The following is a 57,019-nucleotide window of genomic DNA, read 5'->3' on the forward strand; positions in this document are numbered from 1 at the left end:
CCGGTCCCGCTGGAAGGCCAGGAACGCGAACGCCCCGGGCATCCACAGCGCGAACGCCACCGTCAGACCCGCCGCGCTCAGCGCCGCCGAGGTCCAGGCCGCCCGGGTCGGACGCCCCTTCCGCACCCCCACCAGCAGCAGCGCCGGCCACCCCTTCAACAGCGCACCGAACGCGGCCAGCGCCCCCAGCGCCCGGGGCCGGCGCACGCCCGCCAGCAGCGCCGCCACCGCGACCGCCGTCACCATCAGGTCGTAGCGGGCGTAGACCGTCGGGCCCAGCAGCGGCACCCCCGCGACCCACACCCAGGCGCCCGCCGCCCGTATGCCCGGCCGCCGCCCCGCGTACAGCAGCAGCCCCAGCACCAGCGCGTCGCAGACCAGCACCAGGACGAAGAACGCGGTCGCGTACTCCCAGGACGGCAGCAGGGCGGGGGAGAGGATCGCCAGGGCCGCCCCCGGCGGGTACTGCCAGGTGACGTCGTCCAGCGGGTACGTGCCGGTCAGCAGGACCTCGTACCAGCCCCGGTAGATCACCGAGACGTCCACCGTGACGTCCGGGCCCGCCACCGTGACCACCTTGAACACGCAGGCCAGCAGCCAGCCGCGGGTCAACGCCCAGACCGCGTACGGCCACGGCCCGGTGCCGGTGGGTGCTCGTCCCGTCGTCATCGCCGCCCTCGTCGTCGCTCGTCCCCGGCCGCCCCCTCCGGCCGTTCATGATGCCGTCGGGAGAGGGCGTCAGCGGTGAAGCGCGGCCGTTCGGTACTGTCGGCGGCGATGGACAAGACCTTGATCGTGACCAACGACTTCCCGCCCCGCCCCGGTGGCATCCAGGCGTTCCTGCACAACATGGCGCTGCGGCTGGATCCCGAGAGGGTCGTCGTCTACGCCTCCACCTGGAAGCGCGGCGAGGAGGGCGCGGCGGCCACCGCCGCCTTCGACGCCGAGCAGCCCTACCCCGTGGTCCGCGACCGGACGACGATGCTGCTGCCGACCCCGCGCGTCACCCGCCGGGCCGCCGAGCTGCTGCGCGAACACGGCTGCGCCTCCGTCTGGTTCGGCGCCGCCGCCCCGCTCGGCCTGATGGCCCCGGCGCTGCGCCGCGCGGGCGCGAGGCGGCTGGTGGCCACCACCCACGGCCACGAGGCGGGCTGGGCGCAACTGCCCGCGTCCCGGCAGCTGCTGCGCCGGATCGGGGAAGGCACGGACACGATCACCTATCTCGGTGAGTACACCCGCTCCCGGATCGCCGCAGCGCTCACCCCCGACGCGGCCGGCCGCATGGTCCAACTGCCGCCCGGCGTCGACGAGAAGACCTTCCACCCGGGCTCCGGCGGCGACCGGGTGCGGGCCCGGCTCGGGCTGACCGACCGCCCGGTGGTCGTCTGCGTCTCGCGACTGGTGCCCCGCAAGGGCCAGGACACGCTGATCCTGGCCATGCCCGCGATCCTGGCGCGGATTCCGGACGCGGTGCTGCTGATCGTCGGCGGCGGCCCGTACGCCAAGGACCTGAAGCGGCTGGCCGAGGAGACCGGGGTGGCGGACTCGGTGCGGTTCACCGGGCCCGTGCCCTGGGCCGAACTGCCCGCGCACTACGGGGCGGGGGACGTCTTCGCGATGCCCTGCCGGACCCGGCGCGGCGGGCTCGACGTGGAGGGCCTGGGCATCGTCTACCTGGAGGCGTCGGCGACCGGGCTGCCCGTGGTGGCCGGTGACTCCGGGGGCGCCCCGGACGCGGTGCTGGACGGCGAGACCGGCTGGGTGGTGCGTGGCGGCAGCCCCGAGGAGTCGGCGGACCGGATCGTCACGCTGCTCGGCGACCCGGAGCTGCGGCAGCGGATGGGGGAGCGCGGCCGGGCCTGGGTCGAGGAGAAGTGGCGCTGGGACCTGCTGGCGGAGAAGCTGAAGACGCTGTTGTGACCGTACGGGGGGCGGCCGGGGCTGACCCCGCCGCGCCGCCCTCTGAGCCGTACGCGAAGGGGCCCGCGCTTGTCGGAAAGCGCGGGCCCCTTCGCCGTACCCCTCAGGCGCGGTAGATCGACTCCACCTCGTCCGCGAAGTCCTTCGCCACCACGTTCCGCTTCAGCTTCAGCGACGGGGTGATGTGGCCCGCCTCCTCGGTGAACTGGGTCGGGAGGATACGGAACTTGCGCACCGACTCCGCCTTGGAGACCGCCGCGTTGCCGTCGTCCACCGCCCGCTGCACCTCGGCCAGCAGCTCCGCGTCCTCGCGCAGCGACAGGGCCGTCGAGCCGGCCGGCTTGCCGTTCTCCTCGGCCCAGCGGCTCAGGAACTCCTCGTCCAGGGTGACCAGCGCGGCGACGAACGGGCGGCCGTCGCCGACCACCATGCACTCGGCGACCAGGGCGTGCGCGCGGATCCGGTCCTCGATGACGGCCGGGGCGACGTTCTTGCCGCCCGCCGTCACGATGATCTCCTTCTTGCGGCCGGTGATCGCGAGGTAGCCGTCCTCGTCGAGCGTGCCGATGTCCCCGGTGTGGAACCAGCCGTCGGCCAGCGCCTCGGCGGAGGCCGCCTCGTTGTTCCAGTAACCGGTGAACAGGTGCTCGCCGTGCAGCAGGACCTCGCCGTCGTCCGCGATCCGGACGACCGAGCCGGGCAGCGGCTGGCCGACCGTGCCGATCTTCGGCCGGTCCCACGGGTTGAACGCCGTGGCCGCGCACGACTCGGTCAGGCCGTAGCCCTCCAGAACCGTGAAGCCGATGCCCCGGTAGAAGTGGCCGAGCCGCTCGCCCAGCGGGGCGCCGCCGGAGATCGCGTACTCGCCCCTGCCGCCGAGCACCGCGCGGAGCTTGCCGAAGACCAGCTTGTCGAAGAGCTTGTGCTTGAGCTTCAGACCCAGCGTGGGGCCCTGCGGGGTGGACAGCGCCCGGCTGTAGGCGATCGCCGTGTCGGCGGCCCGGTCGAAGATCTTGCCCTTGCCGTCGGCCTGCGCCTTGGCGCGGGCCGCGTTGTAGACCTTCTCGAAGACCCGGGGCACACCGAGGATCAGCGTCGGCCGGAACGAGGCCAGCTCTTCGGTGAGGTTCTTGATGTCGGGGACGCAGCCGAGCTTGATCGGGGCCATCACCGAGGCCACCTCGACCAGCCGGCCGAAGACGTGCGCGGCGGGCAGGAACAGCAGCACCGAGCACTCGCCCGTACGGAAGAGCGGCTTCAGCCGCTCCACCACGTTGCCGCACTCCGCGAAGAAGCTGCGGTGGGTGAGCACACAGCCCTTCGGGCGGCCCGTGGTGCCCGAGGTGTAGACGATCGTCGCCGGGTCGTCCGCCTTGGCGCTGACCATCCGCAGGTCCATGGTCTCCTCGGAGACCTCGGCACCCGCCTCGCCGAGCGCCTCCATGGCACCCGCGTCGATCTGCCAGACATGTGCCAGCTCCGGCAGCGAGTCCCGTACGGAGGCCACGGCCGCGGCGTGCGCGTCGCTCTCCACGAGCACCGCCACCGCCCCGGAGTCACCGAGGATCCACTGCACCTGCTCGGCGGAGCTGGTCTCGTACACCGGCACGGTCACCGCGCCCGCGCTCCAGATCGCGAAGTCCAGCAGCACCCACTCGAAACGGGTGCGCGACATCAGGGCGACCCGGTCGCCGGGCTGCACCCCCGAGGCGATCAGCCCTTTGGCGGCGGCTCTGACCTCAGTCAGGAACTGGGTGGCGCTGACGTCCGTCCAGACGCCGGCCACCTTGCGGCTCATCACCGCGACTTCGGGATGCTGAGCGGCATTGCGGCGGATGAGATCCGTCAGGTTGCCGTCCGTCGGGACCTCGTACAGGGCCGGAAGGCTGAACTCGCGCAAGACTGCTGCTCCTCATCGGGCTCCGGTGCCACGGCTCTGTGTGACGCACCGGCTGCGGTCCAAGAATGGCGGGTGCTCAGTGGGGGTGAGCACGACTGGACTGCCCGGACGTTACCCACCGGTACTCGGTTCCGGATAGGGGGTTCCGGCCAGATGTCTTATGCATCACACATGCGGGTGGCCCTTTCGCGCACAGTAGTGCACTGCCGTCCCGACGTGGAAGTAACCGCAGGTCCGGAGGGTCTACCAGGGGCCGGAGGGGCGCTCTAGGGTGATCGCATGCGAGGTAGCGAACCGGACAGCCGGGGCTCGGCCACCAGGCCGACCCGGATCCACGTGGTCAGCGACGTGCACGGAAACACCGAAGCCCTGGCCCGCGCGGGGGACGGCGCCGACGCGCTGATCTGCCTCGGTGACCTGGTGCTCTTCCTCGACTACGCCGACCACTCGCGCGGCATCTTCCCCGACCTGTTCGGCAAGGAGAACGCGAGCCGCATCGTCGCCCTGCGCACCGCCCGCCGCTACGACGAGGCCCGCGCCCTCGGCCGCGAGCTGTGGGCCGGCCGCGACCGCGACACCGAGATCCTCGGCGCCGTACGCAGGCAGTACGCCGAACTCTTCGCGGCCTTCCCCACCCCGACGTACGCCACCTACGGCAACGTCGACGTCCCCCGCCTCTGGCCCGAGTACGCCCGCCCCGGCACCACCGTGCTCGACGGCGACCGCGTCGAGATCGGCGGCCGGGTCTTCGGCTTCGTCGGCGGCGGCCTCAGGACCCCGATGAACACCCCCTACGAGATCAGCGACGAGGAGTACGCGGCCAAGGTCGAGGCGCTCGGCCCGGTCGACGTCCTCTGCTCGCACATCCCGCCCGAGGTGCCCGAGCTGACCTACGACACCGTCGCCCGCCGCTTCGAACGCGGCAGCACCGCCCTGCTGGACGCGATCCGCGCCACCCGCCCCCGATACGCGCTTTTCGGCCATGTTCACCAGCCGTTGGTCCGCCGGATGCGCATCGGTACCACCGAGTGCGTCAACGTCGGCCACTTCGCCTCGACCGGAACACCCTGGGCGCTGACCTGGTGAGCGCGGGCGGCCGGGGCGTGGACCGGAGCGCCCCGGGCACGCGATAGCCTGCACAGCGGCAGGCTCCTGCCGACAGCGACCGGAATCACCGCACTGGAGGGCCACGGCGATGGCTGAACACACCAGCTCGAGCATCACGATCGAGGCGGCGCCGGCCGACGTCATGGGCGTGATCGCCGACTTCGCCCGCTACCCGGAGTGGACCGGCGAGGTCAAGGAGGCCGAGGTCCTCTCCACCGACGCCCAGGGCCGCGCCGAGCAGGTCCGCCTCGTCCTGGACGCCGGGGCGATCAAGGACGACCACGTCCTCGCCTACACCTGGACCGGCGAGAACGAGGTCAGCTGGAGCCTCGTCAAGTCCCAGATGCTGCGCTCCCTGGACGGCACCTACGCCCTCGCCCCCCTCGCCGGCGGCGAGCGCACCGAGGTCACCTACCGGCTCGCCGTCGACGTCAAGATCCCGCTGCTCGGCATGATCAAGCGCAAGGCCGAGAAGGTCATCATCGACCGCGCCCTCGCCGGTCTGAAGAAGCGCGTCGAGTCCGCCCCCCAGGCCTGAGCGACGTGCGTACGGTCCTGGTCACCGGCCCCGGCGGCGCGGGCCGTACCACCGTCGCGGCGGCCACCGCACTGGCCGCCGCCGACGACGGCAGCCGCACCCTGCTGCTCTCCGCCGAGGCCATACCCGGCCTCCCGGCCGGCACCGGACCCACCCCGGTCACCGACCGCCTCGACCACGTCCGCATCGACTCCGGCGAGCACTTCCGCGCCGAGCTCACCGAGCTGCAGAACCGTGCCTCCGGCGTCCTCGACCTCCTCGGCGCGGGCCGGCTGGAGGGCGAGGAGGTCACCGAACTCCCCGGCTCCCCGCAGCTCGCCCTGCTGCACACCCTGCGCCGGGCCGTGGCGGGCGATCTGACCGGCTACGGCACCCTCGTCGTCGACCTCCCGCCGCTGACCGAGGCCCTGGCCCTGCTCGCCCTCCCCGAACAGCTCCGCCGCTATCTGCGCCGGCTGCTCCCCGCCGAACGCCAGGCCGCCCGCGCCCTGCGCCCCGTCCTCGCCCAGCTCGCCGGGGTCCCGATGCCCGCGCAGTGGCTGTACGAGGCCGCCGCCCGCAAGGACGAGGAGCTGGCCGACGTCCAGGCCCTCATCGAGGACGGAGCCACCACGCTCCGGCTGGTCGCCGAGCCAGGACCGGCCGCCGAGGACGCCCTGCGCACCGCCCGGACCGGCCTCGCCCTGTACGGACTGACCGCCGATCTGCTGGTCGCCTCCCGGGTACTGCCCCGGCACTCCGTGGACCCCTGGTTCGCCGCGCTCGCCGCCCGGCAGGAGAAGTGCCTGGACCACTGGCACCAGGACCTGGCCCCCGGTCTCCCCGTGCACGAGGCCGCCCACCTGGGCCGCGACCCCGAGGGCGCGGGTGACCTGGCCGGACTGGGGATCCCCGCCCCCGACGACCGGACGCCCGGCCGGACCGGCGACCCCTGGTGGACCGAGGAGGAGCGGGACACCGACGACGGCACCACGACCATCGCCTGGTGCCTGCCGCTGCCCGGGGCCGCCAAGGAGGACCTGCGCCTGGTCCGCCGGGGCGACGAACTGCTCCTGACCGTCGGCCCCTTCCACCGGATCGTGCGGATCGCCTCCGCGCTGCGCCGCTGCACCGTCTCCGGCGCGGCCCTGGCCGACGGGGTGCTGCGGGTACGGTTCACCCCGGACCCGGCCCTGTGGCCGCGTACCTCCTGAACGCCGTGCGGCCGTTCGGGTAACGTCGGTAGTACGTGAACCGCAGGCCGACCGTCGGCCGCCCGCGTCGCAGGAGTCCGCCATGAGTGAAGCCACCGATCGTCCCGTCGACGGCGACGCGTGGGCCGACGCCTGCGCCGAGGACCTCGCGGCCGAGCAGGCCCGCCGCCGCGCGCAGTACGGCCCGCAGCCCGGATCCGCCGCCGAGGAGCTGCGCAAGCTGGTCGACGCCGTCGCCGACAAGGTCTCCTCGCTCCAGACCCCGCTGCTCGGCGTCGCCGCCCAGGGCGCGGTCCAGCAGGCCATCCGGCAGGCCAGGTCCGCCGTCGAACCGGTCATCGAACGCAACCCCCAGGTCTTCGACCACCTCGCCGCGGCGGGCAACGAACTGCTGGCCGCCTACCGCTCCGCGGTCGAGGGCCAGGAGAGCCGCTGGACCCGCACCACCGAGGGCGCGTCGGGCGGCCCCGGCCCCTCGAAGAAGGCCGCCGACGACCCGTCCGACCCCCGCGACGAGGGCCCTTCCGGTACCGAACGGATCGACCTGGACTGACCGGCTCCGGCCGGTGCCGGGCGCGGCCTCGGGTACGGTTGGCCCTAGCGGGGCTCGACCGAAACTGAGGGATTCATGGGACTCACCATCGGCGTCGATATCGGCGGCACGAAGATCGCGGCTGGAGTGGTCGACGAAGAGGGCCGGATCCTCTCGACGTTCAAGGTGGCGACCCCGCCGACGGCCGAAGGCATCGTCGACGCGATCTGCGCGGCGGTCGCCGGGGCGAGCGAGGGTCACGACGTGGAGGCCGTCGGCATCGGCGCCGCCGGCTACGTCGACGACAAGCGCGCCACCGTCCTCTTCGCACCGAACATCAACTGGCGTCACGAGCCGCTCAAGGACAAGGTCGAGCAGCGCGTCGGCCTGCCGGTCGTCGTCGAGAACGACGCCAACGCCGCGGCCTGGGGCGAATACCGCTTCGGGGCCGGCCAGGGCCACGACGACGTCATCTGCATCACGCTCGGCACCGGCCTCGGCGGCGGCATCATCATCGGCAACAAGCTGCGCCGCGGGCGCTTCGGCGTGGCCGCCGAGTTCGGCCACATCCGGGTCGTCCCGGACGGTCTGCTCTGCGGCTGCGGCAGCCAGGGCTGCTGGGAGCAGTACGCCTCCGGCCGCGCTCTCGTCCGGTACGCCAAGCAGCGCGCCAACGCCACCCCCGAGAACGCCGCCGTGCTGCTCGGCCTCGGCGACGGCTCGGTGGACGGCATCGAGGGCAAGCACATCAGCGAGGCCGCCCGCCAGGGCGACCCCGTGGCCACCGACTCGTTCCGCGAGCTGGCCCGCTGGGCCGGCGCCGGACTGGCCGACCTCGCCTCGCTGTTCGACCCGTCCGCGTTCATCGTCGGCGGCGGCGTCTCGGACGAGGGCGAGCTCGTCCTCGACCCGATCCGCAAGTCGTTCCGGCGTTGGCTGATCGGCGGCGAATGGCGCCCGCACGCCCAGGTGCTCGCCGCCCAACTCGGCGGCAAGGCGGGGCTGGTGGGCGCGGCCGACCTGGCCCGCCAGGGCTGAGTTCCGTACGGTACGACGCACCGGACGCCCGCCGCCGCCCTCCGGGGCAGCGGCGGGCGTCCGCCGTATCGTGGCCCGCATGGTCCTGACGCCGCTGCCCGACTCCCGTACCGAGCCGGACGGTTCAGCCGTGATCCGGGTGCTGAGCTACAACGTCCGCTCGATGCACGACGACACCGCCGCGCTGGCCCGCGTCATCCGCGCCTGCGCACCCGATCTGGTCCTCGTCCAGGAGGCCCCGCGCTTCTTCCGCTGGCGCAAGGCCGCCGCCCGGCTCGCGAAGAGCAGCGGCCTGGTGGTGCTGAGCGGCGGGGCCACCGCCGCCGGGCCCCTGCTGCTGTGCTCGCTGCGCGCGCGGGTCGAGCGCACCGAGGACGTCCTGCTGCCCCTCACCCCCGGCCTGCACCGCCGGGGCTTCGCCACCGCCGTCGTGCGGATCGCCGGTGCCCGGCTCGGGGTGCTGAGCTGCCATCTGAGCCTCCAGCGCGACGAACGCCTCGCCCAGGCCGACCGGCTGCTGGAGCAGCTCGCCTCGATGGGCGTGGAGCACGCGGTGGCCGGCGGCGACCTCAACGACGTGCCGACGGGGAAGGCGTTCCGGCGGCTCGCCGGAGAGCTCCAGGACTGCCGGGCCGTCGCCCCGTGGGGCGGCGAGCTGACGTTCCCGCCCGACGAGCCCCGCAAGCGCATCGACGCCGTCTTCGCCACCCCGGGCATCGAGGTGCTCGGCTGCGGGGTGCCGGCCGGGCTCCCCGGGGTCAGTGACACAGACCTGAGGGCGGCCACGGACCACCTGCCGGTCCTGGCCGCCCTCGGAGTGCCTGCCACGCGGTGAGCTAGACGACCGCGCCCCGCCCCGGGTCGCCGAAGGTGTCGTCATCGTCGTCGCTCGGCATCCGGGCCACCAGGGTGGCGAAGCCGCCGAGGAAGCCGCCGATGCAGATAGTGGTGAGCCACCATGTCATCTCCCACTGGAGCAGCACCGCGATCAGCATCAGCACCGGCCCGCCGATCACCGCGAGCCAGGCGAACTTCGCCGTGACGTCGGCCTCCGGCAGCGGCGGCGGCTCCGGGGGCACGAAGTGGCCCTCGTCGCCGTCGTCCGGCTGGTCGATGCCGTCGTCCTTGGACTCGGGCAGTTCGTAATCACGCGGGCCCGCGACGCCGGGCGCGAAGACCACCGAGCTGCCCAGCGGCTTCTTCTCCGGCGGCTTCGGGGGCGTCTTGCCGGACCCCTTGTCCGCCGGGTCACCGGCCGGGCCGTCGCCGGGCCCCGTCACATTGCGCTGGTCGTCCTCCAGCAGGGCCAGGTCCTCGACGGACTTGAACGGCTTGGCGCCCGGCGGGTCCGGCGGCTCCTCCCCGTACCCCGCGACGATCGCGGCCCACGCCGCGTCCTCGTCGATCGCCCGCTCCTGCTCCGCTCCCTCGGCCCCCGTCGGCTTCGTCCCCTCCGGGACGGCCGCCGGCTCCGTGGGGCGCGGTTCGCGCTCCTCGTCGCTGCCTGTGCGATCCGCGTCGTGCTCAGCCACCGGACGTGCTCCCCTTCATCCCGACGTTCGGTGCGAGACGGCCGATGAACCGGTAGCTCTCATCGAAGATCCGCTCCGCATCATGGTCCAACGTCGCCACGTGGTAGCTCTGTTCCAGCAGGATCTCGGAAACATCCGTGGAGGAGATCCGGCTGAGGATCCGCGCGCTGTCGGCGGGCGGCACGACATGGTCCTGCGGGCTGTGCAGCACCACCACCGGCTGGGTCACCTGGGGCAGCTCCCCGTCGACCAGCCGGAAGAACTTCCGCACCGAGTGGGCGCAGTGCAGCGGGACGCGGTCGTACCCCACCTCGTGGGAGCCGGGCAGCGCGATGTCGTCGGCCAGCCCCTTCGTCGTACGGACGAGATGGCGGGCGACCGGCAGCGCGTACGCCGAGAGGCCGTGCACCTTGTTGGCCGGGTTGACCAGCACCAGACCGCTGATCGCGTCCCCGTGCCTGGCCGCGAGCCGCAGGGACAGCGCGCCGCCCATGGACAGCCCGAAGACGAAGACCTGCTCGCACTTCTCGGTGAGGACCCGCAGCTCCCGGTCCACCTCCGCGTACCAGTCCTGCCAACCGGTGGCCGCCATGTCCTCCCAGCGGGTGCCGTGGCCCGGCAGCAGCGGCAGCGAGACCGTCAGTCCGCGCTCGGCGAGATAGTCGGCCCAGGGACGCAGCGACTGCGGGGATCCGGTGAAGCCGTGGCAGAGGAGGACGCCGACCTCTCCGCCCTCGTGGCGGAACGGCTCGGCTCCAGGGAGGACCGGCACCAGGGTCTCCTGTTCGTGGGACGGGGCGGGGGAGGACGCACCTGGGGGAGTGCTTGACGGATGACTTCACCGTACGCGACCGGACCGACACCGACCAGGGCCGTCACGCCCCCACGCGGCGCCCCGCACGGCCCGGCCCGGACGCCGGCGTCTCCCCATGCCGGGCGGCGGGCGCGACGACGGCACAGGCTAATCTCTAGCGACAGCACACAGGAGGAACCAGAGTTGATCTACGGCGCCATGAAGTTCTCCATCGGCGGGTCCCTGAAGCTCGCCTTCCGGCCGTGGGTGGAGGGCCTGGAGAACATCCCCGAGCGCGGGCCCGCGATCCTCGCCAGCAACCACCTCTCGTTCTCCGACTCGTTCTTCCTCCCGGCCGTGCTGGACCGCAAGGTCACGTTCATCGCCAAGGCCGAGTACTTCACCTCGCCCGGAGTGAAGGGCAAGCTCACCGCCGCCTTCTTCAAGGGCGTCGGCCAGCTCCCCGTCGACCGCTCCGGAGCGCGCGGCGCCGGTGAGGCGGCGATCCGGGCGGGCATCCAGGTCATCGAGAGCGGCAACCTCTTCGGCATCTACCCCGAAGGCACCCGCTCGCCCGACGGCCGCCTCTACCGCGGCAAGCCCGGCGGCCTCGCCCGGGTGGCCCTGGCCACCGGCGCCCCCGTCATCCCGGTCGCCATGATCGACACCGAGAAGATCCAGCCGCCCGGCCAGGTGGTGCCCAAGCTCATGCGCCCCGGCATCCGGATCGGCAAGCCGCTGGACTTCAGCCGCTACCAGGGCATGGACGGCGACCGCTTCATCCTGCGCTCGGTGACCGACGAGGTCATGTACGAGATCATGAAGCTCTCCGGCCAGGAGTACGTGGACATCTACGCCACCGCCGCCAAGCGCCAGATCGCCGACGAGGCGAAGGCCAGGGCCGAGGAAGCCAAGCGGGAGCGGAAGCAGGCCGCCGCGGGCAACGAGAACGGAACGGAACGGTCCGGCGCGTAACCGCGTCGTTCACCGTCCGGGGGGTGGGGCATGGCCAAGCGTGAGCGGGTCGTACGGATGTCGGTCGAGCTGCCGCTGTGGCGGGCGCTGACGGGCTACCGCGTCCTGACGATGGTCTACGCGGTACTGCTCGCGATCTTCGGCAAGGACAACTTCGGGCGGGAGAGGTTCGAGCGGCCCTGGATCGCCGTCGCCTATCTGGCGTTCCTCGCCGTGTGGACGCTCGCCACCCTGCCCAAGGTCCGCTCGGCGGCGAACTGCACCAAACGCTTCCTCGTCGCGGACCTCGTCGTCGCGCTGACCGGCATCCTGCTCACCCCGCTCGCCGACGTCGACTCCCAGACCTTCGACGGCCCGACGCTGCCGTCGATCTGGACGGCCGGCGCGGTCCTCGCCTTCGCCATCAAGGGCGGCTGGCGGTGGGCGGCCTTCGCCTCCACGTTCGTCGCCGCCGCCAACATCATCCAGCGCGGCGAGCCCAGCCGGGACACCTACCACAACGTCCTGCTGGTCTGGGTCGCCTCCATCGCCATCGGGTACGTCGTGGAGGTCGCCCGCGCCAGTGAGCGCACCCTCGCCCGCGCCCTGGAGATCGAGGCCGCCACCCGCGAACGCGAACGGCTCGCCCGCGACATCCACGACAGCGTGCTCCAGGTCCTCGCCATGGTCCAGCGCCGCGGCACCGCCATCGGCGGCGAGGCGGCCGACCTGGGCCGGATGGCCGGGGAGCAGGAGGTCGCCCTGCGCACCCTGGTCTCCAGCGGTCTGGTGCCCCCCACCCGGGTCTCGGAGGACGCCGCCGAGGGCGCCGTGGTCCGCACGGTCGAGGTCGACGAGAAGGCGGACCCCGCCGACCGGGCCCCCTGCGACCTGCGCGCCCTGCTCGCCCCGCACGCCGGGTCCCGGACGAGCTTCGCCGAGCCGGGTGCCCCGGTCCTGCTTCCCGCCGTCTCCGCCCGGGAGCTGGCCGCCGCCGTCGGCGCCGCCCTGGACAACGTCCGGGTGCACGCGGGCCCGGACGCCCAGGCGTGGATCCTGGTCGAGGACGAGCCGGACGAGGTGATCGTCACCGTCCGGGACGACGGCCCCGGCATCCCCGAGGGACGGCTCGCCCAGGCGGAGGGGGAGGGGCGGCTCGGGGTGGCGCTCTCCATCCGGGGCCGGCTGCGCGACCTGGGCGGCACGGCAGAGCTGATCTCGGTGCCCGGACAGGGCTGCGAGGTCGAATTGAAGGTTCCCAAAGCACCGAAGGTTTCCCGGGGGAAGGCAGGAACGGGCCGATGAGCACGCAGAACACACCACAGGACGCGCAGGGGGCGGCGGACCGGCCCATCAGGGTCATGGTCGTCGACGACCACCCCATGTGGCGCGACGCGGTCGCCCGCGACCTGACCGAGTCCGGCTTCGACGTCGTCGCGACCGCCGGGGACGGCCCGCAGGCGGTCCGCCGGGCCAAGGCGGTGAGCCCGGACGTCCTGGTCCTCGACCTGAACCTCCCCGGCATGCCCGGCGTCCAGGTCTGCAAGGAGCTCGTCGGCTCCCACCCCGGCCTGCGCGTCCTGGTCCTCTCCGCGAGCGGTGAGCACGCCGACGTCCTGGAGGCGGTGAAGTCCGGGGCCACCGGCTATCTCCTGAAGTCCGCCTCCACCCAGGAGCTGACCGACGCCGTCCGCTCCACCGCGGCCGGCGACCCGGTCTTCACCCCGGGCCTGGCCGGTCTGGTCCTCGGCGAGTACCGCCGGCTCGCCTCCGACCCCGCACCCGTGGCGTCCGACGAGCCCAAGGCGCCCCAGCTCACCGACCGGGAGACCGAGGTGCTGCGGCTGGTCGCCAAGGGACTCTCGTACAAGCAGATCGCCGAACGCCTGGTGATCTCTCACCGCACGGTCCAGAACCATGTGCAGAACACCCTCGGCAAACTCCAGCTGCACAACCGGGTGGAGCTGGTGCGGTACGCCATCGAGCGCGGCCTCGACGACGTCTGATCCGGCGGGGGCGGGGCCGTGGCCGTATATTCGCGCTGACCGGCCCTGCCCTGCTCCGTCCCCAGACACAGCTCGGGAGAACCCGTGGAAATCCTGGCCTTCGGTGTGCAGTCCGACGAGAAGCCCCTGATCGAGAGGGCCTTCGAGGGGCTGCACGAGGTCCGCTGCCTCGACGTCTTCCTCAACCGGGACACCGCCCCCATCGCGGCCGGCCACGAGATCATCTCCACCAGCGTCAACGCCGACCTGAGCGCCCCGGTGCTCCAGACGCTCGCCGCGGGCGGCACGCAGATGATCGCCCAGCGCTCCACCGGCTTCAACAACATCGACCTGGAGGTCGCCGAGCGGCTCGCCCTGCGCGTCGCCCGGGTCTCGTACTACTCGCCGTACTCGGTCGCCGAATTCGCCTGGACCCTCGCCATGGCGGTCAACCGGCGCATCATCCGGGCCGCGAGCCGCACCCGGGACTTCGACTTCCGCCTCGACGGGCTGCTCGGCCGGGACATGCGCGGCCGGACCGCCGGCGTGCTCGGCACCGGCAAGATCGGCGAGGCGTTCACCCGGATCGCCCACGGCTTCGGCATGAAACTGCTCGGCTGGGACGTCGTGGAGAACCCGGCCTGCGTCGAGCTGGGCATGGAGTACGTGGAGAAGGAGCGGCTGTTCGCCGAGGCCGACCTCATCAGCCTGCACGTACCGCTGCTGCCCGCCACCCAGCACATCATCGACGAGGGCGCCCTCAAGGCGATGAAGGACGACGCGATCCTCGTCAACTCCAGCCGCGGCGGCCTCATCGACACCTCCGCCCTGGTCACCGAACTCCGCGCGGGCCGTTTCCTCGGCGTCGGACTCGATGTGTACGAGGCGGAGGCCGGGCTGTTCTTCCTCGACAAGTCCCTGGAGGGCATCGACGACGACACCCTCGCCCGCCTGGTGACCTTCCCCAACGTCGTCGTCACCTCGCACCAGGCGTACTACACCGAGGACGCGGTGGGCCAGATCATCGACGCGACCGTCGAGAACGTCACCGACTACCTGGCCCGCCGCCACAGCGAGAACGTCCTCGTACCGAGGACTCCCTAGGACCTGTCGTCACACTGCCGTCTGCCGCGCGACGCCCGGCACGCACGCTCGCGGCGTTGCCCAAATGCCCTGGTAGCTCCGCTACAAGACCATTCAGGCGCCTTGCGATCGCACGCACCGGACGCCGCGCGGCCGCCCTCCGGGCGACGACGGCAGTGTGACGACAGGACCTGGCGGAGCCCCGCCTCAGCCCGCCACGGGCAGCCCCGCCAGCAGCTCCGTCACGATCGCCGAGCCCCGCACGGTCAGCACCGACTCCGGGTGGAACTGCACCGAGGCGAAGCCCGGCCCGCGCAGGGCGTGCAGCTCCCCGCTCTCCTCGTCCCGGCTCACCTCGACCCCGTGCGTGGCCAGCTCGGCGGCGGCCGAACCGTCGCAGCGGGCGGTGAAGCTGTTGTAGAACCCCACCGTCTCCGGCCGCCCGAACAGCTCGATCCGGGTCTGCGCCCCCTGGTACGGCACCGCCTTGCGGACGATCTCCAGGCCCAGCTCCGCCGCGATCAGCTCGTGCCCGAGGCAGACCCCCAGCAGCCCGTGCCGGTGGTCGCGCAGCAGCTCGGCGGCGATCTCCCGCAGCAGCCGCATCTTCGGGTCGGTGAGGTCACCCGGGTTCCCCGGGCCGGGGCCCAGCACCACGGGCCCCTCGTGCGCCCGGACCACCTCGCGCAGCCCCGGTTCGTCGTAGCGGCGCACCGAGACGTCAAGACCGGACGCCCGCAGCAGATGGGCGAGCATCGCGGTGAACGTGTCCTCGCCGTCCACCACCAGGGCGTGCCCGGACAGGTCCCGGACGCGCTCCTGCATCCGCAGCCAGAACGGGGCGAGCCCGCCGCGCCGGTCGTCCAGCGCCGCCTGCACCCGGGGGTCGGAGGCCAGCCGCGGCCCGTCCGCCTCCGCCGCCGGACGGCCAGGCCGCACCCCGAGGGCGGCCAGCACCCCGGCCGCCTTGGCGTGCGTCTCGGCGACCTCGCCCGCCGGATCCGAGTGGCGTACGAGCGTGGCCCCGACCGGCACCTTCAGCGAACCGTCGGGGGCGATGTCGGCGGTACGGATCAGGATCGGCGAGTCCAGCGTCTGCGCCCCGTTCGCGTCCCGGCCCAGCAGGGCCAGCGCCCCCGCGTAGTAGCCGCGGCCCCCGGACTCGTACCGCTCGATCACCCGGCACGCGTTCTGCACCGGGGAACCGGTCACGGTCGCCGCGAACATGGTCTCGCGCAGCACGTCCCGCACGTCCAGCGAGGACTTCCCGCGCAGCTCGTACTCGGTGTGCGCGAGGTGGGCCATCTCCTTGAGCCGGGGCCCGACCACCACCCCGCCCATGTCTCCCACCGTGCACATCATCTTCAGCTCCTCGTCGACCACCATGGACAGCTCCTCGCTCTCCTTGCGGTCGCCGAGGAACGCCAGCAGGCTCTGCGCGGTCGGCCCCTCCGGCGGGTAGCGGTACGTCCCGCTGATCGGGTTCATCACGACCGTCCCGCCCGACATCCGCACATGCACCTCGGGGCTGGCGCCCACCAGGGTCCGCCCACCCGTCGCGCGCCGCCGCCCCGGGACGGAGGGCTCCTCGGGCCCGCTGCCGCCCGTGTGCACCACGAACGTCCAGTACGCGCCCCGCTCGCCCGCCAGCAGCCGCCGGAACAGCGCCAGCGCGTCCGCCCGCCCGAAGCCGGGGATCTCGCCCCGGAACGTCCGCCGGATCACGAAGTTCGCGCCCTCGCCCTGCCCGATCTCGTCCCGGATCACCCGCCGCACGATGTCCGCGTACTCCTCGTCCGGCACATCGAAGCCGCGGTCCGACACGGTCACGTCATGCGCGGGCAGCGCCGCCAGCACCTCCGCGAGCTCCAGCTCATGAAACTCGTCGGCGACCAGCACGCTCAGCGGCGTGCCGTCGTCGCGGACGTCGAAGCCGCGCTCGGCGATCTGCCGGAACGGCACCAGGGCCAGCGCGGGCGCCGGGCCCACCGGCAGATCGGCCAGCCGGTCAGCCTCCCGCACCCCGCCGATCAGCAGTTCGACGTGATCGTGGTCACGGCCGGGCGTCCGGCGGCGCAGCAGAGCGAACGGCGGGGCGTCCTCCGCCAGCAGCCGGCCGATGAGGGCGGAGGCGGATCGGGACGAGGTCTGGGACATGGGAGCAGCTTCCTTCCGGACGGTCCGTACGGAGGGCCCACAGGGGATCCGCACGGGGTTCACAGGGAGAGGAACGGCTCCTGGAAACAGAAAAGGCCGCCCCTCGGGCGGCCTTCGCGAAGTGTCAGCGCGATGAATCAGCGGGCCGCCGGATGAGCGGTCCACCACCAGTTCTGGATCGAGATCTGGATCTGTTGCGTCGACATGCCCCGACCCTAGCGGACGATCCGGGCACCGAAGCGGGTGTCTCACCCATTGAGCGTCCGGATGGATGCCTCCCCGGGACCCCGTAATGTTGTGCACGTGACCGTGAACGCCAATACCTCCGTCGCCGGTGGCAACACCTGGCGAGACCTTCCCGCGGCGCAGCAGCCCGAGTACCCCGACTCCGAGGCGCTGCGCGATGTACTCGCGGACCTCGCGTCGTATCCGCCGCTCGTCTTCGCGGGCGAGTGCGACCAGCTGCGCGCCCGTCTGGGAGCCGTCGCCAAGGGCGAGGCGTTCCTGCTCCAGGGTGGCGACTGCGCCGAGGCCTTCGACGCCGTGTCCGCCGAGCACATCCGGGCCAAGCTGAAGACGCTGCTCCAGATGAGCGCCGTCCTGACCTACGCCGCCTCCGTGCCGGTCGTCAAGGTCGGCCGGATCGCGGGCCAGTACTCCAAGCCGCGCTCCAAGCCGACCGAGACCCGCGACGGCGTGACCCTGCCGACCTACCGCGGCGACTCGGTGAACGGCTTCGCCTTCACCGAGAAGGACCGGGTCCCGGACCCGGCGCGGCTGAAGCAGATGTACCACGCGTCCTCCTCCACGCTGAACCTGGTGCGCGCCTTCACCACCGGCGGTTACGCCGACCTGCGCCAGGTCCACGCCTGGAACCAGGACTTCGTGAAGTCGTCCCCCGCCGGCCAGCGCTACGAGGCGCTGGCCCGCGAGATCGACAGCGCGCTCAACTTCATGAAGGCGTGCGGCACCGACCCGGCCGAGTTCAAGGCGGTCGAGTTCTACGCCTCGCACGAGGCGCTGCTGCTGGACTACGAGACGGCGCTGACCCGCACCGACTCGCGCACCGGCGAGCTGTACGACACGTCCGGCCACATGGTCTGGATCGGTGAGCGCACCCGCCAGATGGACGGCGCGCACATCGAGTTCGCCTCGAAGGTCCGCAACCCCATCGGCATCAAGCTCGGCCCGACGACCACCGTCGACGAGGCGCTCGGCTACATCGACCGCCTCGACCCCGAGCGCGAGCCCGGCCGGCTGACCTTCATCGTCCGCATGGGCGCCGACAAGGTCCGCGACAAGCTCCCCGAGCTGGTCGAGAAGGTCACCGCCTCCGGTGCGACCGTCGCCTGGGTGACCGACCCCATGCACGGCAACACCTTCGAGGCCGCCTCCGGCCACAAGACGCGCCGCTTCGACGACGTCCTGGACGAGGTCAAGGGCTTCTTCGAGGTCCACAAGGGCCTCGGCACCCACCCGGGCGGCATCCACGTGGAGCTGACCGGCGACGACGTCACCGAGTGCGTGGGCGGCGGCCACGAGATCTTCGTGGACGATCTGCACCAGCGCTACGAGACGGCCTGCGACCCCCGGCTCAACCGCAGCCAGTCGCTCGACCTGGCCTTCCTCGTCGCCGAGATGTACCGCGACCAGTAAGAAGTCTGCACCGGACGCACCTGTGGGGCACGGATCGATGTGATCCGTGCCCCACAGTCGTACCCAGGGCTTTTACGCCACCCGGGGGACGGGTAAGGTTAGGTTAGCCTCACCGATCAAGACGGGGACGGCGCCAGCGACCGACCCGCAGGGAGGTGAACCGCATGTACGTCTGCTCCTGCTTCGGCGTCACCGAGGCCCAGGTCAAGAAGCATGCGGACGCCGGTGCCTGCACACCCCGGCAGATCGCGTCGGCCTGCAAGGCCGGCACGGACTGCGGTGGATGTGTGCGCCGTATCCAGGCCCTGCTGGGACGCGGTGACTGCCCGCGCCGCGAGCTGCTCGACCAGCGGCAGGAACCCGTGGTCGCCGCCGTCACGAGCCCGGTCCTCTCCGACGCCGCCTGACGGTCGTCCCCGACCGCCCGGGTCAGCTCTCCGGCTGCTCGATCAGCTGGGCGATGTAGAGCGGCTCACCGAGCTTCTCGACCAGCTCCAGCTGGGTGTCGAGATAGTCGATGTGGTGCTCCTCGTCCTCCAGGATCGACTCGAAGATGTTCGCGGAAGTGATGTCGCCCTTGCCGCGCATCACTTCGATGCCGCGCTTGAGGCGGTCGATCGCCTCCACCTCGACCTGGCGGTCCGCCTGGAACATCTCGGTGACCGTCTGGCCCACCCGGACGTGGAACAGCCGCTGGTAGTTCGGCAGCCCGTCCAGGAACAGGATCCGGTCGGTGAGGATCTCGGCGTGCTTCATCTCGTCGAACGACTCGGCCCGGGTGTACTTGGCGAGCTTGGTCCACCCGAAGTTCTCCTGCATCTTCGCGTGCAGGAAGTACTGGTTGATGGCAGTCAATTCGGCGGTCAGCTGCTCATTGAGAAACTCAAGGACCTCGGGGTCGCCCTGCATGGCAAAGGCTCCTTCCAACCGGTGATCGATCTGGCAAGTTGGCCAGATCCTCGCACCGCGCTCAGCGACCGTCCAGTAAGTGCACGCTTAGTACGAGTTGCCCCCATGCGGGTCCTCCCTGGTCATGACCACCCCTGCCTGTCTGTCACCATGGAGACATGGGTCAGCCGGAAAGCCGGGAGAATCGCGGAGCAGAGCAGTCGGAGCTTCCACCAGGACAGCGACTGCAGCGCGGATGGCCGGTCACCCACTACGGGCCCGTTCCCAAGTTCAAGCCCGACCGCTGGGAGTTCCGGGTCTTCGGGGCCACCGCCGACGGCGAGAAGCACTGCTGGAGCCACCAGGACTTCTCGGCGCTGCCGTTCTCCTCCGTCGTCGCCGATCTGCACTGCGTGACGAAGTTCAGCATGCTCGGCGCCGAATGGGGCGGAGTCCCGGCGAGTGCGATCCTCGCACTGGCGCCGCCCGCCCCCGACGCCACCCATGTGATGGTCTGGGCCGAGTACGGCTTCTCCTCGAACCTGCGCCTGGCCGACTTCGCCTCCGAGCGCACCCTCTTCGCCACCCACAAGGACGGCGAACTCCTCACCGCCGAGCACGGCTTCCCGCTCCGCCTCGTCGTCCCGCACCTGTACGCCTGGAAAGGCCCCAAATGGGTCCGCGGCATCGAGTACATGACGGCGGACCGGCGCGGATTCTGGGAGGAGCGGGGCTACCACAACATCGGCGACCCCTGGTCCGAGCAGCGCTACTCCTACCAGGAGGAGCCGGGGGACGGCCCCGAGCTGTAGCGGAGCCTCACCTGCGGGTGCCGCGCAGCTCCTTCAGCCGGGCCACGTCCGCCGCGTGCCCCTCCTTGCCGCCGGGCGTCTCGATGATCAGCGGTACGCCCTCGGTCGCCGGATGGGCGAACAGCTCGGCGAACGGCTCCGCCCCGATATGACCGGCGCCGATGTTCTCGTGCCGGTCCTTGTGGGCGCCCACGACGTCCTTGGAGTCGTTGGCGTGGATCAGCTTCAGCCGCCCCTCGCCGACCGTCTCCACCAGCAGGTCCAGCGTCTGCCGCATCCCCGACGGACCGGTCAGGTCGTGTCCGGCGGCGTAGATGTGGCAGGTGTCCAGGCAGATGCCCAGCTTCGGATGGGAGTCCAGCGCCTCGAAGTACGGCCCGAAGTCCCAGGTCCGGGAGCAGAGCGAGAAGCCCTGGCCCGCCGTCGACTCCAGCAGCAGATCCGGGTCGTCGTCATGGGTCAGCTCGTCCAGCAGCGGCCGCATGTGCTCCCGCACCTGGGCCAGCGCCTCGGCGCGCGGCCGCCCGCCGGTCGCCGAACCGGTGTGCACCACCACACCCAGCGCGCCGATCTCCCGGGCCCGCCGCAGCGAGTGGCGCAGGGACTCCACGGACCTCTCCACCGTCGCCTCGGTGTGCGAGCCGAAGTTGATCAGATACGGGGCGTGGACGTACGCCGGCATCGAGGCCGCCGCGCACTCGGCACGGAACAGCTCGTCCTGCGCCGGGTTCCCGGCGGGCGTCGCCCAGCCGCGCGGATTCGCCACGAAGACCTGCACGGTCTCCGCCGCCAGCTCGCGCGCGTACTCCAGGCCCACCTTGGCGAGGCCGCCGGCCACCGGGACATGCCCGCCCACCGGGTTCCGCAGAGAATCCATCAGGTTCTAGAACCCCTTGGTCTTGATGGTGATCGTGGAGCCCTCGGGGGCCTGCTCGCCGCCGTCGACGGACTGGCTCGCGATCGTGTCGCTGAAGGACAGGAACGGCCGGTCGACCTTCACCTCGAAGCCCGCCTCCTCCAGGGTGCTCCGTGCCTCGTCGACGTCCCGGCCGGTGACGTCGGGGACGTCCAGCATCCGGGGGCCCTTGGAGAGGGTCAGCTGGATCGTGTCGCCCTCGGCGGCCTCGGTCCCCTCGCCGGGGGACTGCTCGGCCACATCGCCCGCGGCCTCGCGGGAGTGGACCCGGCCGGGCAGCACCTCGGCCTTCAGCCCCTCGGCCGCCAGCTCGGCGGTGGCGTCCTCGGCGGAGAGCCCGGTGACGTCCGGGACGTCGATCGGGGCGCCCTTGCTGACGACGAGCGCCACGGCCGTGTCCGGATTGCGGTCCGTACCGGCGCGGGGATCCGTGCGGATCACCTTGCCCCGGTCCACGTCCTCGCTGAACTCCCTGGTCACCATCCCCGGGACCAGGCCCACCTTCTTCAGGGAGCGCCGGGCGTCCGCGAGGGAAGCACCCGCCACATCGGGCACCCGCACGATCTCCGGGCCCCGTGAGACGACGAGCTTCACCGAGCCGTTGCCCCGGATCCGGTCGCCCGAGGCGGGCTCGCTGCTGACGACCTCGCCCCGCTCGACCGTGTCGCTGAAGACCCGGTCCACGCCCTTCAGCCCGAGCCCGGCGTCCGCGAGCCGCTTCTCGGCGGTCTGCTGGGTCTGCCCGAGCAGCGAGGGGACCTGGGTGAACTGGCCGGAGTTGATGTACCAGACGCCCGTGCCGATCCCCAGGGTGAGCAGGACGGCGGCGAGCGCGATGATCAGCTTGCGGTGCGGCCCGGCGAACGGGCCACGTCGGCCGGCCGGGCGCCGGGGCGCGGCATCGACTCCCGCCGGAGGCATCGCCAGGCGGCTGGTGCGGTGCACCCCGGCCCCGTCGCCGTCCTCCGGGAGGGCCCGCGGGATCACGCTCGTACGGTCGTCCGCGCCGTCGTGGGAGTCCGACAGCGCCTGCGGCGGTACGGCGTCCAGCTCGGCGTCGGTCAGCCCGGCGCGGGCCTCACGGGTCTCGGCCAGCAGCAGCACCGCGTCGTGCGGGCGCACCTCTGGGTTGCGGGCGGTCGCGCTCGCCACCAGGGAGTCCAGCGCGACCGGGAGCCCCGGCACGACGGCGGACGGGGGCGGGACGTCGGCGTTCAGGTGCTGGTAGATGACCTGGGCGGCGTTCTCGCCGGTGTGCGGCTTGGCGCCGGTGAGCATCTCGTACAGCACGACCCCGCAGGCGTACACATCGCTGCGGGTGTCGGCGGTGCCGTGCTCGATCTGCTCGGGGGCCAGATACGACACCGTGCCCAGCAGCGAGCCGGTGGTGTCGGTGGCCGTGCCGACCGCCCTGACCAGGCCGAAGTCGGCGACCTTCACCCGGCCGTCGTCCCCTATCAGGACGTTCTCCGGCTTCATGTCGCGGTGCACGAACCCGGCCCGGTGCGCGGCGCCGAGCGCGGCGAGGACCGGCTCCAGGATGTCCAGCGCCGCCCGGGGCTGGAGGGCCCCGCGCTCGCGCAGCACGTCGCGCAGGGTGCAGCCCGCCACGTACTCCATCGCGAGGTAGACGTACGCGCCCTCGGCGCCTTGGTCGAAGACCGCGACCACGTTGGGGTGCGCCAGGCGGGCCACCGACTTGGCCTCCCGGATGAAGCGCTCGACGAACGAGACGTCGGTGGCGAGCGCCGGGTGCATCACCTTGAGGGCGAGCACCCGGTCCAGGCGGGTGTCCACGGCCCGGTAGACCGTGGCCATCCCGCCGACGGCGATGCGCGCCTCGATGCGATACCGGCCGTCGAGCAGTTGCCCGACGAGCGGGTCCTGGAGGGTCGTGTCCACCCCGAGAGTCTACGAGCCGCCACCGACACCCCGGACGGGCCGGGGCACCCCCGGGGCCGTTCTGCAGCCGATCCGTGACAGGGACACGTCCCTTGGTCACGCCCCCGGGTGGCCGGCCCGTGCGGGGACAATTCAAGCCCCTCCGGCGATCGAGGAGCGGGGGTCCGGGGGCGGCGCCCCCGATCACGTACCCGGCGCTCAGAACGCAGGCCGCTCCGGGTCGAACACCGCCCGCCCGTCCACCGGCGACGACGCCTCGGCGAAGTGCCGGCGAGGAATCCGGCCCGCCCGGTACGCGAGCCGACCGCCCTCCACCGCGTGACGCATCGCACCCGCCATCAGCTCCGGCTCCTGCGCCCGGGTCACCGCCGAGGCGAGCATCACGGCGGCGCACCCCAGCTCCATCGCCTGCGCCGCGTCCGAGGCGGTCCCGGCCCCCGCGTCGAGGATCACCGGCACCCCGGCCCGCTCCACGATCAGCTCGAAGTTGTGCGGGTTGCGGATGCCGAGCCCGGAGCCGATGGGGGAGCCCAGCGGCATGATCGCCGCGCACCCCGCATCCTCCAGCTTCCGGGCGAGGACCGGGTCGTCGTTGGTGTACGGCAGCACCGTGAACCCGTCGTCGACCAGGATCTCCGCCGCGTCCAGCAGCTCGATCGGGTCGGGCAGCAGGGTCCGCTCGTCGGCGATCACCTCCAGCTTCACCCAGTCCGTGCCGAGCGCCTCCCGGGCCAGCCGGGCGGTCAGCACCGCCTCGCCCGCGGTGAAGCAGCCCGCGGTGTTCGGCAGGACCTGGATGGAGAGCCGCTCCAGCACCGAGAGCACCGATCCCCGCACGGTCGGGTCGAGCCGGCGCATCGCGACCGTGGTCAGCTCGGTGCCCGACGCGATCAGCGCGCGCTCCAGCACCTCCAGGCTCGGGGCCCCGCCCGTGCCCATGATCAGCCGGGACCCGAACGTGGCCGGTCCCAGCGTGAAGACGTCGTCCGACATGGTCAGCCTCCCTGTACGGCGGTCAGGATCTCGACACGGTCGCCGTCGCCGAGCGTCGTGGCCGCCCACCGGCCGCGCGGGACGACGCTCTCGTTGACCGCTGCGGCGACCCCGGACGGGGCCCGGGTGAGCGTGCCGACCAGGGCGTCCAGACCGGTCCCGGCGGGAACGGCACGGGCTTGCCCGTTCACCGAGACGGAAACGGTGGCGGCTGTGGTGCCTTCGGGTACGGGGGTGCCTTCGGGTACGGGGGTGGCTTCCGGTACGGCGTCGGCTTCCGGCGCTGCTGGCTGCTGGCTCATACGGGCTGCTCCTGGAGTACGGGGGCGGCGGGTCCGAAGCGGCCGGGGGCGAAGGGCCGGGCCGGCTCGGGCAGCTCGCCGGTGGTCAGGACGTCGGCCATCGCGTCCCCGGTGACCGGTGTCAGCAGGACGCCGTTGCGGTGGTGGCCGGTGGCGAGCAGGAGACCGGGCAGGGCGGTCGGGCCGAGCAGCGGGGCGTTGTCGGGCGACGCGGGACGCAGACCGGCCCGGGTCTCGGTGAGCGGCAGCTCCGTGATGCCCGGCACCAGCTCATGGGCGTCGCGCAGCAGCTCGTACACCCCGCCGGCGGTGACCGTGGTGTCCCAGCCCATCTCCTCGCTGGTGGCGCCGACGACCAGCTCGCCGTTCTCGCGCGGTACGAGGTAGAGGTGGCCGCCCCGGACCACGGCGCGCACGGTACGGCTGAGGAAGGGGGCGTACGCCGGGGGCACGGTGAGCCGGAGGACCTGGCCCTTGACCGGGCGGACCGGCGGCACGAGCTCCGGCGGAAGCCCCGCGAGCCGGCCGCTGAGGCTGCCCGCGGCGAGCACGACCTGATCGGCGGCGAACTCCGTACCGTCGCCCAGCGCCGCCCCGGTGGCCCGGCCCCCGCCGACGGTGAGCCGCTCGGCGGTCGTCCGGCGGAACGCGACCCCGGCCCGCTCGCACGCCGTCAGCAGCGCCGAGGCGAGGCGGCGCGGGTCCACCTGGTGGTCGCCGTCGACCCGGAGGCCGCCCCGGACGCCGGGAGCGAGCATCGGTTCCAGCCGCCGGCACTCCCGGCCGGTCAGCCAGACCGACTCCAGGACCGAACGCTCCTGGAGGGCGTGCAGTTCGCGCAGATGCGCCCGGTCGTCGGAGTCCAGGGCGACGGCGAGCGTGCCGCAGCTCCGGAAACCGGTGTCCCGGCCGCTCGCCTCCTCCAGCTCCCCGACGAACGCCGGATAACGGGCGGCGGAGGCCAGGTTGAGCCCGAGCAGCGTCTGCTCGCCGTAGTGCAGTTCGGTGACGGCGGCCAGCATGCCCGCCGCGACCTGTGCGGCGCCGCCGCCCGGTGCGGGATCGGCCACGGTGACGGTCAGCCCGCGCTGCGCGGCCCGCCACGCGGTGACCAGGCCGATGATGCCGCCCCCGATGACGAGGACGTCGGATCCGGAGGTTCTCGTCGAGGCTCCTGAGGCGTTCCCCGAGGCGCACATGGGTGTCCAACCCCTCCCTTCGCCGGCATGACCCGGAGCAGGTTCGTACGGTCGGAGGCCGGCCAGCCTCCCTCTCAGCCCGGTGCGTCCGGGCTCCCGCGAGTGTTCTACGTTGGCCACCCTAAACCCACCCGCTTTCGCCCAGTAAGGGAGCAGCCCCATGGCCCGTTCGCTCGACGGACTCGTCCTCGCGCCCGTCGCCGACCAGGCCCCGGGCCAGGTCGGCACCCGCACCCGCTTCACGTACCACGAGCGGGACGGCCGGATCTGGGCCGAGTACACGGGCGGTGACGTGGTCCGCGGCCATCTCGTCGGCACCCGGGACGGGGACGCGCTGGACTTCCGCTACGTCCAGCTCAAGCAGGACGGAACGACCTCCTCCGGGCACTGCCTCTCCACCGTCGTCGATCTCGCGGACGGCCGGGTCCGGCTGGAGGAACGGTGGCAGTGGGAGTCCCAGGAGGGCAGCGGGACGAGCGTGGTGGAGGAAGTGGCCTCCTTCTGACGGCCGTCGTCCCACCGGCCATCTTTCTGACGTGTCATCAGGTGATTAAGGTGGACGGGTGAGCGAGCAGCAGACGGAGAAGAGTCCCGCCCGGAACGTCGTGATCGTCGGCGCGGGCATGGCAGGCGTGCAGAGCGCCGTCGCCCTGCGCGAGGCGGGCTTCACCGGCCCCGTCACCCTGATCGGTGCCGAGCCCCACCAGCCCTACGACCGCCCGCCGCTGTCCAAGGCCGTGCTGCTGGGCAAGGCCGAGGACTCCGCCTTCGACGTCGACTTCGAGGCGCTGGACATCACCCTGCGCCTCGGCCTGGACGTCACCGCCCTGCGCGCCGCCGCCCATGTGCTGGACACCGCCGAGGGGCCCGTCCCCTACGACTCCCTCGTCCTCGCGACCGGCGCGGAGCCCCTCGCCCTGCCCGGCACCGAGGGCGTGCCCGGCGTCCATCTGCTGCGCACCCTCGACGACGCCGCCCGGCTGCGGCCCGTCCTGGAGCGGCAGCACGACGTGGTCGTCGTCGGCGCGGGCTGGATCGGCGCGGAGTTCGCCACCGCCGCCCGCGCCGCGGGCTGCGCCGTCACCGTCGTCGAGGCCGCGGCCCGCCCGCTCGCGGGCACCCTGCCCGCCGAGGTGGCCGCCCCGATGGCCGCCTGGTACGCCGAGAGCGGCGCCGAACTCCTCACCGGGGCCCGGGTCGAGCGCGTCGAGGAGGGCGCCGTGATCCTCGCGGACGGCCGCGCCCTGCCCGCCGGGGCCGTGGTCGTCGGCATCGGCGCGCGCCCCGCCACCGGCTGGCTGGCGGGCTCCGGGATCGCGCTCGGCCAGGACGGCTCGGTCACCGCCGACAGCGCCCTGCGCACCTCGCTGCCCGATGTGTACGCGGTCGGCGACTGCGCCTCCTTCCCCTCCGCCCGCTACGGGAGGCGCCTCCTGGTCCACCACTGGGACAACGCCCTCCAGGGGCCGCGCACCGCGGCCGCCGCGATCATGGCGGCGGAGAGCGGCGGACCGCTCCCGGTCCACGACCCCGTCCCGTACTTCTGGTCCGAGCAGTTCGGCCGCTTCGTGCAGTACGCCGGACACCACGCCGACGCCGACACCCTGCTGTGGCGCGGCACCGCGGCGGACGCGGCCTGGTCGGTGTGCTGGCTGAGCGAGGGCGCGCTCGTCGCCGTGCTCGCCGTGGGCCGCCCGCGCGATCTGGCCCAGGGGCGCAGGCTCATCGAGTCGGGGGCCGTCCTCGACCCGGAGAAGGCCGCCGACCCCGCCGTACCGCTGAAGTCCGCCGCCCTCTGACCGCCCCGGCGGCCGGCGCCGGCACCCCCGTACGGTCGGCCCGGCTACCGGCTGTCAGTCCCAGGTGGCACGCTTGTCCCTGTGACCGAGATTGACGCAAAGACCGATGCTCTCGTCCCTGCCTGGCTCCACCTCCCCGACATCGCCGAGATGCTCGATGTCGAGGTGACCCGCGTACGCCAGCTGGTCAAGGAGGGCCAGCTCATCGCCGTACGCCGTGGTGAGAACCGGACGCTCCAGGTGCCCGCCGCCTTCATCGACGGCGACAAGGTGGTCAAGGGCCTCTCCGGCACCCTGACCCTCCTGAAGGACGACGGCTTCTCCGAGGAAGAGATGCTGGAGTGGCTCTTCACTCCCGACCCGACCCTGCCCGGCACACCCGCGCAGGCGCTGAGCGAGAATCGCGGGACGGAGGTGAAGCGCCGCGCCCAGGCGCTCGCCGTCTGACCGATACGACAGGAAGCGGTGCGCGGGCCGTCCGACACGGCCCGCGCACCGTCACGACCACGGCGGATTCCGCTCCGCCGTGACGACCACGGGGGAGCTCCACGATGTCCACGCCGCCCACGCCGCGCGAGCAGCTGTCCGACGCCCGGCTCTACCTGTGCACGGACGCCCGCAAGCGCCAGGGCGACCTCCCCGCCTTCCTGGACGCCGTGCTCGCCTCCGGCGTCGACATCGTCCAGCTCCGGGACAAGGGCATGGAGGCCGCGGAGGAGCTGGACCACCTCGCGCTCTTCGCCGACGCCTGCCGCCGGCACGGCAAGCTCCTCGCCGTGAACGACCGCGCCGACGTCGCCCACGCCATCGGCGCCGACGTCCTCCACCTCGGCCAGGGCGACCTGCCCGTCCCCGCCGCCCGCGCGATCATCGGCGGCGGCCGGCTGATCGGCCGCTCCACCCACGCCGAGGCCGAGGTCGACGCCGCCGTCGCCCAGGACGGCGTGGACTACTTCTGCACCGGCCCCTGCTGGCCCACCCCCACCAAGCCCGGCCGCCACGCCCCCGGCCTCGACCTCGTGCGCTACGCCGCCTCGCTCGGCAGCCGGCGCCCCTGGTTCGCGATCGGCGGGATCGACGCGGGCAATCTGGACCAGGTGCTGGACGCCGGGGCCCGCCGCGTCGTCGTCGTCCGGGCGATCACCGAGGCCGACGACCCGGCCGCCGCCACCGCCGAACTGGCCCGCCGCGTCCGGGAACACACGGTCTGAACCCCGGGTGCACGGGCGACGGGCAGCCCGGGGCCGCTGTCCGGGAGTGTCCGAGGAGTGGACAACACTCCGGCAAAACCAGACAAAGTTTCCCGCTCTGGTTGGGGGAGTGTCCGCCCCCTGGTTAATCTCCCCTTATGGCCCTTGGAACAGCTTCCACCAGGACGGATCACGCGCGCACCGTGCGTGAGCTGCTGGCGACCGGCAAGACGTCCTACTCCTTCGAGTTCTGGGCGCCCAAGACGGAGAAGGGCGAGCGCAACCTCTGGAACGCGCTGCGCCGGGTCGAGGCGGTCCGGCCGAGTTTCGTCTCCGTGACGTACGGCGCCGGCGGTTCCACCCGGGCCGGGACGGTCAAGGCCACCCAGGAGATCGCGGCGGACTCCACGCTGACCCCCGTCGCCCACCTCACCGCGGTCAACCACTCGATCGCCGAGCTGCGCAACATGGTCGGGCAGTACGCCGACGCGGGCATCAGGAACATCCTCGCCGTCCGCGGTGACCCGCCGGGCGACCCGATGGGCCCGTGGGTGGAGCACCCGCAGGGCGTGAAGTACGCCGCCGACCTCGTCCGCCTCATCAAGGAGTCGGGCGACTTCTGCGTCGGCGTCGCGGCATTTCCCGAAATGCACCCCCGGTCCACCGACTGGGAGACGGACATCGGTCATTTCGTCGACAAGTGCCGGGCGGGCGCGGATTACGCGATCACTCAGATGTTCTTCCGCCCGGAGGACTATCTCCGGATGCGTGACCGCGTGGTCGCTGCGGGTTGCGAAACGCCGGTGATCCCCGAGGTCATGCCCCTCACCAGCGTGAAGCAATTGGAAAAGTTCTCCCAGCTCAGCAACGCGACCGTGCCCGCGTCGTTGAAAGAGCGCATCCTCGCAGCCAAGGACGATCCCGCCGCTGTACGCTCCATTGGCATCGAGTTCGCAACGGAGTTCTGCGCGAAGCTGCTGTCCGAGGGTGTGCCCGGGCTGCACTTCATCACGCTCAACAACTCGACGGCTACGCTCGAAATCTACGAAAAACTCGGACTGCACAAGCAGTCGTGACCGGTCGTACCCGCCCCCGAAGCGGTGACGGCCGAAGGAGGGGGCGGGCGTGGGCTGGACGGTCCTCTACATCGCATTCGGTCTGGTGGCACTGTGGCTGCTCGGCGAGGTGCTGCTGCAGTACAAGGCACGACTGCGCTGGCGACTGCTCGCCTTCGCCGGCTTCCTCGGCGTGGTGGTCGGGGTGCTGCTGGCCTCCGTTCCGGTCATCGTCGTCGGCACGCTCGCCTTCGCCACCGGCCAGACCTTTGTGACGCTGTCCTTCCGGCGCGGCTTCTCCACCGGCTGGGCCATAGGCGGCACCCCGGGGGAGAGCCGTCGGCGCAAGGGCGGCGAGGGCGCGGCGACGAAGGAACCCACGCTGGAGGTCTCGGACCTGGAGGTCTCGGAGCCGGACGCCCCCGCCGGCTACGACGCGCCCCCGGCCGCTCCGCCCGCCCCGTCCGTCTACGCCACGGAGCCGCTCCCCGACGACACCGGCCAGTACGGCGTGTACGGGGGCACCGGCTACGACACGAACGGCCACGCCCACCAGGACCAGGGCCACGACGCGGACCCCTCGGCCCAGCCGCAGCACGCCGCGTACGACCCGTACAGCGGCTACGGCCAGCAGCCGGCCCAGGACCCCTACGCCGGGACGTACGACTACGGCACCGGGGAGCAGAGTTACGCCGCCTACTCCGACCCGTACATCGGCACCACCAACCAAGCCCCCTCCTACGGCTACGACGCCTACGGCAACGGCAACGACAGCCAGGGGGGACAGCAGAGCTACGCCGACCCCTACGCCCAGAGCTACGGCGCCGACCCGTACGGCACGGGGGCGTACGCCACGGACACCCCGCCCGGCGGCGTCTGGGTCCCGCAGCAGCGCGACGCCGAGCAGTACCCCCCGATGCCGCCGGAGCAGCCCACCCCGTACGGCAACGGCTACGACACCGGCCAGAACGAGCAGTACCGCTACTGAGCGCGGGGCCGTAGCCGGGGGCGCGACCCGTCGGCGGCGGCCCCGCTTCGGCACCGGAGCCGGAGACGGCCCGGGCGCCACTCGGGCGGCCGACACCTCAGCGCGAACCGCTGAAGCCGTCGCCCTCCACCACGAGCCCGGCCACCAGCGTCCCCGACATCCCGGCGTGCGCGAGCCCGCCGCCCGGATGCGCCCAGCCGCCCGCGAGATACAGCCCCGGCAGCCGGGTGAGATTGCCCGGGTGCAGATACGCGCCACCGGCCCCGGCGAGCGCGGGCGGCGGCACCGCACCGCCCTCGGCTCCCGTCTCCGCCTCGGTCTCCGCCGGTGTACGGATCTCCGTGTGCAGGATCCGCTCCCGCAGCCCGGGCACGGCCGCGCCCGCCCGCTCCACCAGAACGTCGGCGAACCGCTGCCGCACCCCCGCGTCCCGCCAGTCGACCGGGCCCTGCGGAGCCACCGTCGCGGTGAGCGTCACCGCCTCGTGTTCCGCGTCCGGCCGGGTCGCCGGATCGTCCGGGCGCAGCACCGTCACCGTGGGGTGGCCCGCCACCCGGTCCGCGACCCGGTCCGCGGCCCGGCCCCCGAACACCGCCTCCCACTCCGCCGCCCCGTCCCCGCTGTGCACCACGGTCCGGTGCACCGCGTCCGCCTCCCGGGCCCCGCGCAGCGACAGCAGCACCGTGAACCGGCCCGCCGCACCCGCGTCCGAGCCCGCCCGGACCGGCACATCGCCCGGGCCCCACACCTGCTGACCAGGCACCAGCCCCGGACGCGGCCGGACCCCCAGCACCACTCGGTCGGCCTCGGCCACCTCACCGCCCGCCAGCTCCACGCCCGCCGCCCGGCCGTCCTTCTCGATCACCCGGACCACCTCGGCCCCGAAGACGAACTCCACCCGGCGGGCCACGCACCGCTCGTACACCGCCCGGGCCAGCTCCCGCATCCCGCCCAGCACGTACCAGCTGCCGAAGGTCTGCTCCATGTACGGCAACAGCGCGGCGCTCGCGGGGGCGGTGCGCGGGTCGAGGCCGTGGGCGAGCGCGTACCCGTCGAGCAGGGCCGCCAGGCGCGGGTCCGCCAGCTCCCACGTGCCGATCTCCGCGACCGTGGCCGCCTGCCGGGCCGCGCGCAGCAGCCGGCGCTGCCGCACCGCCGGATACGGGTCGCGCCCCAGCACCTGGTGGTCCGCGCGCAGCGGCTCCTCCAGCAACGGTCGCCGCGAGCGGTCCCAGGCATCCCGGGCCCGGTCCATGAAGTCGCTCCACCGCGCACCGGAACCCGCGCCCAGCGCCCCGTCCAGGGCGGCGGACACCCCGGCCCGGGAGGCGTTCGGCAGGGACACCGCCGTGCCGTCCGCGAAGAGATGGCGGCTCGCCGGATCGACCTGGGTCAGCGTCACGCACTGCTCCAGGGACTCCTTGCCGGTCTTCACGAAGAGGTCGCGCTGGACGGCGGGCAGGTGCAGCAGCCCGGGTCCGGTGTCGAAGACGAAGCCCTCGTGCTCATGGCGGCCGACCGAGCCGCCGTAGCTCGCGGACCGTTCGTAGACGGTCACCTTCTCGCCCGCCACGGCCAGCCGGGCGGCCGCCGCCATCGCGCCCGTGCCGGCGCCGATCACCGCAATTCGTGCCATGCCGGTGACTTTATCGACCGGCACCGGCGGTTCAGCCGGGAGGCCAGGGCGCGCCCGTCCCGGCCAGGCGTTTCTCCTCGCGCCGCTGGGCCCGGCGGCGCAGGAAGCGGCGGATCCGCGAAGCGAGGAAGACCACTGTGACGATGCCCAGCACCAGCAGCAGGGCCGCGATCACGGCGGCCGCCACCGGGTTGAATATGGCGAACGTGACGACCCCGGCGACCCCGAGGTCCTCCGCGATGCTCATCGCGACGTTGCTGAAGGGCTCCGGAGAGGTGTTGACGGCCATCCGCGTGCCCGCCTTGACCAAATGGCTCATCAGCGCGGTGGACCCGCCGATCGCCCCGGCCGCCAGCTCCGGCAGCGAACCGCTCTCCCCGGCCAGGAGCGCGGCGATCACCGCCCCGGCCACCGGCCGGATCACGGTGTGCGCCGTGTCCCAGACCGAGTCCACGTACGGGATCTTGTCCGCGATCGCCTCGCAGAGGAACAGCACCCCGGCCACGATCAGGACGTCGGTGCGCTGGAGAGCGGCGGGCACCTCGTCGGAGACGCCGGTGGCGCCGAAGACGCCGAGGAGCAGGACCACCGCGTACGCGTTGATCCCGCTGGCCCAGCCGCTGGTGAACACGAGAGGGATGACAGACACGCAGGCGATCGTAACGACCCCGGCCGGGGACCGGGCGGGGTATCGGTGCGGTGCTCTGAGTATCCGTACCTAGGCGCACAGATGAGTACCCGCGCGGATGGGCCCCCACCCGCGCGGACGGCAGAGTGATGACCACGGGAGGGGCGCTGCGCCAGGACCGCCGGCACGGGGCGGCGGAACGGCGCGGTTCCCCCGACGCAACGGGGGTGCGACGGAGCCCGGGGACCACGGGGGGGGACACACGGGGTCACGGGGAACGGGTTTCCGACAAGCACGGAAGACGCCGGTCCGACGAGGTTCGCGGGGGATGCGAACCTCGCCGGCCGGCGTCTTCGGCGTTCCCGGCGCCCTCCGGGCGGCGCGGCCTCAGTGCCCGCTGACCCGCCCGTGCAGGAGCAGCGACAGCGCCGAGTGGACCTCGTCGATCGAGCGCTCCGGCTGGAAGGCCTGCCAGTCGAGCGCCGCCACCAGCACCATCCCGACCAGCGCGGCGGCCGTCAGCGGGATGTCGACCTCCTCGCTCAGCTCACCGCTGCGCACCGCGTCGCGCAGGACGTCCTCGACGACCGCCACGGCCTCCTGACGTACCACGAGGAGCGTGGACTGCCAGGCGCGGTTGGTGCGCCAGAGTTCGGCCACGTACAGCTGGGTGAAGGCCGGGTAGCGGTCGATGAAGGCGAGACCGGCCCGGATCATCGCGTCCAGCGCCTCGACCCGGGTGCCGCCACGCTCCTCGGTCTCCTCCGCGGCGGCCCGCAGCGAGGCGGTGAGCAGGCCCACGCCGTGCCTGAGCAACTCCTCGAACAGCTCGGTCTTGCTCTTGAAGTTGTAATAGACCGTGCCCTTGGCGACCCCGGCCCGCTCGGCGATCTCGTCGACGGTGGTCGCCGAGAAACCCTTCTCGGCGATGAGCGTCACCGCCGCCTCGTAGAGCTTCTGCCGGGTGGCCTGGCGGCGCGTGGTGCCACTGCTTTCCATGGCGCCGATTCTTCCAGGCCCGGGCGCACCCGGGGACGCGACCGCGGGCGCGCTCACAGGCTCAGCTCCGGGTGCAGCCGGCTCAGGCTCCACACCTGCTTGCGGCGGGCGGTGAACGCGGTCAGGGCGAGCGCGCCGACGGTGAAGGCCGCCAGCACCGCGCAGCCCAGCCAGACCGGGGTGAGCGGTCCGCCCGTGATCAGCCTGCGCAGCCCCTCGACGACGTACGTCATGGGGAGGTACGGGTGGATCGCGCCGAAGAATCCGGGGCTGGTCTGGACGGGGTACGTGCCCCCGGCCGAGGTCAGCTGGAGCATCAGGACCACCAGCACCAGGATCCGCCCCGCCGCCCCGAAGCAGGCGTTCAGCCACTGCACGATCGCGGCGAAGCAGCAGGTCACCAGGGCCAGGAAGCCGATCGTTCCGGCGGCGTGGGCCATCTGGAGACCGAGACCCCAGTGCAGGACGGCCATCAGGGCGCCGACCTGTGCCGTGCCGATGGCGGCGACCGGGAGCCAGCCGGCGAACGCGATCCGCCAGGAGGAGGCCCCGGCGGCGAGCGCCCGCCGGTTCATCGGCTGGATCAGCATGTACGCCACCATCGCGCCGACCCACAGGGAGAGCGGGATGAAGTAGGGGGCGAAGCCGGTGCCGTAGTTGGGTGCCGCGTGCAGCGACTTGGAGGCCAGCTGGACGGGGTCGGCCATGACGTCCGTCCGCGCGTCGCGGTCCTTCTTGTCGTAGTCCGGGATCTTGGCCACGCCGTCGTTGAGGCCCTGGGCCAGCTCGGCCGACCCGTCGCCGAGCCGGAACAGCCCGCCGTCCAGGTTCTCCGCGCCGGTCTTCAGCTTGCCGACGCCGGTGTCCAGGTTGCTGGAGCCGGTCTGCGCGGTACCGAGACCCGTGTGCAGCGCCTGCGCGCCCTTGGCGACCTTCTTGGCCCCGGTGTTGAGCTCGTTGACCTTGGCCACGGCGGACGCCAGGTCGTCGTCGAGCGTCGGGGCGCGCTCGGCGAGCGCCTCGGCCTGCTTCTGGAAGGCGGTGAGCTGGGTGCTGAGCTTCTTCAGATCGCCGTTCTGGTTGGTGATCAGGGTGTTCACATCGGCGGCGATCTTCGCGGCGTCCTCGGAGGCGACCTTGGCGCGCTCCAGGGGCGGGCAGGCCGTGGCGTCGGGCTCCTCGGCCTCCTCGCACTGGGTCCGGTGGATCTCGGCCAGCTCGTCGGCGGCCTTCCGGGCGCCCGTCGCCGCGGTGGGCGCGGTCTGCACCAGCACGTCGAGGTTGTGCCGGACGGCCCCCGAGGTGTCGGCTACCAGCCGGGCGGTGTCCTGGATGGACTTCCCGTTGTCCTTGAAGAACGGCCGTACGTCACCGGCGATCCCGTTGACCTTGTCGGCCAGGACCTGGGTGCCCCCGGCGACCTGCTGGGAGCCCGTCGCGAGGTCGCGGGAGCCCTGGTTCAGCTTCACGATCCCGTCGGAGAGCTTCTTGCTGCCCGCCTTGGAGTCCTTGAGGCCGTCCGCGAGGTCCTTGGAGCCCTGCTTCGCCTTGGAGATGCCGCCCTTGAGGTCGTCGGCGCCCTTGGCCGCCTCGGCGGTCTTGTCGTGCAGATCGGAGAAGTTGATGAAGATGCGGTCCAGGAAGCCCCGGGAGGCGTTCGTGGAGGCGGCGTTGCGCACCTCGCCGAAGACCGTCTTCGAGATCTGGCCGACGATGTAGTTGTTGGCGTCGTTCGTCCGCACCTGGAGCGCGCCGGTCTCGGGGGAATCGCCGCCGCTGGAGGCGATCTTCCTGCTGAAGTCCGAGGGCATCGTCAGCGAGAGGTAGTACGTGCCCTCCTCGACGCCCTTCTCGGCCTCGGCGGAGCTGACCTCGTGCCAGGCGAAGACCTTGGAGTCGAGGAGCTTCTCGCTGATCTCGTCCCCGGCGGTGATCCGCTTGCCGTCGCTGGCGGCCCCCTTGTCCTCGTTGACCAGGGCGACGGGCAGCTTGTCGAGCTTTCCGTACGGGTCCCAGAACGAGCACAGGTACAGGGCGCCGTAGAGCAGCGGCAGGAGCAGCAGCGCGACGAGCGCGGCGGCGGGCAGCCTGCCCCGGCCGAACCGCTTCAGCTCAAGCGCGGCGAGCTTCGGGACGCGCATCGGCCGTCTCCTCTTCGGTGGTGGGTTCCTGGGGGGCGTCTTCGGCGGCGGGTTCCTCGATGGCCGGCTCTTCGACGCGGGCTTCCTCGGTGGCCGGGGCGGTGCGCACGACCTGGGTGTTCCCGGGGGCCTCGCTGCACACGGCGAGCACCGTCGTCCCGGCGTCGGCCACCGAGCGCAGCAGTGCCCAGGCCTGCTCGCGTTCGGCGTCCGAGAGCTTGAGGTCGGTGTCGTCGACGGCCAGCAGCCGCGGCCTGCCGATCAGCGCCAGCGCGACGGACAGCCGCAGCGCCTCAAGGCGCTCCAGGTCGCGTACGGAGGTGCGCCCCGACTTCGGGAGCGTGGCGGGGTCGAGGCCCGCGGCCTCCAGGGCCTCGTCCACCCGTACCTCGGCGGCGGCCCGGCGCTGGGCGCGCGGGCGCAGCAGGGCGCGCAGGGGCGAGCCGTAACGCCCCTGGAGAAGGGCGCGTTCGCCCAGGTGCTCGGCGACGGTGAAGGCGGGGTCCAGCTCGCTGACGCCCGGCACCGGGCCCAGGGCGGCGATCCCGCGGACGGCGGCGGCCTGCTTCGGCAGCCGCAGCCCGCCGGTCTCCGCGTACCCCTCGGTGGTGCGCATCCGGCCGGTCAGGGCGAGCAGCAGACAGGTGCGGCCCGAGCCGGACGGGCCCTCGATGGCCACCAGTTCCCCCGGCTCGGCTCTGAACGTCACGTTCCGGAAGACCCGGCCGCGCGGTCCCTCCAGTCCGAAGTCCTCGGCGCTGACAGCCGCGCCGTGCGGGCTCTCCACAGAGACCCTCCCCTTTTTGAACTGACCAGTCAGTTCAAAAAGGTAGTCCGAACTCGCGCTCGAAGCAAAATGGCAGGTCAGAGCCTTCTGTGGGTCGATTGTCAGTGGTGCCCGCCACCATGGACACAGACGGCCACGGAGCCGTCACACGACGACAGGAGGTTCGTCATGGCCAGCTCGTCCGCAGCCGCCGCCCCGCGGCGCCGCGCAGGCAGCCCTGCCCCCTCACTGACCGGTCCGGCCGCCGATGTCCACCCCGTCCTGCGGCGCGCCGCGGCGCCGCCCGCCGCCCTCGACCTGCTCGCCAAGGCCCGCTCCGGCCTCGACGAGGCCGCCGTGCTCCGCGAGCCCAACGAGCGGTACGCCACCGCCCACCTCGCCGCCCTGCGCATCGCGGCGGCCGTGCTGGCCGCCCGCGGGCGCCCCGAGACGAACAAGCGCCGCCGCGAACGCATTCGCAGCGCCTGGGAAGTCCTCCCGGAGATAGCCCCGGAGCTGACGGAATGGAGCGCCCTCTTCGCCTCGGGCGCCGACCGCCGGGCCCGCGCGGAGGCCGGCATGCCGGGAGCCGCCAGCGGGCGTGACGCCGACGATCTGCTGCGCGACGCGGCCATGTTCCTGCGCCTGGTGGAACGGCTCCTGGTGCTCCAGCCGATCCTTCCGCAGCCCCGTCCCGAGCGTCCGGGCGGCGGGTGAGCCGTCCAGGGGCGCGAGGCAATAGGGTGGTGACCGCTCACATCACCACCCGCACTGTTCACGCTCCGCCGTCCCAGGCGGCACCGTGCCGAGGAGTCATCTGCCGTGTCGGACCAGCCGCGCCCCCGCGCCTCCCTCCGTACCGCTGTGGTCTGGGAGGTCCTCAAGGAGGCTCTGGACCGCCGGGTCAAGGCGACCGGCAGGGACGCCCTGGATGTCCTCGACACCGGCGGCGGCACCGGAAACTTCGCCGTGCCCGCGGCCCGGCTCGGCCACCGGGTCACCGTCGTCGACCCCAGCCCCAACGCGCTCTTCGCGCTGGAGCGCCGCGCCGCCGAGGCCGGGGTCGCCGACCGGGTCCGGGGCGTCCAGGGCGACATCCTCGGCCTCTTCGACGTCGTGGAGCGCGACGGTTTCGACGCGGTGCTCTGCCACGGCGTCCTGGAGTACGTCGACGAGCCCGCCGAGGGCGTACGCAACGCGGTCGAGGCCCTGCGCCCCTCCGGCGCGCTCAGCCTGCTCGCCGCCGGCCTCGGCGGAGCCGTTCTGGCGCGCGCACTCGCCGGACACTTCACCGAGGCCCGGCAGGCCCTGGCCGACCCGGCGGGCCGCTGGGGCGAGGGCGACCCGGTGCCCCGCAGGTTCACCGCCGAGCAGCTCTCCGGCCTCGTCTCCGACGCCGGGATGGAGATCGCCGCGGTGCACGGGGTCCGGGTCTTCGCCGACCTCGTGCCGGGCGTCCTGGTGGACACCGAGCCCGGCGCCGTGGAGGCGCTCCTGAAGCTCGAAGCGGCCGCCGCCGAGCAGCCCGCGTTCCACTCGGTCGCCACCCAGCTGCACGTTCTGGGCGAGAAGCGCCGCTGATCAGCAACGAAGCTGCGGACCGAGTGGGACTCAGGACCCCCGTACGAGGCGTAAGCCCCGTATGATCGGGTGACACCATCCGGCATGGCGGATCGGTCGTCGGGGAATCTACGCCTCAACAACCGAGCCGACATAGCGGTCCGGACTGGCTGAGCGCTAGAGGGCGGGTTTCACGGGGGCGAATCCCTGCCTATCCTGGAAGGGCCGCATACCGGTCGCCCCCGCGGCCGACGACGAGGAGGATCCCGTGCCGCTCTCGGAGCACGAGCAGCGCATGCTCGAGCAGATGGAGCGAGCGCTGTACGCCGAAGATCCCAAGTTCGCGACAGCGCTCGAGGGAAGCGGGCTGCGTACGTACACCCGCAAAAGGGTCTACCAGGCGGTCGCAGGCTTCCTGGTGGGTATCGCGCTCCTCATGGCCGGAATGGTCGCCCAGCAGATCTGGATCAGCGTGGTGGGGTTCCTCGTCATGCTCGGCTGCGCCGTGCTCGCGGTCACCGGATGGCGCAAAGCGCCCAAGCCCGGTGAACAGCAGTCGGCCGCCGAAGGTGGCGGGGACAGCGGCGCACGCCGCCGACCGAGACAACGCCGGTCGATGATGAACCGCATCGAGCAGCGGTGGCAGCGCCGCCGCGACGAACAGGGCCAGTAAGCAGTACGCGTCAGGCCCTGTCCTTCCCACAGGGACTGACGTCGGCGCCACGCAGGACACCGATGGGTGAGGGGCGGCCGCATTTCCGCGGCCGCCCCTCAGCCGTTGCCGGACGGCCCCCCGGGCGGTAGAGCCCACTTGAGCGTCCCGCGGAGCCGACAGAGCCGACAGAGCCCATGGAGCGTCCGGCGGGGCGGGGAAGACCCCGGCGGAGCCGGGAAGACCTCCGGCGGAGTCGCGAACGCCTCCGGCCCGGACCCCTTCGCGGGGTCCGGGCCGGAGGCGTTCCCGGGCGGGGTCCGGCCCGCCTCAGCCGTGCTGGCGGGTGAGGCGGCGCAGCCGGGCCGTCCAGCGACCGGCCCCCGCGCGGCCCGCCCACCGCTCCGCGAGCGCGGTCCTGCGGTCGGCGACGGCCCACACCACCCGGACGGACGAGCGGGGCAGAAGCGTTGCCCGCAGCCGGGCGCCCCGGCCCGCCGTGGCCCGTAGTCCCGCCCGCACCGCCGCCGCGTCCCCGGCCAGGCCGCCCGCCGGGCGAGGCTCCGGGGCGTACAGCACCTGCTCCACCGAGCCCGCGATCCGGTGCACCGACTCGGCCGCCGCGGTGTCGAGTCGGCCCAGCCGCACGATCCGGGCCGCCGCCTTGCGGGGCGTCAGCGAATCGTCCGGGGCGATGCCGTGGTCCCAGGCCGTGTCGGTGATCTCCCGCCAGGCGGCCAGCGTCCGCGCGGCGGCGTCGGCGGGCGTCCGGCCCGCCGAACCCAGCCGGCGGCTTCTCGTCCGGATCCGCCACAACAGCGGTGACAACAGCAGCGCCAGGGCCAGGACCGCCGCGAGGACCACCAGCAGCACCGTCCCGAGCGGAGTGCCCCGGTCGGTCGGCCCCGCGGCTCCCGCCGCCTGCGACGGCCCGCACCCGCCTTCCTGGCGCAGCAGCGGCGGGCAGCTGTCGTCGGCGGAGGGAAGGGCGGACGGTTCGGTGGAGGCGTCCGCGGAGGGCTCGGCCGCGTCGCTCGCGGTGTCCGTGGGAAGCTCGGGCCGGGTCCACGAGGGGGTGCTGCCCCGGCTCGGGGTGGGCTCGAACCGGGTCCACCCGACGCCCTCGAAATACAGCTCGGGCCAGGCGTGCGCGTCGCGCAGGCCGACCGAGATCGCCCCGTTCGACTTCAGGGTGCCCGGGGTGAAGCCCACCGCGACCCGGGCCGGGATGCCCAGGGTCCGGGCCATCGCGGCCATCGAGAACGAGAAGTGGACGCAGAAGCCCTCCTTGTCACGGAGGAAACGGGCGATGGCGGACGACCCCGTGCCCGAGGTCACCGTCGTGTCGTAGGTGAAGCCGCCCTCGGAAGCGAACCAGTCCTGGAGCTTCACGGCCCGCTCGTAGGCGTTGGCCGCGCCCTCGGTGACCTGCGCGGCGGTCTCGGCGACCACCTCCGGCAGCGAGCCGGGCAGCTGGGTGTACTCGCGGAACAGCTTCTCGGGCGGCGAAGGCGCGGCCGCGAGCTGCCGCGCCGTGGGCTCGACGACCAGGCTGCCGACCTCGTACTGCGCACCGCGCGTGGTCTGCCCGTCGTCGCCGACCAGGGTGCGGCCCTCGGGTTCGTACCGCCAGCGGCCGCCGACACGGACCTCGCTCGCCGGGTAGGGGAGCGGCAGATACGTCTGCTGGTAGGAGCGCGAGGCGGAGATGTTCGTCCGGACCTCCGTGACCGAGACGTCCCCACCGAGCCCCGCGGGCTGGGGGAGCCGGTCGGGAACGTCCGTCAGCCGCCGGGTGGAGGAACGCCACTCGCTGCCGTTGAACTCGTCCAGGGCCAGGATCCGGAGATAGAGGTTCTGCGGGTTCTCGATGTTGCTGCGGTACGTCATCACCTCCCGGTTCTCCGGCTGGTTGAGGTTGTTCTGCAACGAGACCAGCGGATTCACCGCGGAGATCGTGCCACCGCCGCTGCCCTTGCCGTTCCCCGGGCCGTTCCCGCCGAGCAGACCGCTGTCCAGGGCGGGCAGGGCGAGGGGCGCCACCAGGGCGATGCCGAGCGCCAGCACGCCGATCCGCCGCCCGGTCCGCACGGGGGAGGAGCCGCCGCCCGCACCGGACAGCCCGTCGGCCAGACCGCCCCTGGTCCGCGAAGTCCCGCCGAAGACACGGCCCCACTGGGAGAGCCGGTCCCGGCCCTCCGCCAGCAGGAGCAGCAGATAGCCGGAGGCGGCCAGCAGGAACCACAACCAGCCGGCACCACCGTCGGAGAGCCCGGCCGCGACCGAATACAGGGCGAGGAGCGGCAGCCCGGCCGGGGCCGCGCTGCGGAAGGTCACCGCCATGGCGTCCACGACGAGGCCGATCAGGACCACCCCGCCGACCACCATCAGCTTGATGCCGTCGGTCAGCGGGGCCGGGGCGGAGTACGTACCGACGTCCTCCCCGCCCGCGACCAGCAGCTCGCCGAGCCGCATGACGGCCTGCGGCCCCGGGACCGCCCCGAACAGGGCGTGGTCCCGGGCGAACACCAGGGTCAGCAGCACCAGCGTGACCAGCGCCTGGGCGGCGACGGTCAGCGTCCGGGCCAGCGGGACCCGGCGCGCCAGGGCGCCCACCCCGCTCTGGACACCGAGCAGCACCGCCGCCTGCACCAGCCAGCCGACCCCCTCCACCAGCGGGATCAGCGCCCCCGCCGCCAGCAGTGTCGCCGCATAGGCGCTCAGCGCCAGCCTGGCCCGCCCGCTCATGACCATCCCCCCGCGAAACCGTTCGAGCCGCCGCTCGGGGCGGACGGCGTGTCCGTGCGCATCCCGCCGGCCAGCCGCCACAGCTCGGGCAGCCCGTCACCCGGCTCCACCGGCACCGCCGTCCAGCCGGACTCGCGCAGTCGGCGCAGCCGGTCCTCGGCCGCGCCCGCCGCGCTCTCGTCGCCGGCCCACGCGGCGCTGTCCAGGACGAACGCGACCCCGGCCCCGGCCCGCTGCCGCATCCGGGCCGCGACCGCGGACTGCTCCTCGTCCAGATCGCCGAAGAAGGCGATGAGAAGCCCCTCGTTGCCGCCGCGCAGCACGTCATGGGCGCGGCTGAGACCCCCGCCGTCGGAGTGGCCGACCACCGCGAGCGTGTCGAGCATCAGCCCCGCGGAGTCCGCGGACTCCTGGGTCGAGCCCGCGTATCCGTCGGTCCCCTCGCCGGGTACCGCGTTCCCGTCGTCGGTGAGCAGCCGGACGGCGAAACCGCGCTCCAGCATGTGCACGAGGGCGGAGGCCGCCCCCGAGACCGCCCACTCGAACGCCGAGTCGGGCCCGGCGCCCCGGTAGCCGATCTCCCGGGTGTCCAGCAGGACCGTGCAGCGGGCCCGCTGTGGCTGCTCCTCCCGGCGCACCATCAGCTCGCCGTGGCGCGCGGTGGAGCGCCAGTGGACCCGGCGCAGATCGTCGCCGTGCCGGTAGCCGCGCGGAATGATGTCGTCCTCACCGGCGAGCGCGAGCGAGCGCTGCCGCCCGTCGCCGTACCCGGAGGCCTCGCCCGCCAGCCGCAGCGCGGGCAGCGGCACCGTACGCGGAATGACGACGAGGGTGTCGTACGCACTGAAGGAACGCGTCAGCTCGCACATGCCGAAGGGGTCGCTGAGCCGCAGCTGCAACGGGCCGAGCGGATAGCGGCCGCGCAGGTCGGAGCGGACCCGGTAGGACACCTCGCGCCGGCCGCCCGCCTCCACCCGGTCCAGGACGAAGCGGGGCCGCGGACCCAGTACGTACGGCACCCGGTCCTGGAGCATCAGCAGACCCGTGGGCAGCCGCGAGACGTTCTCCATCCGCAGATGCACCCGCGCCTCCGCGCCCGCGGGCACCCGGGACGGCGAGAGCCGGCGGGTGCCCGTGACCCGGTAGCGGGTGCGGTAGAGGACGGTCACACAGACCAGGGGCAGCACGGCGAGCAGCAGCCCGACCCGCAACAGGTCGCCCTGGCCCAGGACGTACGCGCAGACGGCGGCGGCGAGACCGGCGGCCAGGAACGAGCGCCCCCGGGTGGTCAGTCCCCCCAGGGCCGTTCGGAGGCCGCCCTTCCGCCCGCCGTCCTCCACGGCGCCGGGCTCGCCGGCCGCCATCACAGCCGCCGTGCCCCGGGCTGCTGCTGGTGGTACAGCGGGCGGCCCTGCTCCCGCGCGGGCGGCGCGGTGCCACCGGCCGAGGCCGGTACGGGGACGCGCTGGATGATCTCCCCGACCACCTGCTCCGCCGTGCGGCGGTTCAGCTGGGCCTGGGCGGTGGGCAGCAGCCGGTGCGCCAGCACCGGAGTGGCCAGCGCCTGGACGTCGTCCGGCAGGGCGTAGTCGCGCCCGCTGAGCGCGGCGGACGCCTTCGCGGCGCGCAGCAGATGCAGGGTCGCGCGCGGGGAGGCGCCGAGCCGGAGATCGGGGTGGGTACGGGTGGCCGCGACCAGTTCGACGGCGTAACGCCGCACGGCGTCGGCGACGTGCACCGTACGGACGGCGTCGATCAGCTTCACGATGTCGTGGGCGTGGGCCACCGGCTGGAGGTCGTCCAGCGGCGAGAGGCCCCCGTGCACATCGAGCATCTGGAGCTCGGCCTCCGGGCTCGGGTAGCCGATGGAGACCCGGGCCATGAAGCGGTCGCGCTGGGCCTCGGGCAGCGGGTAGGTGCCCTCCATCTCGACCGGGTTCTGCGTGGCGACCACCATGAACGGGTCGGGCAGCTCGTAGGTGTGCCCGTCGATGGTGACCTGACGCTCCTCCATCGACTCCAGCAGCGCCGACTGCGTCTTGGGCGAGGCGCGGTTGATCTCGTCGCCGATCACGATCTGGGCGAAGATCGCGCCCGGCTTGAACTCGAAGTCCCGCCGCTGCTGGTCGAAGATCGACACACCGGTGATGTCCGAGGGCAGCAGGTCCGGCGTGAACTGGATCCGCCGCACCGAACAGTCGATGGACCGCGCCAGCGCCTTGGCCAGCATGGTCTTGCCGACCCCGGGCACGTCCTCGATGAGGAGATGCCCCTCGGCGAGCAGCACGGTCAGCGATAGCCGTACGACCTCTGGCTTGCCCTCGATCACACCCTCCACCGACCTGCGCACCCGCTCTGCGGTGGTGGTCAGATCAGTGAGGCTCGCTCGATCGTCATAGGTCGTCACCCGGCCCTCCTCGGCCCTTTTGCGCAGGGGCCGTCGCGCGTACCCGCGCGGCCCACCCCGAAAAATCGGACACTCCTCCGGAAGACCCGGGGGATGCCACACCCGCATTCTTGTTGCCGTTACCGCTTCGTGTCACTCGCCTGTGGACAAGTGGGTGTGAAAAGGCGGTGTCTGTCACGATTCCGGTGCCGCGGGGCACGGCGATGCGTGCGTGAGGTGCAGCGGAGGGCCGGGAAGCGGCGGGAGTCCGTTCAGGAAACGGAGTCGATCTCCCGCAGCAGACCGGTGGTCACGTCGAAGACGAACCCGCGCACATCGTCGGTGTGCAGCAGGAACGGCGAGGTCCGCACCCGCTGCATCGACTGGCGCACGTCCTGGTCGGCGTCCTTGTAGGCCTCCACGGCCCAGGCCGGACGCTGGCCCACCTCGCGCTCCAGGTCCTGCCGGAAGTCCTCGGTGAGGGACTCCAGACCGCAGTTGGTGTGGTGGATGAGAACGACGCTGCGGGTGCCGAGCGCCCGCTGGCTGATGGTGAGCGAGCGGATCACGTCCTCGGTGACCACACCGCCCGCGTTACGGATCGTGTGGCAGTCACCGAGCTCCAGACCGAGCGCCGCGTGCAGGTCGAGACGGGCGTCCATGCAGGCGACGACGGCGACCTGAAGGACGGGACGCGCGTCCATGCCCGGATCGCGGAAGTCCTTCGCGTACTCCGAGTTCAGCGCGACGAGGCGGTCGGTGACCTGGCCCCCTTCGCGGACCGCGGCGGCGGTGGACGTCACGGACTCGGCGGGGGAGTGAGCAGAAGTCGACATGACTACGACGTTAGCCTTCCCACCTGGCACGGGCGGGCTGTGAGAGCGGACAAAGAACGCCAACACGGCTTGTTGTGAGCTAACCCACAGGACCTGTGGGCGCACCCGTTCGGGTGGGTTTTCCTCATCCGGTCGGGTGGCGCGACGCGCTGGGCGGTTCGTTGATCGCGAATCGATCGAATGGCAGGGTGGACTAAAGTAACGCGAAGTCAACACCCGAATTCCCGCCCCACCGCCCCGACACACCTCCCCGCACCTCCTGCACATTCCGTATTTCCCCCGTGATGTGCGGCGTACGTGCGACCCGGCCCTCTCCCGCTCTCGGTCGGCCGACGCCCCTTCCCCGGCGCCGGCGGGCCTCCCCTTCAGAGCGGGCGGGGACCAGGACGTACGTGCCGGCCGCGCGGGACAGAGCCTGAGAGGGCGCATTGAGCCAGACCCGACACGTCCCGGTGATGCTCCAGAGGTGTCTGGACCTGTTGGCCCCGGCTCTCCAGGACCCGGCCCACCCGCAGCCCGTGGTCGTCGACTGCACCCTCGGCCTCGGTGGCCACAGCGAGGCCCTGCTCGCCGCGTTCCCCACCGCCCGGCTGGTCGCCCTGGACCGCGACAAGGAGGCGCTCCGGCTCTCCGGCGAACGGCTCGCCCCCTACGGCGACCGGGCCACCCTCGTCCACGCGGTCTACGACGAACTCCCCGAGGTCCTCGCCCGGCTCGGGATCCCGAAGGTCCAGGGCGTCCTGTTCGACCTCGGTGTCTCCTCCATGCAGCTGGACGAGGCCGACCGCGGGTTCGCCTACGCCCAGGACGCCCCCCTCGACATGCGCATGGACCAGTCCACCGGGATGGGCGCGGCCGAGGTGCTCAACACCTACCCGCCCGGCGAGCTCGTGCGGATCCTGCGCGCGTACGGCGAGGAGAAGCAGGCCAAACGGATCGTCTCCGCGATCGTGCGCGAGCGCGAGAAGGAGCCGTTCAGCAACAGCGCCCGGCTCGTCGAGCTGATCCGCGACGCGCTGCCGCAGGCCGCCAAGCGGACCGGCGGCAACCCCGCCAAGCGGACCTTCCAGGCCCTGCGCATCGAGGTCAACGGCGAGCTCAGCGTCCTGGAGCGGGCCATTCCGGCCGCCGTCGACAGCCTCGCCGTCGGCGGCCGCATCGCGGTGCTCTCGTACCACTCCCTGGAGGACCGGCTGGTCAAGCAGGTCTTCGCGGCCGGCGCCGCCAACACCGCGCCCCCCGGGCTGCCCGTCGTCCCCGAGCGCTACCAGCCCCGGCTGAAGCAGCTCACCCGGGGCGCCGAGCTGCCCACCGAGGAGGAGATCGCCGAGAACCGGCGGGCCGCCCCCGCCCGGCTGCGCGGCGCCCAGCGCATCCGCGAGGAGGAGCGATGAGCACCGGGGCCGGACGCCGCAGCGGGGGAGTCGTGGGGTGAGCAAACCGGCCGCACCGCTGAAGGGGCGGGCCGCCCGGCTCGCCCGGCTGATGCCGTCCACCGGGCCCAGCACCGCGGCCCGCACCCCCTTCGTCCTGCTGGTCGTCCTGCTCCTGGGCGGCGGACTCATCACCCTGCTCCTGCTGAACTCCGCGCTCAACGAGGGTTCCTTCCGGCTCAGCGAGCTGAAGCGGGACACCACCGAACTCACCGACGAGCAGCAGGCCCTCCAGCGCGACGTCGACAGCCGGTCCCAGCCCGACGCCCTGGAGAAGCGCGCCCGGGAGCTGGGCATGGTCCCCGGCGGCAGCCCCGCCTTCCTCAACCCCGACGGCACGGTCCGCGGCAATCCGGTGGAGGCGACCGCCCCGCCGTCGCCGAGCCCGAGCCCCACCCCGAGCCCCAGCGCCTCACCGGACCCCGACGCCCCGGCGGCCGGCCCCTCCGGCTCCCCCTCGCCCTCCGCGTCCGCCTCCCGGCCCGACCCCGCGGCCGGCCCCGCGGCGGAGAACAGCCCGCCCCCGACGAGCCCCGGCAGGTGACGCAGTGCCGCCCAAGGAACCGCCGCGCCGCCGCGTACCCGGACCGGCCCGCCCCCGTAACGGGGCCTCCCGGTCCGGCAACGGGGCCTCCCGGTCCGGCCGCCCCGGCGCGCGCCCACCGGCCCGCCGCCCCCGCCCCGCCCAGGGCGGCACCACCCGGCGCGGCACCGCACCCCGCTCCCTGCGCCTCGGCAGCCCGCGCCCCCGGCTGCGGCTCGTCAGCCTCGGGCTGACGCTGGTCATGCTGGCCTTCGTGGCCCGGCTGCTCCAGGTCCAGGCCGTCGACGCCAGCGCGTACGCGGCCAAGGCCGAGAAGAACCGCTACCTGGAGTACACGGTCGCCGCCGAGCGCGGCGAGATCACCGACCGCAACGGCATCGCGCTCGCCACCAGCGTGGACGCGCACAACATCACGGCCGACCCCAAGCTCTTCACCCCCGAGGAGAGCAAGGCGCCCGACGCCCCGCAGCAGGCCGCCGCGCTGCTCGCCCCGATCCTCGACAAGGACGTCGACGAGCTCGTCAAGAAGCTCTCGGCGCCCAAGAGCCGCTACACCGTCCTCGCCCACCGGCAGACCCCGCAGGTCTGGAAGCAGATCAAGGACCTCAAGGCCGTCTTCGCCGAGAAGGCGTCCGAGGACAAGCTCAAGGGCGGCCCGGGAGCCAATGTCCTGGCCGGTGTCCTCCAGGAGCCGACCACCAAGCGCGTCTACCCCAACGGGGACCTCGCCGCCGGGATACTGGGCTTCGTCAGCGCCGACGGCAAGGGCGGCGGCGGCCTGGAGTCACAGCTGGACAAGGAGCTGGCGGGCGAGGACGGCAAGATCCGCTACGCCCAGGCGGGCGGCCGGCGGGTCCCCACCGCGGGCAGCAGCGAGATCCCGGCCGTGCCCGGCTCCGACATCGAGCTGACCATCGACCGCGATATCCAGTGGGCCGCGCAGAAGGCCATCAGCGACCAGGTCGCCAAGTCCAAGGCCGACCGCGGCTACGTCATCGTGCAGAACACGAGGACCGGCGAGCTGCTGGCCATGGCCAACGCCCCCGGCTACGACCCCAACGACCTCTCCCAGGCCACCTCGGCCTCGCTCGGCAACGCGGCCCTCCAGGACGTGTACGAGCCCGGCTCCACCAGCAAGGTCATGTCGATCGCGGCCGTGCTGGAGGAGGGGGCGGCCACGCCCGGCACCCATGTCACCGTCCCCAACCGGCTGCACCGGGGCGACCGCCTCTTCAAGGACGACGTCGACCACCCCACCTGGTACCTCACGCTCAACGGGGTCCTCGCCAAGTCCAGCAACATCGGCACCATCCTGGCGACCGGTCAGCTCGGCAAGACCCAGGCCGAGTCGAACAAGGTCCTCTACGACTACCTGCGGAAGTTCGGCCTCGGCAAGAAGACCGGGCTCGGCTACCCCGGCGAGTCGCCCGGCCTGCTGGCCCACCCGAAGGACTGGTCGACCTCGCAGCAGTACACGATCCCCTTCGGCCAGGGCCTCTCCGTCAACGCCGTCCAGGCCGCCTCGGTCTACTCCACGGTCGCCAACGGAGGCGTCCGGATCGCCCCCACCCTCGTACGCGGAACGAAGGGCTCCGACGGCCGCTTCACGCCGGCCGAAGCCCCCGAGGAGAACCGGGTGGTCAGCGAGAAGACCGCCAAGACCCTGGCGGCCATGCTGGAGTCCGTCGTCGACGACAGCGAGGGGACCGGCACCAAGGCCGCCATCCCCGGCTACCGGGTCGCGGGCAAGACCGGAACCGCCAACCGGGTCGACCCCGTCCGCGGCGTCTACAAGGGCTACACCGCCTCCTTCGCGGGCTTCGCCCCCGCCGACAACCCGCAGATCACCGTCTACTGCGCGATCCAGAACCCCACCAAGGGCAGCTACTTCGGTGGCCAGATCTGCGGCCCGATCTACAAGCAGGTCATGGAGTTCGCGCTCAAGACGCTCCAGACCCCACCGTCCGGCAGCGAGCCGCCCCGGCTGCCGGTGTCCTTCAAACCCGGCGAGTGAACACGGGGATGCGCGAGCATCTCCTCCAAGGGAACCCTCAGTGACAACGATCACCCCCGACCCCGGGAACCGGAACGAGAACCGCCGGAACCAGGGTCCCTCGCTTCGCGAGAGCCCGCACCGGCCCGGTACGCTCACCGCCGTGCCCCACGCTGATCAGTCCCAAACCTCTCAGAAGGACGCGCCTGTGACCTACCCGGGAGCGCCCCGACCGGACCGGCTCCGGCCCACCCCCCTCGGCGAGCTGGCCGACCGGCTCGGCGTCGAGACCGCCGGGAGCGGTGACGTCACCGGCATCACGCACGACTCGCGGGCCGTGCGACCCGGAGACGTGTACGCGGCCCTGCCCGGCGCCCGTATGCACGGCGCCGACTTCGCGGCCCAGGCCGCGGGGCTGGGCGCCGTCGCCGTCCTCACCGACCCCACCGGCGCCGAACGCGCCGCCGCCACCGGACTCCCGGTCCTGGTCGCCGAGAACCCGCGGGCCGTGATGGGCGAACTGGCCGCCGACATCTACGGGCGGCCCGGTATCGGCCTGCTCCAGATCGGCATCACCGGAACCTCCGGCAAGACCACCACCGCGTACCTCGTCGAGGGCGGGCTGCGCGCCGCCGGACGCCCCACCGGGCTGATCGGCACCGTCGAGATGCGGATCGGCGACGAGCGCATCAAGTCCGAGCGCACCACCCCCGAGGCCACCGACCTCCAGGCGTTGTTCGCCGTCATGCGCGAACGCGGCGTCGAGGCCGTGGCGATGGAGGTCTCCAGCCACGCGCTGGTGCTCGGCCGGGTCGACGGCTGCGTCTTCGACGTGGCCGTCTTCAACAACCTCAGCCCGGAGCACATGGAGTTCCACTCCGGCATGGAGGACTACTTCCAGGCCAAGGCGCAGCTCTTCACCCCCGAGCGCAGCCACCGCGGCGTGGTCAACTTCGACGACGAGTACGGCCGCAGGCTCATCACCGAGTCCGGCGTGCCCGTCACCACCTTCTCCGCCGAGGGCCACCCGGACGCCGACTGGCACGCCGAGGACGTCGAGGTCGGACCGCAGGACAGCACCTTCACCGCCGTCGGCCCCAAGGGCGAGCGGATCACCGCCCGGGCCCCGCTGCCCGGCCCGTTCAACGTCGCCAACACCCTCGCCGCGATCGTCACGCTGGCCGTCGCGGGCGTCGACCCGCAGATCGCCGCCGACGGGGTCGCCGCCGTGCCCGGGGTCCCGGGCCGGCTGGAGCGGGTGGACGCCGGACAGCCCTACCTCGCCGTCGTCGACTACGCGCACAAGACGGACGCCGTCGAGTCCGTCCTGCGCTCCCTGCGCAAGGTCACCGAGGGCAAGGTGCACATCGTCCTCGGCTGCGGCGGCGACCGCGACACCACCAAACGCGGCCCGATGGGCGCCGCCGCGGCCCGGCTCGCCGACACCGCCGTACTGACCTCCGACAACCCCCGCTCCGAGGACCCCCTCGCGATCCTCGCCGCGATGCTCTCCGGCGCCGCCGAGGTCCCCGTCCACGAACGCGGCGACGTGCTCGTCGACGCCGACCGGGCCGCCGCCATCGCCGCCGCCGTCGCCCGCGCCGAACCGGGCGACACCGTCCTGGTGGCGGGCAAGGGCCACGAGCAGGGCCAGGACGTCCACGGAGTGGTCCGCGCCTTCGACGACCGCAAGGTCCTGCACGCAGCCATCGAACGGTCCCTGGCGCACCCCGGCGCCGACCGTGCCCCTCACCACGAGAACAACAGTCAGGGATGACCAAGTGATCACCCTTTCCCTCGCCGAGATCGCCGGAATCGTCGGCGGGCAGCCGCACGACATACCGGACCCGGCAATCACCGTGACCGGACCCGTCGTCATCGACTCCCGCGAGGTCGCGCCCGGCAGCCTGTTCGCCGCGTTCGCCGGCGAACGGGTCGACGGCCACGACTACGCCCAGCGCGCTGTCGAGGCGGGCGCGGCAGCCGTGCTGGCGGCCCGCCCCGTCGGCGTTCCGGCGATCGTCGTGGACGATGTCGTCGGCGCGCTCGGAGCCCTCGCCCGGGCCGCCGTGGAACGCCTCGGCACGACCGTCGTCGCCCTCACCGGCTCGGCGGGCAAGACGTCCACCAAGGACCTGATCGCGCAGCTCCTCCAGCGCCACGGCCCGACCGTCTGGACGCCCGGCTCCCTCAACAACGAGATCGGGCTGCCCCTCACCGCGCTGAGCGCCACCGCCGAGACCGAGCACCTGGTCTTGGAGATGGGCGCCCGCGGCATCGGCCACATCCGCTACCTCACCGAGCTGACCCCGCCCCGGGTCGGCCTGGTCCTCAACGTCGGCTCCGCGCACCTCGGCGAGTTCGGCAGCCGGGAGGCCATCGCCCAGGCCAAGGGCGAGATGGTCGAGGGCCTTCCCGAGGACGGCTGCGCCGTGCTCAACGCGGACGACCCGCTCGTCCGCGCCATGGCCTCGCGCACCAAGGCCCGCGTCCTGCTCTTCGGAGAAGCCCCCGAAGCGGACGTACGGGGCGAGAAGGTCAGGATGACCCCCGACGGGCGGCCCGCGTTCGAGCTCCACACACCCACCGGGTGCAGCGACGTGACCATGCGCCTGTACGGTGAGCACCACGTGTCGAACGCGCTCGCCGCGGCCGCCGTCGCCCATGAGTTGGGCATGTCCGTGACCGAGATCGCCGAGGCGCTCTCGGAGGCGGGCACCCTCTCCCGCTGGCGCATGGAGGTCACCGAGCGCGGGGACGGTGTGACGGTGGTCAACGACGCCTACAACGCGAACCCCGAATCCATGCGAGCCGCACTGCGTGCGCTGGCCGCCATGGGCCAGGCCCGAGGGGCCGACGGGGGGCGCACCTGGGCGGTGCTCGGTCAGATGGCCGAGCTCGGTGACGCGTCGCTCGCCGAGCACGACGCGGTCGGACGGCTCGCCGTCCGGCTCAACGTCAGCAAGCTCGTCGCTGTCGGGGGAAGAGAAGCCTCCTGGCTGCAACTGGGCGCATATAACGAGGGTTCGTGGGGTGAGGAGTCGGTGCACGTGTCCGACGCGCAGGCGGCCGTCGACCTGTTGCGCAGTGAACTGCGCCCGGGAGACGTCGTGCTGGTGAAGGCGTCCCGGTCGGTCGGCCTGGAGAAGGTCGCCCAGGCACTGCTGGAGAACTCGACCGAGGGCGAGGTCGCCGGCCGATGAGGCAGATCCTCTTCGCGGGGGCCATCGGGCTCTTCCTGACCCTGGTCGGTACCCCGCTGCTGATCAAGCTGCTGGCCCGCAAGGGCTACGGGCAGTTCATCCGGGACGACGGCCCGCGCACCCACGGCAGCAAGAAGGGCACGCCCACGATGGGCGGCATCGCCTTCATCCTGGCGACGATCATCGCGTACCTCCTCGCGAAGATCATCACGGGTGAGGACATCCGCTACTCCGGCGTCCTCGTGCTCTTCCTCATGGCGGGCATGGGCCTGGTCGGCTTCCTCGACGACTACATCAAGATCGTCAAGCAGCGTTCGCTCGGCCTGCGGGCCAAGGCGAAGATGGCCGGACAGCTGATCGTCGGCATCGCCTTCGCGGTGCTCTCGCTCCAGTTCCCCAACTCCGCGGGGAACACCCCGGCCTCCGACCGGCTCTCCTTCGTGGAGGACTTCGGCTGGTCGATCGGCCCGGTGCTCTTCTGCGTCTGGGCGCTGTTCATGATCCTCGCCATGTCCAACGGCGTGAACCTCACCGACGGCCTCGACGGTCTGGCCACCGGCGCCTCCGTGATGGTCTTCGGCGCCTACACCTTCATCGGCCTCTGGCAGTTCCAGGAGTCCTGCGCCAACGCGGACAAGCTGACCAACCCCAGCGCCTGTTTCGAGGTCCGCGACCCGCTCGACCTCGCCGTCGTCGCAGCGGCCCTGATGGGCGCCTGCTTCGGCTTCCTGTGGTGGAACACCTCGCCCGCCAAGATCTTCATGGGCGACACCGGCTCGCTCGCCCTCGGTGGCGCGCTCGCGGGTCTCGCGATCCTGTCGCGCACCGAGTTCCTGCTCGCCATCCTGGGCGGCCTCTTCGTGATGATCACCATGTCCGTGGTCATCCAGGTCGGTTCGTTCAAGATGACCGGCAAGCGCGTGTTCCGCATGGCGCCGCTCCAGCACCACTTCGAACTCAAGGGCTGGTCCGAAGTCCTGGTCGTGGTCCGCTTCTGGATCATCCAGGGCATGTGCGTGATCGTCGGACTCGGCCTCTTCTACGCGGGATGGGCAGCCAAGAAGTGAGCACCGTGGACTGGCAGGGCAAGCACGTCACCGTCGCCGGGCTCGGCGTCAGCGGAATCCCCGCCGCCCGCGCCCTGCACGAGCGCGGCGCGCTCGTCACCGTCGTCAACGACGGCGACGACGAACGCGCCCGCGCGCAGGCGGCCGAACTGGAGGCGCTCGGCATCACCGTGCGCCTCGGCGACGGCGCGACCCTGCCGCCGTCCACGGAACTCGTCGTCACCGCCCCCGGCTGGCAGCCGGACAAGCCGCTCTTCCTGGCTGCCGCCGAGGCGGGCGTCCCGGTCTGGGGCGACGTCGAACTGGCCTGGCGCCTGCGCGGCGACAACGGCAGGAAGGCCGCGCCCTGGCTCGCGGTCACCGGCACCAACGGCAAGACCACGACCGTACGGATGCTGGCCTCCATCCTGGAGGCGGCGGGCCTGCGCACCGCGGCCGTCGGCAACATCGGCGTATCGCTGCTGGACGCCGTGCTCGGCGAGAGGGAGTACGACGTCCTCGCCGTCGAACTCTCCAGCTACCAGCTGCACTGGGCGCCCTCCCTGCGCGCCCACTCCGCCGCCGTCCTCAACCTGGCCCCCGACCACCTCGACTGGCACGGTTCGATGGAGGCGTACGCCGCCGACAAGGGCCGCGTCTACGAGGGCAACACCGTGGCCTGCGTCTACAACGCCGCCGACCCGGCCACCGAGGACCTGGTCCGCGAGGCCGACGTCGAAGAGGGCTGCCGCGCCATCGGCTTCACCCTCGGCGCCCCCGGCCCCTCCCAGCTCGGCGTGGTCGACGGCATCCTCGTCGACCGGGCATTTGTCGCCAACCGGCAGACGCAGGCCCAGGAGCTGGCCGAGGTCGGCGACGTCAACCCGCCGGCCCCGCACAACATCGCCAACGCCCTCGCGGCCGCCGCCCTCGCCCGCGCCTTCGGCGTGGAGCCGGCCGCCGTCCGCGACGGCCTGCGCGCCTTCCGCCCCGACGCCCACCGCATCGAACACGTCGCGGACATCGGCGAAGTCGCCTACGTGGACGACTCCAAGGCCACCAACACCCACGCCACCGAGGCCTCGCTGGCCGCCTACGACTCGATCGTCTGGATCGCGGGCGGCCTCGCCAAGGGCGCCACCTTCGACGAGCTGGTCACCGGCGCGGCGAAGCGGCTGCGCGGCGTCGTGCTGATGGGCGCCGACCGCGCCCTGATCCGCGAAGCCCTGACGCGACACGCCCCGGAGGTCCCGGTGGTCGACCTCGACCGGACCGACACTGGGGCGATGTCCGAAGCGGTCGCGCGGGCCGCCGAGCTCGCCCGGCCGGGCGATACGGTACTGCTGGCCCCGGCCTGTGCCTCGATGGACATGTTCACCAACTACAACAAGCGGGGCGAGGCGTTCGCGGACGCGGTCCGCGCACGCGCCGACGAGAGCGCCTGACCGACCGGGCTCCGCGCCCGGGGTCACGGGCCCCGGGCACGAGCAGTGGAGGGGACAGCGACAATGCCGGCCGACGAGAGATTCGCCGTACGGCGGGAGAGCGCACGGGCCTCGGTACTCCGCCCCCTCACCGCGGCGCCCGCCCCCGCCGGCGTACCCGTGCCCCCCGGGCTCGCCCTGCGCGGCCGGCTCGCCACCGGCGCCCGGCGCCCCGAGACGTCCCGCGGCTCCGGACGCGGTGGCTCCGGACGTGGCGGGTCCGGCTCCCGTACCCCGCGCCCGGGGCGGGGCGGCGGACCGCGGCAGGCCTACGAGCGGGCGCGGCGGGCCTGGGACCGGCCCCTGACCGCCTATTACGTGATCCTCGGCTCCAGCCTCCTGATCACCGTGCTGGGCCTGGTGATGGTCTACTCCGCCTCGATGATCAAGGCGCTGGACATCAGCAAGCCCGCGACGTACTTCTTCGGCAAGCAGTTCCTCGCCGCCGTCATCGGGGGCGGACTGATGCTGATCGCGGCCAAGATGCCCGTGAAACTCCACCGGGCACTGGCCTACCCGATACTGATGGTCACCGTCTTCCTGATGGTCCTGGTCCAGGTGCCGGGGATAGGGATGTCGGTCAACGGCAACCAGAACTGGCTCTACCTGGGCGGCCCGTTCCAGCTCCAGCCCAGCGAGTTCGGCAAGCTGGCGCTCATCCTGTGGGGGGCGGACCTGCTGGCCCGCAAGCAGGACAAGCGGTTGCTGACGCAGTGGAAGCACATGCTCGTCCCGCTCGTCCCGGTCGCCTTCATGCTGCTCGGCCTGATCATGCTCGGCGGCGACATGGGAACAGCGATCATTCTCACGGCGATCCTGTTCGGTCTGCTCTGGCTGGCCGGCGCCCCCACCCGCCTCTTCGCCGGGGTCCTCGGCTTCGCCGCCGTGCTGGCGTTCCTGCTGATCAGGACCAGCCCCAACCGGATGTCCCGGCTCGCCTGCATGGGTGTGAGCGAACCCGATCCGGAGGGCGGCTGCTGGCAGGCGGCCCACGGAATCTATGCTCTGGCGTCCGGCGGATGGTTCGGTTCCGGGTTGGGTGCGAGTGTGGAAAAATGGGGCCAACTCCCAGAACCCCACACCGATTTCATCTTCGCGATCACCGGTGAGGAACTGGGTCTGGCGGGGACGCTGTCCGTGCTCGCCCTCTTCGCGGCTCTAGGCTATGCGGGTATCCGCGTGGCCGGACGCACGGAGGACCCCTTCGTGAGATATGCCGCGGGAGGCGTGACCACGTGGATCACGGCCCAGGCCGTGATCAACATCGGTGCGGTGCTCGGCCTGTTGCCGATCGCCGGGGTCCCGCTCCCGCTGTTCTCCTACGGGGGATCGGCCCTGCTGCCGACGATGTTCGCGGTCGGGCTGATGATCACCTTCGCACGGGAGGACCCCGCGGCGAAGGCGGCCCTGGCCATGCGGAGGCCCGGGGTGAGATGGAAGACGATGAGACGGCGCGTCAAGAAGCGTCCGTCCGGAGAGCGGTGAATTTCGGTGCATGTCGTACTCGCCGGCGGGGGGACCGCCGGACACATCGAGCCCGCGCTTGCCCTCGCAGACGCCCTGCGCAGGCAGGACCCGACCGTGGGAATCACGGCCCTCGGCACGGAACGCGGCCTGGAGACCAGGCTCGTACCCGAGCGGGGGTACGAGCTGGCGCTCATCCCGGCCGTACCGCTGCCCCGTAAGCCCACGCCCGAACTGATCACCGTCCCGGGCCGGCTGCGCGGCACGATCAAGGCCGCCGAGCAGGTCCTGGAGCGCACCAAGGCGGACTGCGTGGTCGGCTTCGGCGGCTATGTCGCCCTGCCCGGCTACCTGGCCGCCAAGCGGGCCGGGGTGCCGATCGTGGTCCACGAGGCCAACGCCCGCCCCGGCCTGGCCAACAAGATCGGCTCTCGGTACGCCCACGGGGTCGCCGTCTCCACCCCGGACAGCAAGCTGCGCGGCGCCCGCTACATCGGCATCCCGCTGCGCCGCACCATCGCCACCCTGGACCGCGCCCGGGTCCGCCCGGAGGCCCGCGCCTCCTTCGGCCTCGACCCCAACCTGCCCACGCTGCTGGTCTCCGGCGGCTCGCAGGGCGCGCGCCACCTCAACGAGGTGGTCCAGCGGGTCGCGCCGCTGCTCCAGCGCTCGGGGATCCAGATCCTCCATGTGGTCGGCCCGAAGAACGAATTGCCGCGCATCGACAACATGCCCGGGATGCCGCCCTACATCCCGGTACCGTACGTGGACCGGATGGATCTCGCGTACGCCGCGGCCGACATGATGCTCTGCCGCGCGGGCGCGATGACCGTCGCCGAACTCTCCGCCGTCGGGCTTCCCGCCGCCTACGTCCCGCTGCCCATCGGCAACGGCGAACAGCGGCTCAACGCCCAGCCGGTGGTCAACGCCGGCGGCGGCCTGCTGGTGGACGACGCGGCGCTCACCCCGGAATGGGTGCAGGGCAACGTCCTGCCGGTGCTGTCGGACCCCCACCGGCTGTACGAAATGTCCCGCGCCGCCGCAGAGTTCGGCCGGCGCGACGCCGAC

Annotated in this window: 53 protein-coding genes and 1 riboswitch (2 of these 54 cut by a window edge); of the genes, 32 read left to right on the top strand and 21 right to left on the bottom strand. The window is 72.5% G+C overall.

What is annotated here, in order from left to right:
- Positions 1–669: the 5' portion of a glycosyltransferase 87 family protein gene (locus tag IE145_RS05710; RefSeq protein ID WP_189519450.1), read on the bottom strand. Its footprint begins 591 nt before the window's first position; 669 of the gene's 1,260 nt are visible here — the first part of the coding sequence; it begins with the start codon at positions 667–669; the stop codon falls past the left edge of the window.
- A 108-nt stretch (positions 670–777) separates the two neighbouring features.
- On the opposite strand from IE145_RS05710, the gene IE145_RS05715 reads away from it, so the two are divergent.
- A complete protein-coding gene (locus IE145_RS05715) occupies positions 778–1,920 on the top strand; it encodes a glycosyltransferase family 4 protein (RefSeq protein WP_189519452.1) in 1,143 nt (380 codons plus the stop codon).
- 103 nt (positions 1,921–2,023) lie between these two features.
- On the opposite strand, the gene IE145_RS05720 is transcribed toward IE145_RS05715, so the two are convergent.
- Positions 2,024–3,820 (bottom strand): AMP-dependent synthetase/ligase, encoded by a 1,797-nt coding sequence (locus tag IE145_RS05720; RefSeq protein ID WP_189519454.1) that lies wholly within the window; start codon positions 3,818–3,820, stop codon positions 2,024–2,026.
- Positions 3,821–4,099: 279 nt separating this feature from the next.
- Between IE145_RS05720 and IE145_RS05725 the strand changes: the two genes are divergently transcribed.
- From IE145_RS05725 to IE145_RS05750, 6 genes are all read left to right on the top strand, one after another.
- The gene (locus tag IE145_RS05725; RefSeq protein WP_189519456.1) at positions 4,100–4,906 is read left to right on the top strand and encodes a metallophosphoesterase family protein; all 807 of its coding nucleotides are present in this window, start codon (positions 4,100–4,102) and stop codon (positions 4,904–4,906) included.
- Positions 4,907–5,015: 109 nt separating this feature from the next.
- Positions 5,016–5,465 carry an SRPBCC family protein gene (locus IE145_RS05730; protein ID WP_189519458.1) on the top strand — a complete coding sequence of 150 codons (450 nt, stop codon included), beginning with the start codon at positions 5,016–5,018 and terminating at the stop codon, positions 5,463–5,465.
- Positions 5,466–5,470: 5 nt separating this feature from the next.
- Complete coding sequence (locus IE145_RS05735; RefSeq protein WP_189519460.1) at positions 5,471–6,658, top strand: ArsA family ATPase; 1,188 nt, start codon at positions 5,471–5,473, stop codon at positions 6,656–6,658.
- An 82-nt stretch (positions 6,659–6,740) separates the two neighbouring features.
- Positions 6,741–7,211, top strand: coding sequence for a DUF5304 domain-containing protein (locus IE145_RS05740; RefSeq protein WP_189519462.1), 471 nt, complete (start codon positions 6,741–6,743; stop codon positions 7,209–7,211).
- A 75-nt stretch (positions 7,212–7,286) separates the two neighbouring features.
- Positions 7,287–8,228, top strand: a complete 942-nt coding sequence (locus IE145_RS05745; protein ID WP_069737763.1) for an ROK family glucokinase — start codon at positions 7,287–7,289, stop codon at positions 8,226–8,228.
- Positions 8,229–8,307: 79 nt separating this feature from the next.
- Entirely contained in the window at positions 8,308–9,063 is a 756-nt protein-coding gene (locus IE145_RS05750; RefSeq protein WP_189519464.1) for an endonuclease/exonuclease/phosphatase family protein, read from the top strand.
- A 1-nt stretch (position 9,064) separates the two neighbouring features.
- On the opposite strand, the gene IE145_RS05755 is transcribed toward IE145_RS05750, so the two are convergent.
- Together IE145_RS05755 and IE145_RS05760 are read right to left on the bottom strand one after the other, a co-directional pair.
- Entirely contained in the window at positions 9,065–9,760 is a 696-nt protein-coding gene (locus IE145_RS05755) for a hypothetical protein (protein WP_189519465.1), read from the bottom strand.
- Positions 9,753–10,532, bottom strand: coding sequence for an alpha/beta hydrolase (locus IE145_RS05760; RefSeq protein ID WP_189519467.1), 780 nt, complete (start codon positions 10,530–10,532; stop codon positions 9,753–9,755). The genes IE145_RS05755 and IE145_RS05760 overlap by 8 nt, the downstream gene beginning before the upstream one ends.
- A gap of 225 nt (positions 10,533–10,757) precedes the next feature.
- Between IE145_RS05760 and IE145_RS05765 the strand changes: the two genes are divergently transcribed.
- The 4 genes from IE145_RS05765 to IE145_RS05780 all read left to right on the top strand — a co-directional run bounded on the left by IE145_RS05765 (position 10,758) and on the right by IE145_RS05780 (position 14,596).
- On the top strand, positions 10,758–11,528 hold the full coding sequence (locus tag IE145_RS05765) for a lysophospholipid acyltransferase family protein (protein ID WP_373296571.1): 771 nt from the start codon (positions 10,758–10,760) through the stop codon (positions 11,526–11,528).
- A 30-nt stretch (positions 11,529–11,558) separates the two neighbouring features.
- Positions 11,559–12,812 carry a MacS family sensor histidine kinase gene (macS, locus tag IE145_RS05770; RefSeq protein ID WP_189519469.1) on the top strand — a complete coding sequence of 418 codons (1,254 nt, stop codon included), beginning with the start codon at positions 11,559–11,561 and terminating at the stop codon, positions 12,810–12,812.
- Positions 12,809–13,513 carry a response regulator gene (locus IE145_RS05775; RefSeq protein WP_189519471.1) on the top strand — a complete coding sequence of 235 codons (705 nt, stop codon included), beginning with the start codon at positions 12,809–12,811 and terminating at the stop codon, positions 13,511–13,513. Before macS ends, IE145_RS05775 begins: the two co-directional genes overlap by 4 nt.
- 84 nt (positions 13,514–13,597) lie before the next feature.
- A complete protein-coding gene (locus IE145_RS05780; RefSeq protein ID WP_189519473.1) occupies positions 13,598–14,596 on the top strand; it encodes a 2-hydroxyacid dehydrogenase in 999 nt (332 codons plus the stop codon).
- A gap of 186 nt (positions 14,597–14,782) precedes the next feature.
- Here IE145_RS05780 and IE145_RS05785 read toward each other — a convergent pair whose 3' ends face one another.
- The gene (locus IE145_RS05785; protein ID WP_189519475.1) at positions 14,783–16,732 is read right to left on the bottom strand and encodes an anthranilate synthase family protein; all 1,950 of its coding nucleotides are present in this window, start codon (positions 16,730–16,732) and stop codon (positions 14,783–14,785) included.
- Positions 16,733–16,869: 137 nt separating this feature from the next.
- Complete coding sequence (locus IE145_RS33915) at positions 16,870–16,938, bottom strand: trp operon leader peptide (RefSeq protein WP_106429850.1); 69 nt, start codon at positions 16,936–16,938, stop codon at positions 16,870–16,872.
- 103 nt (positions 16,939–17,041) lie between these two features.
- Here IE145_RS33915 and IE145_RS05795 point away from each other — a divergent pair, with 103 nt between their 5' ends.
- Together IE145_RS05795 and IE145_RS05800 are read left to right on the top strand one after the other, a co-directional pair.
- Positions 17,042–18,388 carry a class II 3-deoxy-7-phosphoheptulonate synthase gene (locus tag IE145_RS05795; protein ID WP_189519819.1) on the top strand — a complete coding sequence of 449 codons (1,347 nt, stop codon included), beginning with the start codon at positions 17,042–17,044 and terminating at the stop codon, positions 18,386–18,388.
- Positions 18,389–18,552: 164 nt separating this feature from the next.
- The gene (locus IE145_RS05800; RefSeq protein WP_189519477.1) at positions 18,553–18,795 is read left to right on the top strand and encodes a (2Fe-2S)-binding protein; all 243 of its coding nucleotides are present in this window, start codon (positions 18,553–18,555) and stop codon (positions 18,793–18,795) included.
- Between the two features lie 22 nt (positions 18,796–18,817).
- Here the strand turns inward: IE145_RS05800 and bfr are convergent, their stop codons facing one another.
- Positions 18,818–19,297 carry a bacterioferritin gene (gene bfr / locus IE145_RS05805; protein WP_003969666.1) on the bottom strand — a complete coding sequence of 160 codons (480 nt, stop codon included), beginning with the start codon at positions 19,295–19,297 and terminating at the stop codon, positions 18,818–18,820.
- A gap of 158 nt (positions 19,298–19,455) precedes the next feature.
- On the opposite strand from bfr, the gene IE145_RS05810 reads away from it, so the two are divergent.
- The gene (locus IE145_RS05810; RefSeq protein ID WP_189519479.1) at positions 19,456–20,088 is read left to right on the top strand and encodes a sulfite oxidase-like oxidoreductase; all 633 of its coding nucleotides are present in this window, start codon (positions 19,456–19,458) and stop codon (positions 20,086–20,088) included.
- A gap of 7 nt (positions 20,089–20,095) precedes the next feature.
- On the opposite strand, the gene IE145_RS05815 is transcribed toward IE145_RS05810, so the two are convergent.
- The 5 genes from IE145_RS05815 to thiO form a co-directional block, all read right to left on the bottom strand.
- Positions 20,096–20,965, bottom strand: coding sequence for a deoxyribonuclease IV (locus IE145_RS05815; protein ID WP_189519481.1), 870 nt, complete (start codon positions 20,963–20,965; stop codon positions 20,096–20,098).
- Between the two features lie 6 nt (positions 20,966–20,971).
- Entirely contained in the window at positions 20,972–22,906 is a 1,935-nt protein-coding gene (pknB, locus tag IE145_RS05820; RefSeq protein WP_189519483.1) for a Stk1 family PASTA domain-containing Ser/Thr kinase, read from the bottom strand.
- Between the two features lie 198 nt (positions 22,907–23,104).
- On the bottom strand, positions 23,105–23,899 hold the full coding sequence (locus IE145_RS05825; RefSeq protein WP_189519485.1) for a thiazole synthase: 795 nt from the start codon (positions 23,897–23,899) through the stop codon (positions 23,105–23,107).
- A gap of 2 nt (positions 23,900–23,901) precedes the next feature.
- Positions 23,902–24,201 (bottom strand): sulfur carrier protein ThiS, encoded by a 300-nt coding sequence (gene thiS / locus IE145_RS33305; RefSeq protein ID WP_229825365.1) that lies wholly within the window; start codon positions 24,199–24,201, stop codon positions 23,902–23,904.
- A complete protein-coding gene (gene thiO, locus IE145_RS05835; RefSeq protein ID WP_189519488.1) occupies positions 24,198–25,400 on the bottom strand; it encodes a glycine oxidase ThiO in 1,203 nt (400 codons plus the stop codon). Before thiO ends, thiS begins: the two co-directional genes overlap by 4 nt.
- A riboswitch (TPP riboswitch) is annotated at positions 25,397–25,510 on the bottom strand. It overlaps the preceding gene by 4 nt.
- A 50-nt stretch (positions 25,511–25,560) precedes the next feature.
- Between thiO and IE145_RS05840 the strand changes: the two genes are divergently transcribed.
- The 6 genes from IE145_RS05840 (at position 25,561) to IE145_RS05865 (ending at position 30,432) form a co-directional block, all read left to right on the top strand.
- A complete protein-coding gene (locus tag IE145_RS05840; RefSeq protein WP_189519490.1) occupies positions 25,561–25,905 on the top strand; it encodes an avidin-fold protein in 345 nt (114 codons plus the stop codon).
- A 118-nt stretch (positions 25,906–26,023) separates the two neighbouring features.
- Entirely contained in the window at positions 26,024–27,199 is a 1,176-nt protein-coding gene (locus tag IE145_RS05845) for an NAD(P)/FAD-dependent oxidoreductase (protein ID WP_229825380.1), read from the top strand.
- 81 nt (positions 27,200–27,280) lie between these two features.
- Positions 27,281–27,646, top strand: coding sequence for an Rv2175c family DNA-binding protein (locus IE145_RS05850; RefSeq protein ID WP_069737780.1), 366 nt, complete (start codon positions 27,281–27,283; stop codon positions 27,644–27,646).
- Positions 27,647–27,750: 104 nt separating this feature from the next.
- A complete protein-coding gene (gene thiE / locus IE145_RS05855; RefSeq protein ID WP_189519494.1) occupies positions 27,751–28,410 on the top strand; it encodes a thiamine phosphate synthase in 660 nt (219 codons plus the stop codon).
- A 137-nt stretch (positions 28,411–28,547) separates the two neighbouring features.
- On the top strand, positions 28,548–29,465 hold the full coding sequence (gene metF, locus IE145_RS05860; RefSeq protein WP_006123876.1) for a methylenetetrahydrofolate reductase [NAD(P)H]: 918 nt from the start codon (positions 28,548–28,550) through the stop codon (positions 29,463–29,465).
- A gap of 49 nt (positions 29,466–29,514) precedes the next feature.
- On the top strand, positions 29,515–30,432 hold the full coding sequence (locus tag IE145_RS05865; RefSeq protein ID WP_189519496.1) for a Bax inhibitor 1 family protein: 918 nt from the start codon (positions 29,515–29,517) through the stop codon (positions 30,430–30,432).
- Positions 30,433–30,529: 97 nt separating this feature from the next.
- Here the strand turns inward: IE145_RS05865 and IE145_RS05870 are convergent, their stop codons facing one another.
- The 5 genes from IE145_RS05870 to IE145_RS05890 form a co-directional block, all read right to left on the bottom strand.
- Positions 30,530–32,068 carry a phytoene desaturase family protein gene (locus IE145_RS05870; protein ID WP_189519498.1) on the bottom strand — a complete coding sequence of 513 codons (1,539 nt, stop codon included), beginning with the start codon at positions 32,066–32,068 and terminating at the stop codon, positions 30,530–30,532.
- Between the two features lie 31 nt (positions 32,069–32,099).
- Complete coding sequence (locus tag IE145_RS05875) at positions 32,100–32,717, bottom strand: DUF4126 domain-containing protein (protein WP_189519500.1); 618 nt, start codon at positions 32,715–32,717, stop codon at positions 32,100–32,102.
- 366 nt (positions 32,718–33,083) lie between these two features.
- Positions 33,084–33,695, bottom strand: coding sequence for a TetR/AcrR family transcriptional regulator (locus IE145_RS05880; RefSeq protein ID WP_189519502.1), 612 nt, complete (start codon positions 33,693–33,695; stop codon positions 33,084–33,086).
- Positions 33,696–33,748: 53 nt separating this feature from the next.
- Positions 33,749–35,836 (bottom strand): YhgE/Pip domain-containing protein, encoded by a 2,088-nt coding sequence (locus tag IE145_RS05885; RefSeq protein ID WP_189519504.1) that lies wholly within the window; start codon positions 35,834–35,836, stop codon positions 33,749–33,751.
- Positions 35,808–36,623 (bottom strand): ATP-binding cassette domain-containing protein, encoded by an 816-nt coding sequence (locus IE145_RS05890; protein WP_189519506.1) that lies wholly within the window; start codon positions 36,621–36,623, stop codon positions 35,808–35,810. Before IE145_RS05890 ends, IE145_RS05885 begins: the two co-directional genes overlap by 29 nt.
- A gap of 168 nt (positions 36,624–36,791) precedes the next feature.
- Between IE145_RS05890 and IE145_RS05895 the strand changes: the two genes are divergently transcribed.
- The 3 genes from IE145_RS05895 to IE145_RS05905 all read left to right on the top strand — a co-directional run bounded on the left by IE145_RS05895 (position 36,792) and on the right by IE145_RS05905 (position 38,835).
- Positions 36,792–37,319 carry an SAV_6107 family HEPN domain-containing protein gene (locus tag IE145_RS05895; RefSeq protein ID WP_189519508.1) on the top strand — a complete coding sequence of 176 codons (528 nt, stop codon included), beginning with the start codon at positions 36,792–36,794 and terminating at the stop codon, positions 37,317–37,319.
- Between the two features lie 105 nt (positions 37,320–37,424).
- Complete coding sequence (locus IE145_RS05900; RefSeq protein ID WP_189519510.1) at positions 37,425–38,183, top strand: methyltransferase; 759 nt, start codon at positions 37,425–37,427, stop codon at positions 38,181–38,183.
- A gap of 247 nt (positions 38,184–38,430) precedes the next feature.
- Positions 38,431–38,835 carry an SCO2097 family morphological protein gene (locus IE145_RS05905; RefSeq protein WP_189519512.1) on the top strand — a complete coding sequence of 135 codons (405 nt, stop codon included), beginning with the start codon at positions 38,431–38,433 and terminating at the stop codon, positions 38,833–38,835.
- Positions 38,836–39,144: 309 nt separating this feature from the next.
- Here IE145_RS05905 and IE145_RS05910 read toward each other — a convergent pair whose 3' ends face one another.
- The 4 genes from IE145_RS05910 to IE145_RS05925 all read right to left on the bottom strand — a co-directional run bounded on the left by IE145_RS05910 (position 39,145) and on the right by IE145_RS05925 (position 44,784).
- Positions 39,145–41,562 carry a transglutaminase TgpA family protein gene (locus IE145_RS05910; RefSeq protein WP_189519514.1) on the bottom strand — a complete coding sequence of 806 codons (2,418 nt, stop codon included), beginning with the start codon at positions 41,560–41,562 and terminating at the stop codon, positions 39,145–39,147.
- Complete coding sequence (locus IE145_RS05915; RefSeq protein ID WP_189519515.1) at positions 41,559–42,926, bottom strand: DUF58 domain-containing protein; 1,368 nt, start codon at positions 42,924–42,926, stop codon at positions 41,559–41,561. The genes IE145_RS05910 and IE145_RS05915 overlap by 4 nt, the downstream gene beginning before the upstream one ends.
- Positions 42,926–43,969: an AAA family ATPase gene (locus IE145_RS05920; RefSeq protein ID WP_189519517.1), complete on the bottom strand. Its 1,044-nt coding sequence runs from the start codon at positions 43,967–43,969 to the stop codon at positions 42,926–42,928. Before IE145_RS05920 ends, IE145_RS05915 begins: the two co-directional genes overlap by 1 nt.
- Positions 43,970–44,220: 251 nt before the next feature.
- Positions 44,221–44,784 (bottom strand): beta-class carbonic anhydrase, encoded by a 564-nt coding sequence (locus IE145_RS05925; protein ID WP_229825366.1) that lies wholly within the window; start codon positions 44,782–44,784, stop codon positions 44,221–44,223.
- 428 nt (positions 44,785–45,212) lie between these two features.
- Between IE145_RS05925 and rsmH the strand changes: the two genes are divergently transcribed.
- From rsmH to murG, 9 genes are all read left to right on the top strand, one after another.
- On the top strand, positions 45,213–46,178 hold the full coding sequence (rsmH, locus tag IE145_RS05930) for a 16S rRNA (cytosine(1402)-N(4))-methyltransferase RsmH (protein ID WP_189519519.1): 966 nt from the start codon (positions 45,213–45,215) through the stop codon (positions 46,176–46,178).
- Positions 46,179–46,215: 37 nt separating this feature from the next.
- Positions 46,216–46,761: a cell division protein FtsL gene (gene ftsL / locus IE145_RS05935; RefSeq protein ID WP_189519521.1), complete on the top strand. Its 546-nt coding sequence runs from the start codon at positions 46,216–46,218 to the stop codon at positions 46,759–46,761.
- Between the two features lie 4 nt (positions 46,762–46,765).
- Positions 46,766–48,775 carry a peptidoglycan D,D-transpeptidase FtsI family protein gene (locus IE145_RS05940; protein ID WP_189519523.1) on the top strand — a complete coding sequence of 670 codons (2,010 nt, stop codon included), beginning with the start codon at positions 46,766–46,768 and terminating at the stop codon, positions 48,773–48,775.
- A 40-nt stretch (positions 48,776–48,815) separates the two neighbouring features.
- Positions 48,816–50,531: a UDP-N-acetylmuramoyl-L-alanyl-D-glutamate--2,6-diaminopimelate ligase gene (locus IE145_RS05945; protein WP_073821433.1), complete on the top strand. Its 1,716-nt coding sequence runs from the start codon at positions 48,816–48,818 to the stop codon at positions 50,529–50,531.
- A gap of 4 nt (positions 50,532–50,535) precedes the next feature.
- Positions 50,536–51,957 carry a UDP-N-acetylmuramoyl-tripeptide--D-alanyl-D-alanine ligase gene (locus IE145_RS05950; RefSeq protein WP_189519524.1) on the top strand — a complete coding sequence of 474 codons (1,422 nt, stop codon included), beginning with the start codon at positions 50,536–50,538 and terminating at the stop codon, positions 51,955–51,957.
- Positions 51,954–53,024, top strand: a complete 1,071-nt coding sequence (gene mraY / locus IE145_RS05955; protein WP_189519526.1) for a phospho-N-acetylmuramoyl-pentapeptide-transferase — start codon at positions 51,954–51,956, stop codon at positions 53,022–53,024. Before IE145_RS05950 ends, mraY begins: the two co-directional genes overlap by 4 nt.
- Positions 53,006–54,448 carry a UDP-N-acetylmuramoyl-L-alanine--D-glutamate ligase gene (murD, locus tag IE145_RS05960; RefSeq protein WP_189519528.1) on the top strand — a complete coding sequence of 481 codons (1,443 nt, stop codon included), beginning with the start codon at positions 53,006–53,008 and terminating at the stop codon, positions 54,446–54,448. The genes mraY and murD overlap by 19 nt, the downstream gene beginning before the upstream one ends.
- A gap of 63 nt (positions 54,449–54,511) precedes the next feature.
- Entirely contained in the window at positions 54,512–55,972 is a 1,461-nt protein-coding gene (ftsW, locus tag IE145_RS05965; protein ID WP_189519530.1) for a putative lipid II flippase FtsW, read from the top strand.
- A 6-nt stretch (positions 55,973–55,978) separates the two neighbouring features.
- Positions 55,979–57,019, top strand: the 5' portion of a protein-coding gene (gene murG, locus IE145_RS05970) for an undecaprenyldiphospho-muramoylpentapeptide beta-N-acetylglucosaminyltransferase (protein ID WP_189519532.1). The gene runs 48 nt beyond the window's last position; 1,041 of the gene's 1,089 nt are visible here — the first part of the coding sequence; it begins with the start codon at positions 55,979–55,981; its stop codon lies beyond the right edge, outside the window.

The organism is Streptomyces sindenensis (assembly GCF_014649035.1).
Taxonomy (GTDB): Bacteria; Actinomycetota; Actinomycetes; order Streptomycetales; family Streptomycetaceae; genus Streptomyces; species Streptomyces sindenensis.

Excerpts from the sequence above, each read along its gene's own strand:
- IE145_RS05715 (WP_189519452.1), top strand. The coding sequence starts at position 778 with ATGGACAAGACCTTGATCGTGACCAACGACTTCCCGCCCCGCCCCGGT.
- IE145_RS05725 (WP_189519456.1), top strand. The coding sequence starts at position 4,100 with ATGCGAGGTAGCGAACCGGACAGCCGGGGCTCGGCCACCAGGCCGACC.
- IE145_RS05730 (WP_189519458.1), top strand. The coding sequence starts at position 5,016 with ATGGCTGAACACACCAGCTCGAGCATCACGATCGAGGCGGCGCCGGCC.
- IE145_RS05740 (WP_189519462.1), top strand. The coding sequence starts at position 6,741 with ATGAGTGAAGCCACCGATCGTCCCGTCGACGGCGACGCGTGGGCCGAC.
- IE145_RS05745 (WP_069737763.1), top strand. The coding sequence starts at position 7,287 with ATGGGACTCACCATCGGCGTCGATATCGGCGGCACGAAGATCGCGGCT.
- IE145_RS05750 (WP_189519464.1), top strand. The coding sequence starts at position 8,308 with ATGGTCCTGACGCCGCTGCCCGACTCCCGTACCGAGCCGGACGGTTCA.
- macS (WP_189519469.1), top strand. The coding sequence starts at position 11,559 with ATGGCCAAGCGTGAGCGGGTCGTACGGATGTCGGTCGAGCTGCCGCTG.
- IE145_RS05775 (WP_189519471.1), top strand. The coding sequence starts at position 12,809 with ATGAGCACGCAGAACACACCACAGGACGCGCAGGGGGCGGCGGACCGG.
- IE145_RS05785 (WP_189519475.1), bottom strand. The coding sequence starts at position 16,732 with ATGTCCCAGACCTCGTCCCGATCCGCCTCCGCCCTCATCGGCCGGCTG.
- IE145_RS05800 (WP_189519477.1), top strand. The coding sequence starts at position 18,553 with ATGTACGTCTGCTCCTGCTTCGGCGTCACCGAGGCCCAGGTCAAGAAG.
- bfr (WP_003969666.1), bottom strand. The coding sequence starts at position 19,297 with ATGCAGGGCGACCCCGAGGTCCTTGAGTTTCTCAATGAGCAGCTGACC.
- IE145_RS05810 (WP_189519479.1), top strand. The coding sequence starts at position 19,456 with ATGGGTCAGCCGGAAAGCCGGGAGAATCGCGGAGCAGAGCAGTCGGAG.
- IE145_RS05815 (WP_189519481.1), bottom strand. The coding sequence starts at position 20,965 with ATGGATTCTCTGCGGAACCCGGTGGGCGGGCATGTCCCGGTGGCCGGC.
- IE145_RS05825 (WP_189519485.1), bottom strand. The coding sequence starts at position 23,899 with ATGTCGGACGACGTCTTCACGCTGGGACCGGCCACGTTCGGGTCCCGG.
- thiS (WP_229825365.1), bottom strand. The coding sequence starts at position 24,201 with ATGAGCCAGCAGCCAGCAGCGCCGGAAGCCGACGCCGTACCGGAAGCC.
- thiO (WP_189519488.1), bottom strand. The coding sequence starts at position 25,400 with ATGTGCGCCTCGGGGAACGCCTCAGGAGCCTCGACGAGAACCTCCGGA.
- IE145_RS05840 (WP_189519490.1), top strand. The coding sequence starts at position 25,561 with ATGGCCCGTTCGCTCGACGGACTCGTCCTCGCGCCCGTCGCCGACCAG.
- IE145_RS05845 (WP_229825380.1), top strand. The coding sequence starts at position 26,024 with ATGGCAGGCGTGCAGAGCGCCGTCGCCCTGCGCGAGGCGGGCTTCACC.
- thiE (WP_189519494.1), top strand. The coding sequence starts at position 27,751 with ATGTCCACGCCGCCCACGCCGCGCGAGCAGCTGTCCGACGCCCGGCTC.
- metF (WP_006123876.1), top strand. The coding sequence starts at position 28,548 with ATGGCCCTTGGAACAGCTTCCACCAGGACGGATCACGCGCGCACCGTG.
- IE145_RS05870 (WP_189519498.1), bottom strand. The coding sequence starts at position 32,068 with ATGGCACGAATTGCGGTGATCGGCGCCGGCACGGGCGCGATGGCGGCG.
- IE145_RS05880 (WP_189519502.1), bottom strand. The coding sequence starts at position 33,695 with ATGGAAAGCAGTGGCACCACGCGCCGCCAGGCCACCCGGCAGAAGCTC.
- IE145_RS05885 (WP_189519504.1), bottom strand. The coding sequence starts at position 35,836 with ATGCGCGTCCCGAAGCTCGCCGCGCTTGAGCTGAAGCGGTTCGGCCGG.
- IE145_RS05895 (WP_189519508.1), top strand. The coding sequence starts at position 36,792 with ATGGCCAGCTCGTCCGCAGCCGCCGCCCCGCGGCGCCGCGCAGGCAGC.
- IE145_RS05910 (WP_189519514.1), bottom strand. The coding sequence starts at position 41,562 with ATGAGCGGGCGGGCCAGGCTGGCGCTGAGCGCCTATGCGGCGACACTG.
- IE145_RS05915 (WP_189519515.1), bottom strand. The coding sequence starts at position 42,926 with ATGGCGGCCGGCGAGCCCGGCGCCGTGGAGGACGGCGGGCGGAAGGGC.
- IE145_RS05925 (WP_229825366.1), bottom strand. The coding sequence starts at position 44,784 with ATGTCGACTTCTGCTCACTCCCCCGCCGAGTCCGTGACGTCCACCGCC.
- mraY (WP_189519526.1), top strand. The coding sequence starts at position 51,954 with ATGAGGCAGATCCTCTTCGCGGGGGCCATCGGGCTCTTCCTGACCCTG.
- murD (WP_189519528.1), top strand. The coding sequence starts at position 53,006 with ATGGGCAGCCAAGAAGTGAGCACCGTGGACTGGCAGGGCAAGCACGTC.
- ftsW (WP_189519530.1), top strand. The coding sequence starts at position 54,512 with ATGCCGGCCGACGAGAGATTCGCCGTACGGCGGGAGAGCGCACGGGCC.